We start from the raw sequence: 57,671 nt of genomic DNA, 5'->3' as shown, positions 1-57,671 counted from the left end.
ATGCCGAAGGCCGAGGCCATGCCACCACCATCCTTCTGTACCACGCTGACGGCAAAGGCCACGATGGCCGGTGCAAGGCCGGTGTAGGCATCTTCCGCGACGCTGGCCGTGACGTGAAAACTGGTCGGCACGGCGATCATGCCGGCGATGCCGCCGACGAGGATCCAGCGCAGGAAACGCGGCAGTATTCGCACCGCCATATAGCCGGTAAACAGCACTACCGCCGCCAGGCCAAAATAGATCAGCCACATCTGCGGCAGCGAATCGGAAATCATCATGCCCTTCACTCCTGTCATAACATCCTGTCGAGACTGACATTCTGAGGGGTGCCTGTCCTGTGCAGAAGCAGCCGGCACCTCAGTTCAGCCATCGAGTCATCCCATCATCGGGGCCACACGTTGCGTGGCACCAGAGGCTGCGCATTCATCTCTCACGGCGGCGATGCCTCCCATGAGGCAAGGGCTTGCGCACGCTGTGGGACAGGCTCAATGTTACACTCCATGCCCGCCCGACACACTCGAGCACCCCACTTTCAAGAGGTAGCCATGCCCGATAGCCCCGTCCAGCGCCATTATCGTGCCGATGACCCCGAATGGCACTGGCTTGAAGAACGCGACACGCCAGAGGTCACCACCTTTCTCACGGCGGCCAACGCCGAGAGTGATCGCTGGTTCGCCCCGCTCGCGCCGCTGAGCGACGCCCTCTATCACGGCCATCTTGCGCGCCGTGAACTGGCCGTCTCAAGCCTGGCCGAGGCACTGGATCACTACGTCTATTGGAGCGAGACCGCCGCTGACGCCGACTACCCGGTCTGGTGGCGCCATGCGATCGGCGCCGACCCCGCCGATACCCGCCAGCACGAATGCCTGCTGGACCTGCAGAGCCTGTCGCGCCATCACGACTTCGTCGAGCTCGGCGATATGGCCATCTCCCCGGATGAACAGCAACTGGCATGGACTCTGGACACCAGCGGCGACGAGGTGTTCAGCCTGCGTCTTGCAACACTGAACGCGACGAATGGCGACTCACGCAACGCCGGCCACGATGACGAGTGTCTGCTGGAGGATATCGGGCCGGACCTGGTGTGGGCCGAGGACGGCCAGCACCTGCTGTTCACGCGCTATGACAGCACCCAGCGCCCCTTCGAGATCTGGTGTCTGAATGTCGCGAGCCGCGCCGAGACACTGCTCTACCGCGAGGAAGACAGCGAATTCTGGGTCGGCATGGGCAAGACCCGCTCACGCGCCTGGCTGATCCTGGAAACCGCCTCCAAGGACACCAGCGAGACCTGGTTGCTCAAGGCCGATACCCCGCTGGGTGAAATGCGCCTGGTGCGCGCCCGCGAGACCGGCGTCGAGTACGGTGTCGATCACCGCCCCGGCCACTTCTATGTGCTGCACAACAGGCAAGCGCCGCACTTCCAGCTCGATATCGCCTCCGAGCATGCGCCCGGCGACTGGCAGCCGCTGATCGCCACCCGCGATGAGGTGACGCTGGAAGGCGTCGAGGCCTTCAGCTGGGGACTGATGGTCGATGAGCGCGATCACCGTCAGGCCCAGGCCTGGCTGCGGGTGATCGAATTCGAGGGCACGGCGCCGACACAAACGTTCTGCCGCGACGAACGCCTGGCGATGCCGGAGCAACCGCTGAGCCAGGGGCTGGGCGACTGCCCGCATTTCGACGCTCGCCGCCTGCGCATCCGCGAGGAAAGCTTCACCACGCCGCCGAGCTGGATCGAGCTGGACCTCGACACGGGAGAGCGCCGCCTGCTCAAGCGTCAGACCGTGCATGGCGATCTCGCGCCCGAGCAGCTGATCAGCCGCCGCCTGTGGGCGACCTCCGACGATGGTGAGCAGGTGCCGGTCTCGGTGGTCATGCGGCGCGACCTGTGTGATGACGCAGGCCACCCCCACGCCCCGTTGCCGGTATTGCTCTACGGCTATGGCGCCTACGGCGAGACGCTGGACCCCTGGTTCTCGATCGCCCGCCTGGAACTGCTGACGCGCGGCGTCGCCTTCGCGGTCGCCCACGTGCGTGGCGGCGGGGACCGTGGCGAGCCCTGGTATCTGGCCGGCAAGCTGGAGCACAAGGAAAACAGCTTCAACGACTTCCTCGCCGCGCGTGATGCGCTGGTCGAGCAAGGCGTCGGGGCCGCGGATCGCATCGCCGCCTACGGTGCCAGCGCCGGTGGTCTGCTGGTCGGCGCCAGCCTCAACAAGCGTCCCGAGGCCTTCTGCGCCGCGGTGCTCGATGTGCCCTTCGTCGATGTGCTGCGCACCATGGAAAATCCGGAGCTTCCGCTGACCACCGCGGAATACACCGAGTGGGGCAACCCGCACGAGAACGAGGCGCGGCGTCGCATCCGCGCCTATTCGCCGCTGGACAACCTGAGTGCCGCGCCCTATCCGCCGCTGTTCCTGCAGGGCAGCTGGCATGACACCCGCGTGCCCTACTGGGAGCCGGCCAAGCTGTATGCGCGTCTGCGCCAGATGGACTGCACGCCGCATCCTGTCCTGCTGCGCACCGACATGAGCTCCGGCCACGGCGGCGCCTCGGGTCGCTTCAAGGCGTGGCGTGACAATGCGCGCCAGGACGCCTTCCTGCTGTGGGCGCTGGGCGTGTGCGAGAAAGCCGACTTTGATGAGGCCGTGCGCGACAACGACTGAGGTGCCTGTGCTTGCGTGTCTTTCGCACAGCGCTGTGACTGTCGGATAGCACCCTGACAGCCGCATACGACAAGGCCCCCGCCGGTTACCCGGCGGGGGCCTTGATGTTTTCGTCAGCTCAAGGGAGCACTACTGACCTGACGAAGGGTACAGCATGACTGACTCAGCGCGGATCGAGCTTGGCCAGCTTGGTGGCGATACGATCACCATAGTCGGCATCCGCCTGACGGAAGTGCGCGATCATCTTGTCCTGGACCACGTGGCTGACGCCTACCATGGTGCCGGCGATGACGTCGGTGATGCGCGTCTTCTGGCCTTCATCGAACAGACGATAGAGGTTGCCGGCCTGGCTGTAGTTATCCTCATCGCTGTTGTCGTGATAGCCCATCCAGGCGTTCTGCTCCAGCGGCATCGCCGGCTCGGCGACGGTAGCGTCCGGCACCGGGGCGCCCTGATCGGCACGCTCGTTGGGGTAGAAGTTGGTGCGTGAGTACTGGCCACCTTCCTTCGTTTCTCCCGGTACGCCCTGACCGACCTGGCCGCCCAGCGGGCCGCCACCGTGACCGGTGACCGGGCACATGCCCGCCATCACGCCATCACGCTGGTAGTGGTTGACCGGGCAGACCGGACGGTTGACCGGCAGCTGCTCGGCGTTGGCACCGACACGGTAGCGGTGTGCATCGGCGTAGGCCCACAGACGAGCCTGCAGCACGCGGTCCGGCGAGGCGCCGATACCCGGCACGAAGTTGGACGGCGAGAAGACGGACTGCTCGACTTCCGCGAAGTAGTTCTCCGGGTTGCGGTTGAGCTCCATCTTGCCGACTTCCATCAGCGGGAAGTCACCGTGCGGCCACACCTTGGTCAGATCGAACGGGTTGATGTGGTAGTCACGTGCCTGGGCTTCGGTCATCACCTGCAGGTTGACGGTCCAGCTCGGACGCTCGCCACGCTCGAGGCGGGTGAACATGTCGTGCTGGTGGAAGTCCGGGGCGACCTGCGCCGCTTGATCGTCGGTCAGCGTCTCGTGGCCCTGGTCGGTCTTGAAGTGCCACTTGACCCAGACACGCTCGCCCTTGTCGTTCCACAGGCTCAGCGTGTGCGAGCTGTAGCCGTTCATGGTGGTCAGCGACTTCGGGATACCGCGGTCGGACATCAGGATGGTGACCTGATGCAGCGCCTGCGGATGGTTGGCCCAGAATTCCCAACGATTCTGCCAGTCGACCATGTTGGTGCGCGGGTCTTTCTTCTGGGTGTGGATGAAGTCAGGGAACTTGGACGGCTCGCGGATGAAGAACACCGGCGTGTTGTTGCCGACCATGTCCCAGTTGCCATCCTCGGTGTAGAACTTCAAGGAGAAGCCGCGCACGTCGCGAGTGTTGTCGCCGCTGTCCTGGCCACCGGCCACGGTGGAGAAACGCGCCAGCAACGGGGTCTGCTTGCCGACGCCCTGCAGGAAGCGGGCGATGGTCAGGTCAGACAGGTCACGGGTCAGGGTGAAGGTGCCGTAGGCGGCGACGCCACGGGCGTGGACGACACGCTCCGGAATGCGCTCACGGTTGAAGTGCGCCAGCTTCTCGAACAGACGCCAGTTGTCGAAGGTCAGTGAACCATTCGGGCCCGCTGTCTGGCTGATGTCATCGTGAGGCACCGGGGCGCCGTTACCTGTGGTATAGCGTGGAGTCTGGGACATGTAGACGTTCTCCTGTCAGGTAGAAAAAAGCGCTATCAAACTCGACTGGCAAGGCCAGATGCTGCTGATGTCACATTTTCATGCGCTGCTTGATGTGAAGGCCTGCAGCCCATTGTCGAATCGGGTCGGGGCCAATGCCTGCCCGGCATGTGCTGGCTTGTGGCCCCTTGATGCCTGCTTACCTTACGCACCTGGTAATTCTAGCGATAATCAATTACCAGCATGCCTTCGATAATCAGCCTCTATCACTGAGCCTATCAGCCACCCTCAGCGGCGAGAACCGCAGGACGGCTCTCAACCCGGAGGTGTCACCAACCCTGTTTTCACCTTTCTCCGCCATCACATCTTCACGTGCGGAAATGACCGCATCATGACCATGAAAAAGCCCCCTGACCTTCGCAGGTCAGGGGGCTTGGTGAGTTACATCATACCTTGTGGGGCGTCAGCACCTCATGCCGGCATCTGGTTGGCACGCGCATCACGCGACCACACACGGTGAGCCATCAGGGCATCACGCAGCGGCAGGCTGGCGGCGAGCACATCATCCACCAGGATGACGCCCTCCTCGACCGGCACGCGAGCGGCGGCCAGCAGCTCCTTGCCTTCGCAGATCGCCACGATGGGCTTCAGGTGCTTGTAGGCTTCCTGGACATAATAGAGCCCCAGGCCCGAGCCGCTCAGCGCCTCGACGCTGCCCACGCCGCCAGCGACGACGACGGCATCCACCGTCACGGACGGCAGGCCATTGAGCATCGCATCCGGCGACAGCATGGTGCCGTCTCCGGCCTTGATCGGCGCCATGCTCGGGGCGATCAACAGCCCTTCGGCACCCTCGGCGGCCAGCTGCTCCTTGATCGAGCGAACATCTTCCATGGCGACGCCATCGGCGGCCAGGATCGCGACCTTGCGGGTGGCGATGGAGTCCGGCAGGCGCGTCATCAGGCTCAGTGCCGGGTCGCTGTCGACCTGGCTGGTGCCCAGTTCACCGTCCGGCGCGGGCTTGCTGGTCGGTGTCTCGATGCCGTGATTCTCACCGACGCGACGTGCCAGCTCCAGATCAATGTTGGGCAGGATCTCGGTGATCACCCGCTCACGGATCCACGGACGCTCAACCTTGGAAAGCTCGAAGGTGTAGGCCGCGATGATGTGCTCCTTCTCCACGTCAGTCTGGCTATTCCAGAACAGGGTGGCCTGGGAATAATGATCCCCGAAGGAGGCGCTGCGCGCACGTACCTTATGCGCCTCGATGCGCTCATGATACGGCTCGAAACCGCCATGGGCGTCCTGGGACGGCGGTGTCTCGGCCGGCCAGCCACCATCGATGGAGTTCGGCTCGTAGGACGCCTGCCCCGTGTTGATGGTCTGACGATGCTGGGCATCGCGCTGGTTGTTGTGGAACGGGCACACCGGCTGGTTGATGGGAATCTCGTGGAAGTTCGGCCCACCAAGACGCAGCATCTGGGTATCCAGATAGGAGAACAGACGCCCCTGCAGCAGCGGGTCATTGGAGAAGTCGATCCCCGGCACGATGTTGGCCGGATTGAAGGCGACCTGCTCGGTCTCGGCGAAGTAGTTGTCCGGATTGCGGTCCAGCACCATCTTGCCGATCGGCACCACCGGCACCAGCGATTCGGGGATCAACTTGGTGGGGTCGAGAATGTCGAAGTCGAAGCTGTGCTCGTCCTTCTCCTCGACCACCTGGATGCCCAGTTCCCACTCCAGCGGCGCGCCGCTCTTGATGTCATCCCACATCATGCGACGGTTGAAGTCCGGGTCACGTCCCCACAGCTTCTGGGCTTCATCCCAGATCAGCGAGCAGGTACCGGCCACCGGCTTCCAGTGGAACTTGACGAAGCGCGACACGCCTTCACGGTCGATCAGACGGAAGGTATGCACACCGAAGCCTTCCATGTTGCGGTAATGGCGCGGGAAGGCGCGGTCCGACATGGTCCACAGCACGGTGTGAGTGGTTTCCGGCATCAGTGACACGAAGTCCCAGAAGGTATCGTGGGCTGACTGGCCCTGGGGAATCTCGTTGTGCGGCTCCGGCTTCACGGCGTGCACGAAGTCCGGGAACTTCATCGCGTCCTGGATGAAGAACACCGGGATGTCATTGCCGACTAGGTCCCAGTTGCCGTCATCGGTGTAGAACTTGGTCGCGAAGCCACGCACGTCACGTACCGTGTCGTTGGAGCCACGCGAGCCCTGCACGGTCGAGAAGCGCACGAACACCGGCGTCTTCTTGGACGGGTCGCTGAACACGCCGGCCTTGGAATACCTGGCGGCATTGTCGTAGGCCTGAAAATACCCGTGCGCGGCCGCGCCACGCGCGTGAACGATACGCTCAGGAATACGTTCATTGTCGAAGTGGTTCATCTTCTCGCGGAAGATGAAATCTTCCATCAGGGTCGGACCGCGTTCCCCCGCCTTCAGCGAGTTGTGGTTGTCCGCGATGCGCAGCCCCTGGTTGGTGCGCAGGTCATGCCCTTCGGCGTCGGCGCGATAGGTCTCCAGCGCCTCGTCCTTGGCATGGCCATCACCGGCATTGGGCTTGGTGTCGTGCGGCCCATTGCGGTTGGGATGGGTATAGGGGTTCTCTCCCTCTGCCGAGCGATTCTGGCCCTCGTGATAGGGGCACTTCGCGCTGTCGGCATTCGACTGGGAAGAAGGTGCTGAATCGTGCTCATTGCTCGCCATGCTCAAACGCTCCTGTTTTCGCTAGATCCGCAACGCGCCACTACTGTGGCGCTGAAGGATGATTCGGCCTTGCCGCCTCTTGCCGGCGTACTTCTTGTCCAAGTACTTGTCGTGAAAGTGCTTGTTGTCAAAGCACTTCTCGAGCAAGGCACCTCTCGGCGCCGTGACAGATCACCGGGCAGTCAGGTGCCCCGGGTGACAAGAGGCGTTGCTGCGGCGGGTGTCTACATCGAATCCATCCAGACACCCGCGAGGGACTTCACTTGCTGTTGACGACTGCACTTGCTGCTTGCACTTGCTGACAACCGCCTGACGGGGCTCGATACCGCGCCGTCAGGCCTTGGACTTGACCTTCGAGACGATCCACAGCAACACCACCGCCCCCACGACCGAGACGACCAGCGAGCCGATGATGCCGGTGGAGGCCAGCCCCAGCAGCTTGAAGATGACGCTGCCCAACAGGCCGCCAACGACACCGACGACGATGTTGCCAAGAATGCCGAAGCTGCCGCCGCGCATGATGTTGCCTGCGATCCAGCCGGCCAGACCACCGATGATCAACCCAAGAATGATACCCATCTGCTGTCTCCTTCCTTGCTGATGTACAGGCGCTTGGCGCCGCTGTACAAGTCTTGGAGACGACGTCACACAATTAAAAGGGGGGATTTTTCATTTGTCAGAATGAGGAGCCGGGCTGGCCCAGGAAGGCGATCTCTTCCGGCGTGGACTCGCGACCGAGAATCGCATTGCGATGCGGGTAGCGGCCGAATCTACGCACGATGTCCGCATGCAGATGCTCGTAGCGCAGGGTGTGCTCGAGGCCGGGGCGTGCGAACAATTGTTCGGCGTGTTCATGGATGCGCAACGATTCGCTGTGCATCCACGGCATGATCGCGAAGGGCTGCCAGGCCAGCGGAAGGCGGTCCAGGTCGCCCAGCGCGACGGCCTGCTGGGAGAGCGCGAGTGCCAGGTTGTCGCCATGGAAGGCGCGCGGTGTATCGCGATGGATATTGCGCGCGAACTGGTCCAGCAGCAGGATTTCCGCCAGCCGCCCACCGATACTCGCCCGCCACTCCCACAGCTCACAGGCGAGCGCCTGCTCGAGGCGCGCGGCGAATCGCTCACGCAGCTGACCATCGAGGGCATCGCTCTTGCGAAACCAGTCCTTGGGCGTCAGCTGAGTGAACCAGTAATCGAGCACCTGCCGTGCGTGGGGATGGCTGTCCGCGATCAGCGTGGCGGCGTCAGGTTGCGGGGATTCCGAGGGGCTTGAGGGGGGCATGGAGGGGGGCATCGAATGTGTCCTTGGGTGGAGTCGGGAAGGAAGCCGCGCGACAGGCCTGGCTGAGCGCACCACCTTGCACTGCGAGTGCCGGACCTGAGCGGCGCGGGGCGATCATGGTTCTGACACCGGATCTTCATCTTGAGCGTGGAAAGTAGCCTCTCCCATCAGCGCTGTCAGCCTTTGCGGCATGTCCCGCGCTGGCTGGTGCACTGATGTCACTTGTGTTGCCACTTATGTTGCCACTCTCTATCTCAACCTGACGCCAGACCGTTACAAGGAAGCCCGTCATGTCCCGCCGTCTGTCTGATCTGCTGCCTTTGCGTTCCTCTCGCAAGTCCCACGCCGCTCAAACCACCCCCACATCCCCCGCTTCGCCAAGCGCTGCGCCAGCCGGCAATGGTGCTGCGACAGTCACCCCCGCCGGCGCCCCGTCACGGATGGACCGCCGCCAGCTGCTGGGGCGCGGCCTGCAGGGTGCCGGGGTCGGGCTGCTGGCGACCACGGGCCTGCTCGGCGCTCCCGCCATCGTGATGGCCGAAGGACGGCGACCACGCATGCCCTCCGGCGTGATGAGCGGCGACGTGACCGCCAGCCGCGCCATGCTGTGGAGCCAGAGCGACAAGCCGGCACGCATGCTGATAGAACTGGCCGACAATCCCGAGATGCGCGGCGCCTTCCAGATGCGTGGCCCGGTGGCCCTGCCGGCGGACGGCCTGACCAGCAAGCTCGACCTGACCCGCGTCGGCACTCGCGCCAACGCCAGCGGCGAGGTCTTCTACCGGGTGCGCTACGCGGCGCTGGATGACCACCGCGCCATCAGCGAGGCCACTGCCGGTCGCCTGGTATTGCCGCCGAGCGCCCAGACACCGCGTGCGCTGCGTTTCGTGTGGTCGGGTGACACCGTCGGTCAGGGTTGGGGCATCAACCCGGACTTCGGTGGCCTGCGCCTCTACGAGACCATGCGTCAGGTCAAGCCGGACTTCTTCCTGCACTCCGGCGATACCATCTATGCCGATGGCCCGCTCGAGGAGAGCGTCACCCAGCACGACGGCAGCCTGTGGCGCAACATCGTCACGCCCGCCAAGTCCAAGGTGGCAGAAACGCTGGACGAGTATCGTGGCCAGTACGCCTACAACCTGATGGACGAGAACCTGCGCCGCTTCAATGCCGAAGTGCCGATGTTCGCCCAGTGGGACGACCACGAGACCACCAACAACTGGTACCCGGGCGAGATTCTCGAGGATGATCGCTACACCGAGAAGAATCTCGACGTGCTGTCCGCCAATGCGCGTCGCGCCTTCCTCGAGAACATGCCGCTGCGCACCGGCCCAGCCGCGCCGGAGCGCATCCACCGCAACTTCAGCTTCGGGCCGGGGCTCGAGATGTTCATGCTCGACATGCGCAGCTTCCGCGGTGCCAATTCCGCCAACCGCCAGACGGGACGTGGGCCACAGACCGACTTCCTGGGTCGCGATCAGCTGGCATGGCTCAAGCAGTCGCTCAAGGCCAGCACGGCCACCTGGAAGGTCATCGCCTCCGACATGCCGATCGGGCTTCTGGTGCGTGACGGCGACAACTTCGAGAATGGCGCCAATGGCGATGGCGAGGCGCTGGGACGCGAGCAGGAGATTGCCGAACTGCTCAAGTTCGTGCGCGATCACGACATCCAGAATCTGGTCTGGCTGACCGCCGATGTGCATTACACCGCCGCACATCACTACTCGCCCGAGCGCGCCGTCTTCAAGGACTTCACGCCGTTCTGGGAATTCGTCAGCGGCCCGATCCACGCCGGCACCTTCGGTCCCGGTGAGCTGGACAACACCTTCGGGCCGAGACTCGAATTCGTGAAGGCACCGCCTGAGGGGCGGGCCAACATGTCGCCCAGCGAGGGCTTCCAGTTCTTCGGTCAGGTGGATCTCGATCCCGAGAGCGAAGCGCTGACCGTGACGCTGAAGGACATTCACGGTGCCTCGCTCTACCAGCAGGTGCTGACCCCCGCCGCCGCCAGCGCCTGACAGCGGTGTCTGTTTCTGGCACTCGCTTCTGATGTCGGCATGCGGCACTCGCTGCTGACTATCGGCTTCCGATACCAGCTTCTGACAACGACAACGCCCCGCCTCCTGCTGTCGATCGACACGCAAGAGGCGGGGCGTTCTGGTCATGGCGGCAGGTCGACAGCCGCTGGCGGGCTATGTCTGCACGAATCAGACAATTGCAGAAAAATGTCAGACAAATTGTCAATGGTGAGGGTCAGGCATTTCTTTGACACTGATCGGCACGCTAGATGTCGGTCGCTGACAGCATGTCTCGTGGTACCGCGCGCCAACGGTGAGGCATGTTCTGCAGACGATGGGCAGCTGAGCAAGCAGGCCTCCGAGCCCTGTTGTTCAACAAGGATAATGCCATGAACGCCCTCACCCTGAGCTCCTTCGTGTTCTTCACGGGGCTGGTCGCCGTGATCACCTGGTGGCTGACCCGTCGTGACGACCATCAACATTCCACCGGCTATTTCCTCGCCGGACGCAGTCTGACCTTCCCGATCATCGCAGGCTCCCTGCTGATGACCAATCTCTCCACCGAGCAGATGGTGGGCCTCAACGGCGCCGCCTTCACCGACGGCCTTTCCGTGATGGCTTGGGAAGTGGTGGCCGTGGTCTCGCTGGTCGCGATGGCCATGTTCTTCCTGCCACGCTTCCTCAAGAGCGGTATCACCACCCTGCCGGAACTGCTGGCACTGCGCTTCGATCGCACCACCCAGCTACTGGCCAACCTGATCTTCATGCTGGCCTACGCCATCATTCTACTGCCCAGCATTCTCTACTCCGGCGCCCTCGGCCTGATGGGTGTGCTCGACCTGCGCGCCCTGACCGGCATCGACTCGCAGATGGTACTGCTGACCGGCACCGTGATCGCCGTCGGCATCGCCGGTGCCATCTATGCCCTCTTCGGTGGCCTGCGCTCCATCGCCATCTCCGACACCCTGAACGGCATCGGCCTGCTGATCGGCGGCATGATCATCGTCTACTACGGGCTGGACCGTGTCGGTGACGGCAATGGCATTCTCGCCGGCTGGGAGACGCTCAAGGAGACCCACCCGGAGAAGCTCAATTCGCTGGGCGGGGATGACCAGTCAGTGCCGGTCTCGACCCTGTTCACCGGGGTGCTGCTGCTCAACATGTTCTACTGGTGCACCAACCAGCAGATCATCCAGCGCACCTTCGCCGCCAAGACCCTCGCCGAGGGCCAGAAGGGCGTGCTGCTGACTGGCGCCCTCAAGCTGCTGGGCCCGCTGTATCTGGTGCTGCCGGGCATCATCGCCTTCCAGCTCTACGCCGGTGACGGCATCAAGGCCGACGCCGCCTATGGCCGGCTGGTCTTCGATGTGCTGCCCGCGCCGCTGACCGGCTTCTTCGCCGCGGCGATGGTCGGCGCGATCCTGTCGTCCTTCAACTCGGCGCTCAACTCCACCGCCACCCTGTTCAGCCTCGATGTCTACAAGGCACGCCTCAAGCCGCAGGCCAGCGATGAAGAGGTGGTCAAGGCCTCCAAGTGGGCCGGCTGGATCATGGCCGCCGCCGCGATGGCCATCGCGCCGCTGCTGGCGACCCAGGAAAGCCTGTTCGTCTACGTGCAGAAGGTGAACTCCATCTACTACATCCCGCTGCTGGCGGTGATCGTGGTGGGACTGATGTCCAAGCGCGTGCCGGCCATCGCCGCCAACCTGGCGCTGGTGCTCGGTTGCGCGGTCATCGGCCTGTTCTACTTCGTGCCGACGCTTTCCGAGCTGGTCGATCGGGTGCACAACTTCCACTTCATCGCCATCGTGCTGGTGCTGTTGATCGCCATGATGCTGGTGATCGGCAAGCTGTCACCGCGCGCCGAACCCTGGATCCAGCAGGACGTCGGTGCCATCGACATGACCCCCTGGGCCGGCACGCGTATCGCCAGCATCATTCTGCTGGTACTGGTGATGGCGATCTATCTGGCCTTCGCCGGCTGATCGCCCCATTCGCCCAGCGCGTTCGCACGCCACATGTCATCGTCATCGCCACATGTCATCGTCATCGCCATGACCTCACGACATGAGCGCACGACATGAGTGCAAGACATGAGCACGCCAGCGCCCCGTCATCTTCACCGATGGCGGGGCGCTGGCGTCTCTGATTGAGCATCAAAGATGCCCCGCAATGCGCAGCGAAAGCCGCGACATGCGTCTTTTTACGACACTGCGATCAATGCCTGATACCAGAGACTGAGAAGCAATGACCGCCTGTTCATTCTCAACGCTCAATCGACGCCAACCACACCCCGAAACCTACGTATGTTCTACAAATGGCGGATAGCGAGAAATCGGGAGATACCTACACTAGCGCCAGTCTTGCCGTGAATGTTACCGGTGAGTCTCTTCACGGACGATGACACAGCTTGCTGTGTGCATTGCATCGCCACGGCTGGATCGGCGTCGAATCGCTACCCGGGTCACCTGCCCACCGCCTCATGATTCGCCGCCGCACGCCTAAAGGAATCCTCCCCCATGCATGCCTTGACACTTGTTTCTTTCGTGTTCTTTACCGGCCTGGTCGCCGCCTTGACCTGGTGGTGGACACACCGCGATGACACCTCGCATTCCACCGGTTATTTCCTCGCCGGACGCAGCCTGACCTTCCCGCTGATCGCGGGCTCCCTGTTGATGACCAACCTGTCCACCGAACAGATGGTCGGCCTGAATGGCGCCGCCTTCACCGATGGCCTGTCGGTGATGGCCTGGGAAGTCATGGCGGTACTGGCCATGGTGGTGATGGCGATGTTCTTCCTGCCACGCTTCCTCAAGAGTGGCATCACCACCCTGCCCGAGCTGCTGGCCCTGCGCTATGGCCGCAGCACCGAGCTGATCACCAACCTGATCTTCCTGTTCGCCTATGCGGTGATCCTGCTGCCGATCATCCTCTACTCCGGTGCCATCGGCCTGCAGGGCATGCTGGATCTGCCGTCGCTGACCGGCATCAGCTCGCCCAATGCGCTGCTGTGGATGACCATCTGGGTGGTCGGCATCATCGGCGCCATCTATGCCCTGTTCGGCGGCATGCGCTCCATCGCCATCTCCGACACCTTGAACGGCGTGGGCCTGTTGATCGGCGGCATGCTGATCGTCTATTTCGGCCTCGACGCCGTCAGTGATGGCCAGGGCGTGATGGCCGGCTGGGACACGCTGACCGCCGCCAATCCGGAGAAATTCAACTCCATGGGCGGCGAAGACCAGTCGGTGCCCTTCTCGACCCTGTTCACCGGCGTGATGATCATCAACTTCTTCTACTGGTGTACCAACCAGCAGATCATCCAGCGCACCTTCGCCGCCAAGACCCTCGCCGAGGGCCAGAAAGGCGTCCTGCTGACCGGTGCCCTCAAGCTGCTGGGCCCGCTGTATCTGGTGATTCCCGGCATCATCGCCTATCACCTCTACGCCTCTTCCGGCGTCAAGGCCGACAGCGCCTACGGCCAGCTGGTCTTCGATGTGCTGCCCGCGCCGCTGACCGGCTTCTTCGCCGCGGCGATGGTCGGCGCGATCCTGTCGTCCTTCAACTCGGCGCTGAACGCCACCACCACGCTGTTCTCCACCGGTATCTACAAGGCGCATCTGCGTCGTGATGCCAGCGACGAGGAAGTGGTCAAGGTCTCCAAGGGCTTCGGCTGGGTGCTGGCGATCGCCTCCATGACCCTCGCGCCGCTGCTGGCCGGTCAGGAAAGCCTGTTCGGTTACCTGCAGAAGATGAATGCCATCTACTTCATCCCGATCTTCGCCGTGGTGCTGATGGGGCTGCTGACGCGTCGCGTGCCGACCATCGCCGCCAACCTGGCGCTGCTGATCGGTTGCAGCGTGATCGGGGTGGTCTACTTCGTGCCAGCCTTCTCCGGCGTGCTCGACGTGATCCACGAGTTCCACTTCGTCGGCCTGGTGTTCGTGCTGCTGATCGCGATGATGCTGATCATCGGCAAGCTGGCACCGCGTGACGAGCCGTGGATCCAGCAGGATGTCGGCGCCATCGACATGACGCCCTGGAAAGGCGCCAAGGTCTGCGCGCTGCTGCTGGTCGTACTGGTGATCGCCATCTATCTGGCCTTCATCTGACGCCTGCAAGTCGCCGCTTCAAAACGACGAATCGTCATCAAATGAGTATCACGCCCCGCGTTGCCCCCTCGGACACGCGGGGCGTGTGCATTTCAGGCATGCTGGACTGCATGTTCCCTGAAGAGGTCGCCCATGTCCTGCTTACCCCATCGCCAGTTAAAGGGACTGTTCTTTTCCTCGCTGAGGGCGCCTTTCTCCTCTTCGCTGAGGGCTCCTTTCTTTTCCTCGCTCAGGGCGCTCAAGGCGCTGGGCGTCGCCCTGCTGCTGTCCAGTCTGGCCACCGCCAGCCCGAGCCAGGCCGCCGAGCGCTGGCAGCGGGCCGCTGTGTTGACGGACAGCTTCATGGAAGTGGCGCTCAAGCGTGAATACCAACCCGGCAACAGCGCCTCGCTGGTGCGCTGGCAGGCGCCCATCAAGGTGCGGGTCGATTCGCAGCTGGGCAATTCACGCATGCAGCGCCAGATGAGCGAGGTCCAGTTTCGTCATCTGGCCGCCATCACCGGCCAGCCGTTGAGTTTCGTGTCCTCCGCCGGAAAGGCCAACCTGCGCATCGCCTTCATCGCCCGGGACCACATGACGCGCGAGGCCACCGCCTACGTCGGCAAGCAGCAGGCCGCCACCCCGGGCATGCGCAAGGCATTGCGTGAAGGCGTGTGCCTGACGCTGTTCAAGACCGGGCCGGATCACGCCATCACCAGCGGCCTGATCCTGATTCCCGCGGGCTATGCCCGCCAGAAGGCGCGTCTGGTGGACTGCGTCGTCGAGGAGAGCGCCCAGCTGATGGGGCTGCCCAATGATTCAGACAGGGTCTCCCCCTCCGTCTTCAGTGACGTCACGGTGGATACCTGGCTGAGCCCGCTGGATTATGTGCTGCTCAAGATGCTGTATGCCCCGGAACTTTCCCCCGGCATGTCAGCCGCGCAAGTCCGCGCTGCGCTGCCCGCGGTCATCCAGCGTCTTGCCGAGCAGGGCGAGCTGTCACACGCCATCCGTCGCGTGCGCCAGGGCAGCCTGCGGGAATGGGCGGGAGACTAGGCTCGCCGAGAGCGCAATCCTGAACACGGAGTTGGAACGCCTGAGCGGAGCACAGGCATAATCAGGTCAGGCGCGCCGGGCGCCGACATCCGACGGAGCTGCGCCTTCATGCCACTATCTTCTCCCGCTGCCGGCCGGGCACGCCTGCCCTTGGCCGTCACGCTGCTGTCGCTGTGTCAGGCCTTGCTGGTCAGCGGCAACATCCTGCTGATCGCGGTCTCGCCGCTGATCGGTGCCCAGCTGGCCTCGAGCAGCTGGTCGACCGCGCCGGTCGCCACCCAGTGGCTGGGCCTGATGTGCGCCACCATTCCTGCCTCGTTGATCACCGCTCGTCTCGGGCGGCGGCGCGGCTTCGTGCTCGGCAATCTGTGCGGGCTGGCTGGCGCGGGGCTGGCCGTGCTGGCGCTGCATCTGCAGCATTTCGGACTGTTCCTGCTTGCCACCTGGCTGGTGGGCATCGGCATCGGCTTCGGCCAGCTGTATCGCTTCGCCGCGATGGAAGCCGCCCCGGAGGAGCAACGTGAACGCGCCATCGGGCTGGTGATGGGCGGTGGCGTGCTGGCGGCCTTCTTCGGGCCCTGGCTTGCACGCACCAGTCATGCATTGGCCGACACGCCCTTCCTGGGCAGCTTCATCGGGCTGGGGGCACTCTATCTGGTCGCGCTGTTGCTGCTGGCCTTCATCCGCCTGCCCCGTGACGGCAACGCCCAGTCAGCCGACGATGATGCAGTGGCGCCTGCACGCCCATTGGGCGTGATCCTGCGTCAACCGACCTTCCTGCTGGCCGTGCTCAGCGCGATGGTCGGCTATGGGGTGATGAATCTGGCGATGACGGCCACACCGCTGGCCATGGCCCATGCCGGACACGGCTTCGATCATGTCGCCACCACCATTCAATGGCACGTGGTCGCCATGTTCCTGCCGTCCTTCTTCACCGGGCGGCTGGTCACCCGCTTCGGGGCGGGCACCATGATCGTGACCGGCTGTGGCTTTCTGCTGGCAAGTCTTGCCACCGCACAGCTGCTGGCCGCCGACTACCTGACGGGAGCCCAGGGGTTCTTCCTCGGTCTGATCCTGCTCGGCATCGGTTGGAACTTCACCTTCCTGCCCGCCACCACGCTGCTGACCCGCTGCCATCGCCCCAACGAGAAGGCCCGCACCCAGGCCGCCAACGAGTTCCTCGTCTTCACCACCGGAGCAGTGACGGCGCTGCTGGCCGGCCCCCTGGTCAGTACGCTGGGCTGGGCGCTGCTCAACCTGCTGCTGATCCCCGCCTGCCTGCTACCCATCGCCCTGCTGGCGTGGCGTCAGCTTGCCTTGCGCGCCGATCGCCCGCAGATAGAGGGATGATGGCGAGCCGTGCGGCGCACGCTGACAAGTCCCGGCCATCACCCGGCTCATCATCAGCTGCCAGGACGCCATCGCGTCGCGCCGCCGCCTCGCCCCCACTGACAGGGAATGCCTGATGTTCAACACCATGACCCGCAACGCCCGCCAGCTTGCCCGCGATGTGGGCCGCGAAGCACATGACCTGCTGGAGCGCGGTCTCGACCGCCAGCTGCGGCTCGCCGTCACGGGCCTGTCCGGTGCCGGCAAGACCGCCTTTCTCGTCTCGCTGATCGAGCAGCTGCGCCATGCCGGACTCGGCGCGCGCCTGGAGCTGCTGCCCGCCGCACGCGACGGCCGCCTGCTCGGCGCGGAACGCGTCAGCCAGCCGGACCTCTCCATCCCGCGCTTCCCGCTGGAAGCCGGCTTGCGCTCGCTGTCCGGCCAGCATTCGCCGCATGGGCCCGAATGGCCGACACCGACCCGCAGCATCAGCGAGCTGCGCCTCAAGATCGGCTTTCGCCCCACCTCGCGTGCCGCGCGCATGCTCGACAGCCAACGCGCCACCCTGACGCTGGACCTGATCGACTATCCCGGCGAATGGCTGCTGGACCTGCCGATGCTGGAGCAGGACTTCAGTGGCTGGAGCAGCGAGTGCGAGACCCAGCTGGCCGACGGGCGTGGCGACTGGGCGCATGACTGGATGGCAGCCATCGAGGGCCTGACACCGGACAGTGAGGTGGATGAAGACCGCCTCGCCGAGATCGCGAGCCTCTATACCGACTATCTGCACGCCGCACGTCGCAAGGGTGGCTTCGTCGACCTGACACCAGGCCGTTTCCTGCTGCCCGGCGAGCTGGACGAAGCGCCAGTGCTGCAGTTCTTCCCGCTGCCGGGGCTTGGTGACTGGACACCCGACGCGCTGGCCGCCCTGCCGGAAGCCAGCCTGTATCGCACCCTCGCACGCCGCTTCGATCACTATCGCCGCCGCGTGGTGCGCCCCTTCTATCATGACCACTTCCGGCGCTTTGACCGCCAGATCGTGCTGATCGACGTGCTGGGCGCGCTGAATGCCGGCCCGGCGCCCTTCCGCGACCTGAGCCGTGCGCTGGACAAGCTGTTCGACAGCTTCGCCTATGGCCGTCGTCATCTGCTGGCGCGCCTGATGGACCGCCGCATCGACCGCCTGGCCATCGCCGCCACCAAGGCCGACCACGTCACGCCAGAGCAGCATGGCGCGATGCGCGACCTGCTCGAGCAGCTGCTGGCGGACCCGCTCAAGCGCCTGCGCTATCGCGATGTACCGCTCAAGGCCTTCACCATCGCCGCCATCCGCGCCAGCGAGGCGCGCGAGGTGGTCGAGAATGGTCAGCGTCATCCGGCGCTGGCGGGACAACTGCTCGGCGAGCACGAGGGAACGAGCGACTCGGACACGCAAGGCGCCGGCCGCGAGTCCGTGCTGCTGTTCCCGGGCGAGGTGCCCTCACGGCTGCCCGACCCGAATTTCTGGGCCAAAAGTCGCTTCGACTTCCCCCACTTCGCGCCGCCGAAGATCGATGGCAATGCGCCACCTCACATTCGCATGGACGCCGTGCTCGACTGGCTGCTGGGAGACCACCTGAAATGACCACCGAATCCCGCCATCCGCGCCCGGGCAAACGCTTCACGAGCCCCGATTCGGCGCAGGCCGATGCCGCCTCGACCACCTATGCCGAGCGCCCCACCGAGAGCGCATCAGAGAGCGCGGCAGAGGCCCTGCGCGGCGCGCGTCACTTCTCGCCAGAGATGGAAAGCCAGCCCCTGGCGGCGGCCGAGCCGGAACCCGCCACGCCGGGACTGGATGCGACGCTGAGCGCCCGGCCACGTCATCGCGGCCTCAAATGGCTGCTGCTCGGCACCCTGACACTCGGGGGTGTCGAGGCCGGTCATGCGCTCTATCAGGCGGCCATGGGCGGTGATCTGATCGCCGGTGCCTGGGGCCTGCTGGGCCTTGGCGCCATCGGGCTTGGCGCCCGCGCGCTGGGCAAGGAGCTCTTCAGGCTGCGTCACCTGCGCAAGCACGTCGCGCTGCGCGCCGAGCTGGAAGAACATCAGCAGGATGACTTTGGCCAGGAGAACTTTGGTCAAGGAGGCTTTGGCCAGCGCGGTGATGCGCCGTCCACGCCTGACGAGGACTCGGGCAAGGCAGGCGGCAAAGCCGACAGCCCGCAGGAAGACCTGCTCGAACAGCTGCGTCGCCAGATGAAGCTCGGCGATGATGATGCCGGCGTGCGCGCCTGGCGCGCCGCCTGTGAAGCGCATCACTCGCCGTCGGAGCGCCGCGAGCTGTTCGCCTTCCACGTGCTGGGGCCGCGGGATCGTGAGGCGCGGCGTCTGATCTCGCGCATGAGCGGCGAGACGGCGGTGATGGTGGCGGTCTCGCCGCTGACCTGGGTCGACATGAGTCTGGTGGCCTGGCGCGGGCTGCGCATGATGGAGCGCCTGTCGCGCCTCTACGGGCTGGAGCTGGGCTATGCCAGCCGCCTGCGGCTGTTCAAGGAGGTACTGGCCTCGATGGCCTTCGCCGGTGCCAGCGAACTGGCCGCCGAGGCCAGCATGGACCTGCTGTCGATGAATCTGGCCGGCCGCCTCTCCACCAAGGCCGGTCAGGGGCTGGGCAGTGGCCTGATGAACGCACGTCTCGGCCTGCGAGCCATGCGCCTGCTGCGCCCCATCCCCTTCCATGCCGAGGAGGTGCCGCGCATCGGTGAGCTGCGCGCGGAGCTGTTCTCGCGCATGCGCAAGGCCGACAAGGGCGAGGACGACGCGAGCTGAGCAGGCCGCGACCTCCCCTGCCACTACCTTGAAAACAAGACGCGCGCCTCTGATAGCTGGCCATTCGGGCCTTCAGGGCGCGCGTCTTTCGTGAGTCATCTCACCTTCGATGGTTTCAGCCTTCGAGGATTTCAACCTTCGCTGGCGATGCCGGCCTCCAGCCACTTCATCACGCGCAGCGCCTCATGGGGTGAGGTCGGATTGCCGCCCTGGCCGCGAATGCAGTCGCGCAGCCCCGCATACCAGGCCGGATAGTCGCCATCGCGGCCCTGATGGGTGCCGCCTACCAGCACCTGCTCGCCTTCGGCGCCGTCCGGGTCGGCCTCCAGCACGGTCAACATTCCGGGACGCGCATCCCGCCCCCACTGGCGCGCCTGGCGCTCCTGCGGGTCACGCGAGGGCCAGTCACCGGCCTTGAGGCAATCCTCCTGAGGGTCGAGCCCGAACACCACATAGCTGCCACGGGTGCCGTGCGCGGCGAAGCGTGCCGTCGGCGCCGCCGTCAGTGCACTGGCGTGCAGCTCCACCACCAGACCGGGGTGCCCTGGATGGTGGGCGTAATCGAGCACGGCATGGAAGAAATCATCGGTCACCGCGCCTTCGCGCTGGGCGCGACGCGTGAGCTGGATGGCGCCTGGTTCGCCGAACAGGCACAGCGCCTGATCCAGCAGGTGCGGACCGAGGTCATACCACAGGCCGCTGCCGGGCAGTGCCTGCTCACGCCAGCGGTTCGGCACCGTCGGGCGGAAGCGGTCGAAGTGGGATTCCAGATGCGCGATGCGCCCCAGCGTGCCGTCGTTGATCAATTCCGCCAGCGTCAGGAAGTCGGCATCGAAGCGCCGATTGTGAAATACCGCCAGCACCCGGCCGGCCTGCTCGGCCTGGCGGGTCAGGGCCTCGCCTTCTTCAAGCGTCACCGTGAAGGGCTTGTCGACGACCACATGCTTGCCTGCCGCCAGCGCCGCAGAGGCCAGCGGGGCGTGGGTCTCGTTGGGCGTCGCGATGATGATCAGATCGATGTCGTCACGCGCAAGCAAGGCCTCCGGGGCGGCCTCCACCTCCAGCTGCGGGCGCTCGGCCCTGACGACCTCGGGCCGCGAGGTGGACAGCGCCACCAGCGCCAGCCCGTCCGTGGCCTCGATCAAGGGTGCGTGGAAGGTGCGCACCGCCATGCCATAACCGATCAGCCCGACCCGGATCGCGCTCTCAGAGGGGAAGGCGGCGCCGTGCCATGCGGCGGTGTCGCTATGATCATCAGTGGCGGGGTGGGCTATGCGGCTCATCGGGCATCCTTGTCGTTGACGCAATCTTGAGGGAGTCGTGCCTGGCAGCGCCATCCTAGCAAGGCTCCCGTGCCACAGACAGAGATGACAGCCGCCTTTGATGCTTGTCCATCGCAGACTTCATCCCGCGAGCGAGTCGCCGCGTAATGCCCGCCATCGAACAGCAGTCCCCTTGAAGTCACGTGGCTCAGCCCGCAGACCTTGCTGTACCAGGAGGGGCGCGGCAGTGAGTGGGAAGGTCACTCGCCAGCCGCCTCGCCATTTGATTCGCGAAGGAGCAGACAGCATGCGCAAGACGCTCATCATCGGTGCCAACGGCAAGATCGGTCGTCAACTCTGCGAGAAGGCTCAGGCCGCCGGCGAGCCCGTCGTCGCGATGATCCGCTCGACCGAGCAGCAGAGCTGGTTCCATGAACGCAGCATCCCGACGGTACTGGGCGATCTGGAAGGCGAGATGCGCCAGGCCTTCTATGGCTGCGATCAGGCGGTGTTCGTCGCGGGCTCCGGCCCGAATACCGGCCCGGACAAGACACTGACCATCGACCTGCACGGTGCGATGCGCACCGCGGAGCTGGCCGCCGAATTCGGGCTGTCGCGCGTGATCCAGGTCAGCTCGATCCGCTCCGAGACACCGCTGGCCGGCCCGGTGGCGATGCGCCCCTACTTCGCGGCCAAGAAGGCGGCCGATCTGTGCCTCGCCGAGAGTGGCCTGCGTCACGTCATCGTCAAGCCCGGCCGTCTCACCAACGAGAGCGGCAGCGGCAAGCTGACCCAGAACGCCGATGACTCCGACGAGATGCAGGTCTCGCGCGCCAATGTCGCCGAGTTCCTGCTTGGCTTGATCAAGGCCCGCGAGATCGGTGGCCGTCATCGCAAGGCGCCCATCTTCACCCTGTTCGACGGTGATACGCCGGTTTCGGGTCTGCTGAACGCCACGACGACCGCCGACTGAGTGCGCGCCTGAGCCTGTGGCAAAGCGCACTGGCAGGCCGCTTTCGCCAGGCTTGCCCACGCTTGACCTGCCGCTCATCCACGCCTGCGCGCAGCCCGCGCGGGCGTTGGGCCATCTGGTAGCTTTCCCCCCATGCTCCATGTCCGTATAGTGAGCCACTGACCCCGCCAACAGAACTTCCGAAATGCTGCAGAACAATTCGCTGCTGGCGCAGCTGAAAGATCAAATCCGCCAGGAAATTCCCCGTGTCACGGGGGTGATCAAAGGCACCGACAAGGGCTTCGGCTTCCTCGAATGCGAGGACGGCGAGTCTTTCTTCGTGCCGCCACCCGCCATGAAGCAGGTACTGCACGGCGATACCGTCGAAGCAACCGTCAAGGTGGAAGGTGAGAAGAAGTCCGTACAGCCGGAAGTGCTGATTGAGACGGGTGTCGATCGCTTCGTCGCTCGTGTCGGCAAGCGTGATGGCCGCCTGAACGTGATGCCGGATCATCCCTCCATCAACACGCGCATGAAAGCGCGCGTGAAGCGTGGCATCAATGAGGAAGCCCTCAATGATGGCGACTGGGTCGTGGCACGTCTGCTGCGTCACCCGATGCGCAAGGACGACCGCAGCTTCTTCGCCCAGATCGAGGAAGTCATCGCCACCGTGGACAACCCGCGTGTGCCGTGGCGCGTCACCCTGGCGCGTCACGCGCTGGAACAGGCCTCTCCGGAGGGCGGCACTGACTGGCCGCTGCTCGAGGAAGGCCTGACTCGCGAAGACATGACCCACGTGCCCTTCTTCACCATCGATGGTGAGAAGACGCGTGACATGGATGACGCCCTGCACATCGTCGAGCGCCCGGAAGGCGGCTGGACCCTGAGCATCGCCATCGCGGACCCGACCGCCTACGTGCCGGAAGGCAGCCGTGTCGACGAAGAGGCGCGCACGCGCTCCTTCACCGTCTACCTGCCGAGCCAGAACGTCACCATGCTGCCGGAAATCCTGGCCGACGACCTGTGCTCGCTGAAGGAAGGTGAAGACCGTCCGACGCTGATGTGCATCGTCGACATCGATACCGATGGCGTGATCGGCGAGCCGAAGTTCTTCGCGGCCACCATGCGCTCCCACCACCGCCTGACCTACGACAACGTCTCCGACTGGATCGAAGGCCAGGAAGGCAGCTGGAAGCCGGAAACCGAAGAGCTGGCCGAAGGTCTGCGTCAGCTGGAAGCCTTCACCCAGGCGCGTATCGCCTGGCGTGCACGCAATTCCCAGGTCTTCCGCGAGCGTCCGGACTTCGAGTTCGAGCTGGATGAGGAAGGCAACGTGCTCAACGTACGTGCCGACCACCGCCGCATCAGCAATCGCATGATCGAAGAATCCATGATCACCGCGAACCTGAGCTGCGCACGCCTGCTCTCCAAGCACATCGGTCACGGTATCTTCAACGTGCACCAGGGCTTCGCGCCGGAGAAGTACGACGACACCATCGAGTTCCTGGCTGGTCAGAACATCACCGCCACGCCGGAACAGCTGGGCAGCCTGGAAGGCTACCGCCTGATCCGTCAGGAGCTGGATAGCCGCGAAGACACCTGGCTGGACGTGCGCATGCGTCGCTTCCAGGGTTACACCGTGATGTCCGCTCAGCCGGGGCCGCACTTCGGTCTGGGTCTGGAAGCCTACGCGACCTGGACCTCGCCGATCCGCAAGTACGGCGACATGGTCAACCACCGCTTGATCAAGCGCGTGATTCTCGGCCAGGACGTGCCGGCGGAAGCCACCGAGCAGCTGACCGAGCACCTCAGCGAACGTCGTCGTCTCAACCGCATGGCCGAGCGCGATGTGAAGGACTGGCTCTACGTGCGCTACCTGACCAAGGCCGCCGAAGAACAGCAGGTCTTCACTGGCGAGATCATCGACATCCGTCGTGGCGGCATGCGCGTGCGTCTGGAAGAGAATGGCGCCAGCGTCTTCATTCCGGCACCGCTGATCCACAGCGATCGCAAGAAGGTCGCGATCGATGACAAGGAAGGCCGCGTGCGCATCGAAGACGAGCTGCGTTACTCACTGGGCGACATCATCAAGGTCTCCTTGACCGAAGCCCGTGAAGAGCGTCGTTCACTGGTAGGTCGTCCGGCCGAATAAGCCGCGACCCACCACTGCCGTATGTAACTGCCTTGTCATCACGGGCAATTGCCACGGCCATCTACGCCCCGGAGTGCTCTGCGCCCGGGGCGTTTTTCGTTCTTGTGCATTGCGTATACGGTGCGTGTACCAAGCGTGAGAAATTGTAATTTTGTGAAACAGAAGCTCACGCTATACTCCTCACATCAACACACGACATCTGCTTTCACTGCTGCAGCGTTACTGGATTGACCAAGCGCGAATGACTGAAGCCTGTCCCTGATGAAGTTCGTCCATGCGAGGACCCAGAAATGAAAACTCATCGCTCCACTGCAGCTACCTCACTGCGTCACCTGGCCGAGCATGCCGCCATCGTTCGTCACCCGGCCATGAGCTACGCCCGCGTCGACGCCGCAGCAGACAGCAGCTCAGGCAGAAGCTCGGAAGGCAACTCCACCTCTCCGGAGCGCCAGCGTGAGATTCAACGTGAAGCGATGGAACACGTCGCGATGCTGCTGGAACGTGATCGTCGCCGGACCCGCAACCGTCTGCTTCTGGCCGCCGGCCTGCTGCTGAGCCTTGTGCTGCTCGCCAGCCAGCGCCCAGCCGAGCCGGAAGCCGCCTTCTCGCAGGAGCTTGGCCAGGCCATGCCCAGTGCCCTGCACCTGTCCCAGCATGGACTGGCGTGATGACGCCCGATCTCAATCCATCAGGACAGATAACGATGCCAGGACCCCATGCAACACCAGGCACGGATGCCAGACATGACTGAGTCGATCCTCTGCTAGACCCTGCAATGCCCGCTCCGGCGACCCTCCCCCCTGTCGCCCCCTGTATTCCTGTAGTGCACGCACTTGCCCTGTCCGGTGGCTCCGGACAGGGTCTTTTTTTGCCTGTCGTATGGCTTCTCTTGCGCAGCACTGACCAGAGGCCAGCTGCCGCACTCCCTGCTGGAGCACGCCAGCATGGCAAAACGTCTTTCTTCCCCCCTCGCAGTAAACCTGATGCCAAGAGCTTGATGACAAATGTCCGAGAGCGGGAGCGCATCGCACCAACATTGTTCCCTGTTGTCACACAGACCAGTCATCTCCTGATGTAACGTCATTGCCAGCCGCAGTGTGGAACATCGCGTGGCGAGGCGTCTCGTCACGCGCGACACTGTATGTCATGCCTCGTGCCCTTGGTTTCACGTCGGGTTCCCCCCATGACTTGACCAGAGGCTCGTTCGTCATTGCCACTGGCTTGCTGGAATCTGCGTGCTCGATTGCGTCTTTCTCAAGCACCCGGAAGCACGACAAGGCAGCCATGGCGGGCAGTGACGTCGGGATTCATCTTCATCGCGCACGACCGGTAAAGCGGTCTTGAGGAGTCCGTGTGCATATCGCTGACATGACCATGTTCCATGCCCCCTCCAGTGGCGGGGTCAGAACCTACCTGGAAGCCAAGCGACGACGTCTGCGGACGCGGCCCGATGTTCGTCACAGCCTGCTGGTCCCCGGCGAGACCACCAGTGTCAGTGATGACCTCTACAGCGTGCCGGCACCGCCCATTCCCTTCGGCAACGGCTATCGCTTCCCCCTGCGCCGGGGCGGCTGGGTCAGCACGCTGCTGGCACTGCAGCCGGATGTCATCGAGGCCGGTGACCCCTACGTCACGGCGTGGGCGGCACTCGATGCCGGTCGCAAGCTCGATGTCCCGGTACTGGGCTTCTATCACTCGGACCTGCCGCGCCTGATCACCAATCGCCTGGGCGAGTGGTCAGGGGCCAACGTCGATCGCTACGTCAAACGCCTCTATCGCCACTTTGACCGCGTGCTGGCCCCCAGCCAGGTGATGGCCGACCGGCTCGACCGACTCGGAGTCGACAATGTCCATATCCAGCCACTGGGTGTCGATCTTTCCACCTTCCACCCTGACTGCCGCGACGAGGGCCTGCGCCGCGAGCTTGGCCTGGAAGACCACGTGCGCCTGCTGGCCTTCGCCGGTCGCGGCTCACGCGAGAAGAATCTTGATGAGCTGCTGGAGGCCGCCCGCCTGCTCGGCCCCGACTACCATCTGCTGTTGATCGGCTCGGGCATGCCGCGGCATCTCCCTGACAATGTCAGCGTGACCGGGCACTTCTGCAGCAGCACCGAAGTGGCGCGTCTGGTGGCCTCGGTGGATGTGCTGCTGCATGCCGGCACCCAGGAAACCTTCGGTCTGGTGGTACTGGAAGCCATGGCCTGCGGCACACCGGTGGTGGCGGCACGCGCCGGCGCACTGGCCGAGAATGTGCCACTGGGCTGCGGTCAGCTCTGCAACCCGCACTCGCCGCATGCCATGGCGCGTGCCGTGCAGGAAGTCTTCGCCAATGACCCCGCCGCACTGGGTCGTCAGGCGCGGCGGCATGTCGAGAAGCACCATGCCTGGGACCGTGTCGTGGATGGTCTGCTCGGCCATTATCACGCGGTCACCGGGACTCGCATGCAACCGGTACTCGAGGAGGTGACCCATGGCTGAATCGCCGGCTGCCAAGCAGCACTTTCTGTTGGTCCTGCATGATGTCGCGCCCGAGACCTGGACCGACTACCGGGACTTCGTCGCCGAGGTGGATGCCCTCTGCCAGGCACGCCTGAACCACCCCTGCCCGATCACCTGGCTGGTGGTACCTGACTTCCATCATCGCAGCGCCCTGGAAGACGCTCCGGAAGTCATCGCCCTGCTGGACTCTCGCCGCCAACAGGGGGACGAGCTTGCCCTGCATGGCTTCCATCACTGCGATGACGCGCCAGCCCCCCGCACCCCGCGCGATTACCTGATGCGCCGCGTGCTGACCTGGGAGGGCGAGTTCTACCCCCTCGATGAGACCGAAGCCAGACGACGTCTGCTGGAAGGCACCGCACTCTTCAAGCGTCTTGGCTGGCCATTGGACGGCTTCGTGGCCCCCGCCTGGCTGATGAGTGACGGCACTCGCAAGGCGCTGAAGTCCCTCGACTTCCGCTACACCAGCGACCCCCAGCATCTCTATCGACTGCCTGACTTCACGGTCATCGATGCGCCCGGACTCGTGTGGAGCGCACGCTCCGCGCCACGCCGCCTGATGTCGCAGTGGGTAACGCAGCGCAAGCTGAGCCGCGAGCAACAGGCGCCGGTGTTGCGCCTGGGCCTGCATCCGGTCGATATGCGCCATGCACGCTCACGCCAGTATTGGCTGACGCTGGTCGAGCGCCTGCTCGATGAAGGGCGCCAGCCGATGACCAAGATCGGCTGGCTGACGCAGCAGGGGCTGCTCACTCCCGCCACATCTGACACTGCGCAACTGAACTCGCACCAGGCGGCTCACAGTGCTGCCTGATACCCACCTACCGGATGAGTCCCGTCGTATGGGCCTTGTGACAACCCGCTGCGGGAATCTGCCATGAATCGTGCCCTCTGGTTACTGGGTGCTGGCCTTGTGATGGTCATCGCGATACCGCTGGTACTGGGTGGCAGCGGACTGGGCGGCCAGCTGCGCCAGTTCCCCCTCGACACCTTCCTCTTGATGCTGGGCATGATCGTGATGTGCTGGAACCTGAACGCCGGCCGGTTGCGTCTGCTGCTGGCCGGGCGGGGCGGTCACCTGGGGCAACGCCGCGCCGTCGGCATGGTGATGGCGACCGAGTTCGCCATCAGCGCCACCCCCGGCGGCAGTGGCGGTCCGCTTACCCTGATGGGACTGCTGTCACGTCAGGGGGTGCGCCCGGCGCAGGCCACGGCGGTATTCGCAGTCGATCAGATCACCGACATGCTGTTCTTCCTCTCGGCGCTGGCCAGCATCGGGCTCTACGCCCTCTCGCATACCATCGACCTGCGCCTGGGGTGGATGCTGGCCGTGCCGGCGCTGTTGCTGATCATCGGCTTTGGCCTGCTGGCCGCGCTGGGCAAGCATCATCGGCGCCTGCTCAAGACCAGCGGACGCCTGCTGCGCTGGCTCAAGGTACGCCATCGCTCACGCGTCAAGCTGGCGCGGGGCCTGATCCACTTCCGCCATGCGCTGGTCGAGACACTCGCCCTGCCGCGCCTGACGCTGAGCCTGATCTTCCTGCTCTGCTGTGCCCATTGGCTGCTGCGCTACTCGATCCTCTATCTGGCCGTGTCCGGCCTGGGGCAGGACATTGACTGGAGCTGGACCTTCATTGTGCAGATGCTCTCGCTGGCAGCGGGCCAGCTGACGCTGCTGCCCGGCGGTGCCGGAGGCGCGGAGCTGTCCTCCACTGCCCTGCTCAGCCCGATGATCGGCGCCGCCAGTGCCGCGGCGGCAGTAGTGATCTGGCGAGCGGTGACCTTCTATTTCTACCTGATCGCCGGCGCCCCGGTGTTCTTCGTGATGGCGGGACGCAGCATGCTGGGAAGCTTGCTCAAGCGTCGCTCGGCAGCCACATGACGGGGCGACCGAGCAGCGCTGCAGGCATCATCATGAAAAACACTTGATCATCGCCATATGAATAATACTTTGTTATGTTGGCAGGCGGCTTTATTGAACGGCCATACAATAACCACAGCTCAAGGTGATCTCACATGCCGCATCCTTCCCAGCGTCACCCGACTTCCGCCCGCATTCGCCGTCCGCTGGCCATGATGGGCGTGGTCGGCTCTCTGCTGGCCACCTCGACCTCAGCGGCACTCGCTGATGACAGGCCCCTGCGCAGCATCGACCCCGGCCATGGCACCGACAAGGTCGTGGTCGCCCACCGAGGCGCCTCGGGCTACCTGCCGGAGCACACCCTCGCGGCCAAGGCGATGGCCTACGCCCAGGGCGCCGACTTCCTCGAGCAGGATGTGGTGATGAGCAAGGATGACCAGCTGGTGGTGCTGCACGACCGCTTCCTGGACCGCGTGACCAATGTCGCCGAGGTCTTCCCCGAGCGTGCGCGTGATGATGGCCGCTACTATGCCATCGACTTCACGCTGGACGAGCTGCGCAAGCTGGCGTTCAGCGAGGGCTTCACCGTCAAGGATGGCGAGCAGGTCGCCGACTACCCTGAGCGCTTCCCGCTGGGCAAGTCGCACTTCGGCCTGCACACCCTGAGTGAAGAGATCGAGATGATTCAGGGCCTGAATCACTCCACCGGACGCGATGTCGGCCTGTATGTGGAGATCAAGGCGCCCTGGTTCCACCAGTCGGAAGGCAAGCAGGTCTCGCGAGCCGTGCTCGAGATCCTCAAGCAGTACGGCTACGTCGCGCAGGATGACAATGCCGTCGTGCAGGTCTTCGATCCCAATGGCCTCAAGCGCATTCACGACACGCTGCAGCCCGAACTGGAGATGGACCTGCGTCTGGTGCAGCTGATGGGCGAGACCAGCTGGGACATGACCTTCCAGCCGGATGCGGAGGGCAAGCTTGAGCCCTACGACTATGACTGAATGTATCAGGAAGGCGGCATGCAGCGCATCGCCACCTACGCCGATGGCATCGGGCCGTGGAAGCCGATGGTGATCGAGGACAGCTCGACCCGGGACGACATCAAGGTCACACCAATGGTCGAGGAAGCCCATGCGCAGGGCCTGATCGTGATGCCCTACACCTTCCGCCTCGATGAAGGGCGCATCCCCGACTGGGCCAGCGATTACGACGACATGCTGCGCGCCTTCTTCGTCGACGCCGGGGTCGATGGTATCTTCACTGACTACCCGGACCGCGCCGTGCAGTGGCTGAAGCAGCACGGTGATGCTCTGTAAGCAGCCCTTCAAGACAGGCAGTCCTTGGCAGGGGAACATCAAAAAGCCGGACTCCGTGAGGAGTCCGGCTTTCTCGTCCTGCCTGTTTCTCGTCCTGCCTGATCGTCAGCGCTCGCTGTCAGTTCACGATATCAGCATCGACACGTGATGAGCGCTGCCTTCATTGACCCGCCGCTTCGGCGGCCAGTCCCTTGAGCAGCCCGGCGATCTTGTCCAGCGGCAGCTTGCAGTCGCCCAGATCATGACGGTTGGCCATGTACTGCGGGTCATTCCACTCGATCACGCTGCCGCCCTCCACGGCGCGAATCAGCATCTTCTGCGGCAGGTCCAGGGCGGCCGCCCCGTTGCACTGCATCAACAGAGTGCCCACCTTGGGATTGCCGAAGATGACGGTATGCGTCGCGGGCAACTCCATGCCGACCTTCTCGGCACCCGCCTCATGATCAATGACGCTGAACAGCGTCAGCCCCTTGGCCTTGAGCGCCGTCTCGAGACGCGCCTGGACGCTGGCGACATCATCACGACTGGTCACCGACTCGATGCCCTTGGCAGGCACCTGCATGCTCGCTGAAGCTTCAGGGGCGGAGGCTGCCGCCGCGCCGGAATCTGCACTGGCAGACAGCGGCATGCCAGCAGCCAACGGCAGGGACAGCAACGCCAGCAGGCGCGCGGAGCGCGTGAGGGCGGGGAATGACTTGAGCATGGAACATCCTTATCAGTGAGTCGTGTTGCGCCGTGGGGCATCTGCACGTGTCGCTTGGTCAGGTGCCAATGAACAGTCATCAGATTAGCAACTGCTTGATATGAACGCACCTGCCCCGCCTGCATCAGCCGAAAAACCTCTCCCCTCGCCTGCGCCACCGGCCGCAGGTAGCCCCGCCGACATGCACTCGGGAGAGACTGGCGGCGGCCAGAAACGAAAAAAGGGCAGGCCCTATGGGCCTGCCCTTTCGGTGACATGCGATCCGCTTGGCGCCGATCGCTGTCAGGAGATCAATGGCTTACCAGCCAGTGACTTCCTTGATGGCATCGCCGATCTGCGCGAGTGAACGCACAGTCTTGACGCCAGCCGCTTCCAGAGCCGCGAACTTCTCGTCGGCAGTACCCTTGCCGCCGGAGATGATGGCGCCTGCATGGCCCATGCGCTTGCCCGGAGGCGCAGTCACACCAGCGATGTAGGAGACGACCGGCTTGGTGACGTTCGCCTTGATGTAGGCAGCGGCTTCTTCTTCAGCAGAACCGCCGATCTCGCCGATCATGACGATGGCTTCGGTCTTCGGGTCCTTCTCGAACATCTCGAGGATGTCGATGAAGTTGGAACCCGGAATCGGGTCGCCGCCGATGCCGACACAGCTGGACTGACCGAAACCGTGGTCAGTGGTCTGCTTGACGGCTTCGTAGGTCAGGGTGCCGGAACGAGACACGATACCGACCTTGCCCGGCTGGTGGATGTGACCCGGCATGATACCGATCTTGCACTCACCCGGAGTGATGACACCCGGGCAGTTCGGACCGATGACGCGCGCGCCCAGCTCGTCGCACTTGACCTTGACTTCCAGCATGTCGAGAGTCGGCACGCCTTCGGTGATGCAGACGATCAGCTTGATGCCTGCATTGGCCGCTTCAAGGATGGAATCCTTGCAGAACGGTGCCGGCACGTAGATGACGGACGCTTCAGCGCCAGTCTCGGCAACGGCTTCGGCGACGGTGTTGAACACCGGCAGGCCCAGGTGAGTCTGACCACCCTTGCCCGGCGTCACGCCACCGACCATCTTGGTGCCGTAGGCGATGGCTTGTTCAGAGTGGAAGGTACCCTGGCCGCCAGTGAAGCCCTGGCAGATCACCTTGGTGTTCTTGTCGATCAAAATGCTCATTACTTGCCCTCCGCAGCTTTGACAACCTGCTGCGCCGCGTCAGTCAGGCTGGTAGCAGCGATGATGTTCAGACCGCTTTCGGCCAGCTTCTTGGCGCCGAGTTCAGCGTTGTTACCTTCCAGACGCACCACGACCGGCACGTTGACACCGACCTGCTCGACGGCACCGATGATGCCTTCGGCGATCATGTCACAACGCACGATACCGCCGAAGATGTTCACCAGAACAGCTTTGACGTTGTCGTCGGACAGGATGATCTTGAATGCTTCTGCAACGCGTTCCTTGGTAGCACCGCCACCCACGTCGAGGAAGTTGGCCGGCTTGCCGCCAGACAGGTTGACGATGTCCATGGTGCCCATCGCCAGGCCTGCGCCGTTGACCATGCAGCCGATGTTGCCGTCGAGGGCAACGTAGTTCAGTTCGAACTTGGCAGCATGCGCTTCACGCTCGTCTTCCTGAGACGGATCGTGCATCGCCTGCAGGTCCGGGTGACGATAGACGGCGTTGGCGTCGATGTTGATCTTGCCGTCGAGGCAGTGGAGGTTGCCTTCGTCGGTGATGACCAGCGGGTTGATTTCCAGCAGCGCGAAATCCTTGTCGGCGAACATCTTCGCCAGACCCAGGAAGATCTTGGTGAACTGCTTGATCTGGGTCGGGTTCAGACCCAGCTTGAAGGCCAGTTCACGCGCCTGGTACGGCTGTGCGCCGACCAGCGGATCGATCTCGGCTTTCAGGATCTTTTCCGGCGTCTCTTCAGCAACCTTCTCGATTTCCACGCCGCCTTCGGTGGAAGCCATGAAGACGATGCGACGAGTGGTGCGGTCAACGACGGCGCCCAGGTACAGCTCTTCGGCGATGTCGGTGCAGTTCTCGACGAGAATCTTGGTGACCGGCTGACCGTTTTCGTCAGTCTGGTAGGTCACCAGGTTCTTGCCCAGCCACTGGGTCGCGAAGTCGGAAGCGGCTTGTGCGCTGTCGACCAGCTTGACGCCGCCAGCCTTGCCGCGGCCACCTGCGTGGACCTGTGCCTTGACGACCCACTTGTCGCCGCCAATCTTCTTGCACGCTTCAGCAGCGTCTTCCGGGGTGTCAACGGCAAAGCCCTTGGACACCGGCAGGCCATAGTCGGCAAAAAGTTGTTTTGCCTGATATTCGTGAAGGTTCATCGTGTCATGCCATTGGTTGCATTAGACTCGAACGGCAGTCGCAAGATGCCACTGCCACCGTTCGCCCCGGCCTGGCCGGGGCGACGCGCCTCTTGTTCGGAAGGACGCTTACTTGCGCTTCTTGCGGTTTGCGATGTGAATCGCATGCCCGTCAACGGCCAGCGCGGCTTCGTGCACGGCTTCCGACAGTGTCGGGTGAGCCGTGCAGATCAGTGCGAGGTCTTCGGCGCTTGCGCCGAACTCGAGGGCAGTCACACCCTGTGCGATCAGCTCACCGGCATGCTGGCCGATGATGTGAACGCCCAGGACGCGATCAGTCTCAGCGTCGGCAATGATCTTGGCCAGACCTTCAGTGGCATTGTTGGCCATGGCACGACCGCTTGCCGCGAACGGGAAGCTGCCGGTCTTGACTTCGATGCCTTCGGACTTGGCTTGCTGTTCGGTCTTGCCGACCCACGCCACTTCCGGGAAGGTGTAGATGATGCTCGGGATGGCGTCGTAGTTCATCTCGGCCTTGTGGCCAGCGATGATGTCGGCAACCATCACGCCCTCTTCAGAGGCCTTGTGCGCCAGCATCGGGCCACGCACCACGTCACCGATGGCGTAGACGCCCGGGACGCTGGTCGCGCACTGGTCGTCGACGTGGATGAAGCCACGCTCGTCCAGATTGATGCCGACATCGCTGTCGAGCAGGCTCTGGGTGTACGGACGACGGCCGACCGCGACGATGATCTTGTCGAAGGTCTGTTCCTGTTCGCCGTTGGCGTCGGTGTACTTGACGACGACTTCGCTGTCCTTGATGTCGGAACCGGTCACGCGGGCACCGAGCTTGATGTCCAGACCCTGCTTCTTGAGCAGCTTCTGGGCTTCCTTGGCGACGGCCGCATCGACCATCGGCAGGAAGCTGTCGACCGCTTCCAGCACGGTGACTTCAGAACCGCAACGGCTCCACACGCTACCGAGCTCGAGGCCGATGACACCGGCACCGATGACACCCAGACGCTTCGGCGCTTCGTCGAACTCGAGCGCGCCGGTGGAATCGACGATCAGACCTTCGGTCAGCGGCGTCGGCGGAATCTCGACCGGCACGGAGCCGGACGCGATGACGATGTTCTCGGCTTCGTAGGTCGCCTTGCCACCGTCGTGATCGGTCACTTCGACCTGCTTGTTCGGCAGCACCTTGCCGGTACCTTCCAGCGCGGTGACACCGTTGGCCTTGAACAGACCGGAGATACCGCCGGTCAGGTTCTTCACGATCTGCGCCTTGCGCTCGATCATCTTGGCCACGTCGATCTCGACGCCGTCGGCCTTGATGCCCAGTTCGGCGAACTCATCACGCGCTTCGACGTACTTGTGCGAGGTTTCCAGCAATGCCTTGGACGGAATGCAGCCGACGTTCAGGCAGGTACCGCCGTGAACGACCTTGCCTTCCTTGTTGACCCACTTCTCGACGCAGGCGGTCTTCAGACCCAGCTGAGCAGCGCGGATAGCGGCAACATAGCCACCAGGGCCAGCGCCAATGACGATCACATCAAATTTATCGGCCATGTCTCTTCCTGTTGGTGCAGTTCGATTCGGGTTGGCAACCCGGCGAGTGTCAGTGCCACCCGCCGGGGCCGCTCACGCCCTCGAGATCCTCAAGGGCGTGAGACATTGCGGTCTCAGACGTCGAGCAGGAAACGAGCCGGATCTTCCAGCAGGTCCTTGATGGCGACGAGGAACTGGACTGCATCCTTGCCATCGATCATGCGGTGATCGTAGGACAGTGCCAGATACATCATCGGACGGATGACGACCTGACCGTTCACGGCCATCGGACGCTCCTGGATCTTGTGCATGCCCAGGATGGCGGTCTGCGGCGGATTCAGGATCGGGGTGGACATCAGGGAACCGAAGATGCCGCCGTTGGTGATCGTGAAGGTACCGCCCTGCATCTCATCGATGCCCAGCTTGCCGGCGCGGGCACGCTGACCGAAGTCGACGATGGTCTTTTCGACATCGGCGAGCTTCATGCTGTCGGTATCACGCAGCACCGGCACGACCAGACCGCGGTCGGAAGACACGGCCACACCGATGTCCTGGTAACCGTGGTAGACGATGTCGGTGCCGTCGATGGAGGCATTGACGTCCGGGAAGCGCTTGAGCGCTTCGGTGGCCGCCTTGACGAAGAAGCCCATGAAGCCGAGCTTGGTGTCGTGCACCTTCTGGAAGGTGTCCTTGTACTGCTTGCGCAGTTCCATCACCGCGCTCATGTCCACTTCGTTGTAAGTGGTGAGCATGGCGGCGGTCTGCTGGGCATTGACCAGACGCTTGGCGATGGTCTGACGCATGCGGCTCATCGGCACGCGCTTCTCGGGACGCTCGCCCTCGAAGGTCGGTGCAGACTTCGGCGCGGCCTTGGCATCAGACTTGGAAGCGCCGGACTTGGCAGCCGGCTTGGCAGCGGACTTGGCTGCAGTGCCTTCCTTGACGGCCTTGGCCACGTCTTCCTTCAGCACGCGACCGCCCTTGCCGGTACCGACCAGCTTGCTGACGTCCAGATCGTGCTCGGCCAGCATCTTGCGCGCTGCCGGGGCGAGGATCTTGTCGCCGACCTTCTCGTCCTGACCTTCGTCAGAGCCGGACTTGTCGTCGCTTGCCTCAGCGGCCGGCGCGGCGCCACCGGAAGCACCAGCGCTGAACAGTGCCAGCACGGCTTCGGTCTCGCAGGTATCGCCTTCCTCGACCTTGATCTCGCTCAGGGCGCCGTCGGCCGGAGCCACGACTTCCAGCACGACCTTGTCGGTCTCGATCTCGACGATCAGCTCGTCGCGCTCGCAGGCTTCACCAACCTTCTTGTGCCAGGTGGCGACGGTACCTTCAGCAACGGATTCCGGGAAGCTCGGCGCCTTGACTTCCAGCGTCTTGCCTTCGCCACCGGCGGCCGGCTTGCTTTCGGCCTTGGCGTCGTCCTTGCTCTCTTCAGCGGCGGAGTCGTCCTTGGCGTCTGAAGATGCAGCGGCGTCTGCATCACCGATGGAGCCCAGCACTTGCTCGGACTCGCAGGTATCGCCTTCCTGAACCTTGATCTCGCCCAGGGTGCCGTCCTGCGGTGCGACGACTTCCAGCACGACCTTGTCGGTCTCGATCTCGACGATCAGCTCGTCACGCTCGACGCTGTCGCCGGGCTGCTTGTGCCAGGTCGCCACAGTGCCTTCGGCGACGGATTCCGGAAAAGACGGCGCTTTGATATCGATAGCCATTGGAGTTCCTTAACTCAATTCTCTCTCGGTGCCCTTGCGGGTCGCGAGCCTTTACTTGTTGAAGGCGTCGTCGACCAGCTGGCGCTGCTGCTCGTTATGAACGGACATGTAGCCCGCGGCAGGTGCCGCAGAGGCCGGGCGTCCGGCGAAGTCCAGGCTCATGCCAAGCCCCTGACGGTGCTGCTCAGCGACCTGACGCATATGGTGCTGACTCTGATACCAGGCACCCTGGTTGAGCGGCTCTTCCTGGCACCACATCACCTGCTCGAGATTCTCGTAGTCGGCGATGGCGGCCTGGAGATCTTCCTTCGGGAAGGGATAGAGCTGCTCGACACGGATGACGGCAACATCTTCACGGCCCTGCTCGGCGCGATAGGCGGCCAGGTCATAGTAGACCTTGCCCGCACACAGCACGACGCGCTTGACCTTGGAAGCTTCCAGGTTGCCCTTGTCGGACAGCACCATCTCGAAGCGGCCATCGGCCAGTTCGTCGAGGGTGGAAGTCGCTTCCTTGTGACGCAGCAGAGACTTGGGTGACAGCACGACCAGCGGCTTGCGCAGCGAGCGGATGACCTGACGACGCAGCAGATGATAGATCTGCGCCGGTGTGGTCGGCATGCATACCTGCATGTTGTGCTCGGCACACAGCTGGAGGTAACGCTCGAGGCGTGCGGAGCTGTGCTCCGGGCCCTGGCCCTCGTAGCCGTGCGGCAGCAGCATGGTCAGACCGCACAGGCGGCCCCACTTGCTCTCGCCGGAGGAGATGAACTGGTCCATCACCACCTGGGCGCCGTTGGCGAAGTCACCGAACTGGGCTTCCCACACGACCAATGCCTTGGGCATGGTGGTGGCATAGCCATATTCAAAGGCCAGCACCGCCTCCTCGGAGAGGTAGGAGTCATGGATGGTAAAGGTCGCCTGACCATCCTTGATGTGCTGCAGCGGCACGTAGGTGTCGCCATCCTTCTGGTTGTGCACCACCGCATGACGGTGGGAGAAGGTACCGCGACCCACGTCCTGACCGGTGATACGCACCGGATGGTCGGCATCGACCAGGGTGGCGTAGGCCAGTGTCTCGGCGAAGCCCCAGTTCAGCGGCATGCCACCAGCGGCCATCTTGCGACGATCTTCGTAGATCTTGTTGACCTGACGCTGGACCGAGACGCCGTCCGGCACTTCGCACATCTTGTTGGCGAGGGCCTGCAGCTGCTTCATGTCCATCGAAGTATCGGCAACGCCGGTCCACTCGTGGCCCAGGTACGGCGTCCAATCGACGAACAGACCGGTGTTGGGCTGCTTCACCAGCGCATTGGCAACGTGGTTGCCGGCATCCAGGTCGGCACGGTACTGATCGACCAGGTGCTTGGTCTCTTCCGCGCTGAGCACGCCTTCCTCGACCAGACGGTCCGCATACTTCTCGCGGGCAGTCTTCTGGGACTTGATCTTGGCGTACATCAGCGGCTGGGTACCGGACGGCTCGTCGGCTTCGTTGTGACCGCGCTTGCGGTAACACACGAGGTCGAGCACGACGTCACGCTTGAACTGCTGACGGTAGTCGATGGCGACCTGAGCGGCGTGCAGCACGGCGTCCGGATCATCTCCATTGACGTGGATGATCGGCGCCTGAACCATCTTGGCGATGTCGGTGCAGTATTCGGTCGAGCGAGCATCATCGGCACGCGAGGTGGTGAAGCCCACCTGGTTGTTGATGACGACATGCACGGTACCGCCCGTCTTGTAGGCACGGGTCTGCGACATCTGGAAGGTTTCCATGACCACGCCCTGACCGGCGAATGCCGCGTCACCGTGGATGGAGATCGGCAGTACGCTGTCGCCTTCGCTGTCTTCGCGACGGTCCTGACGGGCACGCACGGAGCCTTCCACCACCGGAGAGACGATTTCCAGGTGCGACGGGTTGAATGCCAGCGCCAGGTGGACTTCGCCACCCGGGGTCATGACATTCGAGCTGAAGCCCTGGTGGTACTTCACGTCGCCGGAACCCTTGGCAATCTGCTTCTTGCCATCGAATTCCTCGATCAGCTCTGACGGGCTCTTGCCCAGCAGGTTGACCAGCAGGTTGAGACGGCCACGGTGGGCCATGCCGATCACGACTTCCTTGGTACCGTACTTGCCGCTGCGCTGGATCAGCTCATCCATCATCGGAATGAAGGATTCGCCGCCTTCCAGACCAAAGCGCTTGGTGCCCGGGTACTTGCTGGCGAGATAGCTCTCGAGGCCTTCGGCGGCGGTCAGACGTTCCAGCACGTGATGACGGACATCGCGTGAGAAGTTCGGCTTGGAACGTACGGACTCGAAACGCTGCTGCAGCCAGCGCTTCTCTTCCGTGTTGACGATGTGCATGAACTCGGCGCCGATGCTGCGGCAGTAGGTCTGCTCCAGCGCGGCGTGGATTTCCTTGAGCGGTGCAACATCCTTGCCGAGGAACAGCGAGCCGGTCTGGAACTCGACGTCCATGTCAGCGGCGGACAGCTGATGGAAGGACAGTTCGAGGTCCGGTACCGGTGCCGGCTTGCGCAGACCGAGGGGATCGATATCCGCCTTCTGGTGGCCACGGAAGCGGTAGGCGTTGATCAGCTGGAGAACACGAACCTGCTTCTTGTTCTCGCTGCTTTCGCCCGCAGAGACAGCCACCGGGCGGCGACTGTTGCGACCCATCTCGTAGAACTGATCACGGATCGGCGCTAGCGGAACATCCTGGGAGGGGCTGCCGTCATGACGCGGCAGAGTATCAAAGTAGTTGCGCCACTCGTCGGGAACCTCATTCGGGTCGACAAGATAACGCTCGTAGAGATCTTCTACGTAGTGGACATTCCCCCCGCTCATATGGGAAGTGCGCCACATCAACTCCATTGTGCCTTCTTGCATCTCTCGGTCACCCTGACTGATGGGGTGGGGTAGGCGCCTGACAAGCGCTGTCGGCGTCACTCGATTATGCCCTGTATGGCGAAACCATGGAGGCCTTCACCATCTGAGTCTTCTTTTATCGTCAAAAGCCGGTGCACAAGGCACCGGCTTCAGCAAGCTGTGCGCTGCGACAAGGTGTGACACCCTGCCGCAGCTGACGTGCATCATAGCAAGCTAAGGCGCGGCTTTTAAGTGGCGTTTGCCAGCAAAAGCTCACGAATCTTGCCGATGGCACGTGTCGGGTTCAGACCCTTGGGGCAAACCGCGACACAATTCATGATTCCGCGACAACGGAATACGGCAAACGGGTCGTCCAGCTCGCTCAAACGCTCCTTGGTGGCGGTGTCACGCGAGTCCGCCAGGAAGCGATAGGCCTGCAGCAGACCGCTCGGACCGACGAACTTGTCCGGGTTCCACCAGAAGGACGGGCAGGCAGTCGAGCAGCAGGCACACAGGATGCACTCGTAGAGACCGTCGAGCTTGTCACGGTCTTCCGGCGACTGCAGACGCTCGATGGCCGGCGCCGGCGTGTCGTTGAGCAGGTACGGCTGGATGCGCTCGTACTGCTTGTAGAAGATGCTCATGTCGACGACCAGGTCACGCACGACCGGCAGGCCCGGCAGCGGACGCAGCACCAGCTTGTTGTCCTTGACGACTTCGGACAGCGCGGTGACACAGGTCAGGCCGTTCTTGCCGTTCATGTTCATGCCGTCCGAACCACAGACGCCTTCACGGCAGCTGCGACGATAGGCCAGCGAGCTGTCCTGTTCCTTGAGCATTTCCATCACGTTCAACACCATCAGGTCACGACCCTGGGTGTCGACCTGAAACTCCTGCATGTACGGCGCAGTATCGGTTTCAGGGTTGTAGCGGTATATGGATACCTGAAGCATGGTTTCCCCTCCGGGCAAACGGGTCAGGTGCGTGCGGTGACCTGCACGCACCTCGATCACGGCGAACTCAAGCGAGAGTGAACTCGAGCGAGTGCGAACTTGGTCTGAAGCAAGGCGCGGCGTCCCGAGTGGGTCGCGACGCGCGCCTAGGGTTCAGACTCAGTAGGTACGAATCTTCGGCTCGAAACGCTCGACGGTCTTCGGCGCGAAGTTCACATCACGCTTGCCGACACGCTTCTCGTTCGGGAAGAACAGAGAATGCTTGAGCCAGTTCTCGTCATCACGATCCGGGAAGTCGTAACGGGAGTGAGCACCACGGCTTTCCTTGCGGGTCAGGGCCGCAATGGCAGTGGCTTCCGCCACTTCCATCAGGTTGTCCAGCTCGAGAGCTTCGATACGCGCGGTATTGAAGACCTGAGACTTGTCGGACAGACCCGCCTTGGCGATACGCTCACGCAGATCGGACAGCTGCTTGACGCCCTCTTCCATCTTGTCTTCCTGACGGAAGACACCGAAGGAGTTCTGCATGATCTGCTGCAGTTCGCGCTTGAGTTCCGGCACGGATTCGCCGCTTTCGGACTCGTTCCAGCGGTTCAGGCGCACCAGGGCTGCATCGATGTCGCTCTGCGTCGGCTCGAGGTACTCGACACCTTCGTTGAGCGCGCTTTCGATGTACTTGCCCGCGGCGCGGCCGAAGACGACCAGATCCAGCAGCGAGTTGCCGCCCAGACGGTTGGCACCGTGAACCGACACACAGGCCACTTCACCCACGGCATAGAGGCCGTTGACGATGCGGTCGCTGCCGTCTTCGTTCTGTGCGATGGCCTGACCGTGCACGTTGGTGGCGATGCCGCCCATCATGTAGTGGCAGGTCGGCACGACCGGGATCGGCGCGTTGGTCGGGTCGACGTGCGCGAAGGTCTTGGACAGCTCGGAGATACCCGGCAGGCGCTTGTTCAGCACTTCCTCGCCCAGGTGATCCAGCTTCAGGAAGACGTGGTCGCCATTCTCACCACAGCCACGGCCTTCGAGGATTTCCAGCACCATGGAGCGCGCGACGACGTCACGGCCCGCGAGGTCCTTGGCGTTCGGCGCATAACGCTCCATGAAGCGCTCGCCGTCCTTGTTGACCAGGTAGCCACCTTCACCGCGGCAACCTTCGGTGACCAGCACGCCCGCACCGTGAATCCCGGTCGGGTGGAACTGCCACATTTCCATGTCCTGGACCGGCAGGCCGGCACGCAGTGCCATGCCGATACCGTCGCCGGTGTTGATCAGGGCATTGGTGGTGGAGGCGTAGATACGGCCCGCACCGCCAGTGGCCAGAACGGTGGCCTTGGACTTCACGACCACGGTCTCGCCGGTCTCGATGCACAGGGCAATCACGCCGACGATATCGCCGTTGGCATTCTTGACCAGATCGATGGCGTACCACTCGTCGAGGAAGACGGTGCCGTTCTTCAGGTTGGCCTGGTACAGAGTGTGCAGCAGGGCGTGACCGGTGCGGTCAGCCGCGGCGCAGGTACGAGCCGCCTGGCCGCCCTTGCCGAAGTCCTTGGACTGGCCACCGAACGGACGCTGGTAGATGCGGCCGTTGTCGAAACGGGAGAACGGCAGACCCATGTGCTCAAGTTCGAAGACCGCTTTCGGGCCTTCGGTACACATATATTCCGCAGCGTCCTGATCAGCGATGTAATCGCCACCCTTGACGGTGTCATACATGTGCCAGCGCCAATCATCATTCGGATCAGCAGAAGCGATGGCACAGGTGATACCGCCCTGGGCAGAGACAGTATGCGAGCGGGTCGGGAAGACCTTGGACAGCACGGCGGTCTTCTTGCCGGACTGGGACAGTTCGAGACCGGCACGCAGGCCAGCGCCGCCGCCGCCGATGATGATCGCGTCGAATGTCAGGCTACGCATGGTGGACATGTATCAGGCTCCCCACAGGACTTGAACGCCCCAGACCAAGAAGATGAACAACGCAAGGATGACGAAGACCTGGAAACCGAAACGCAGTGCGGTCGGCTTCATGTAATCGGTCGCCACGGTCCACAGACCGATCCAGGCGTGTGCGGCAATCGAGATGAATGCCATCAGAGAGAAGATGCGCATCGCCGTGTTCTCGAACAGACCACTCCAGGTGGTGTAATCGAGGTTCGGATGGAGCAGCAGGTAGCCGACCATGAACACGGAATAGACTGCCAGAATCACGGCAGAAACACGCTGCAGCACCCAGTCGGACAGACCGCTGCGGCTGAAATTGGTGATGTTGTTTACCATACCCAGACTCCCGCCAGGACCACGAGAACAGCACTGATCACGACAGTGACCTGCGCCTTGCGATTAGCACTTTCCAGTTCGACACCAATATCCATGTCCATCAGCAGGTGCTTGATGCCAGCCACGAAGTGGAAACCGAGGGCAGACAGCAGGCCCCAGGCCACGATCTTGGCCAGGAAGTTGGTCGCCAGGGTGTCGCGCACTGCCTCGAACCCTTCCGGGGAGGACAGCGAGGCATCGAGTGCCCACAGCGCAAATACCAGGCCCACGAACAGAATCACGCCGGTAATACGGTGGGTGATTGAAGTCAGCGCAGGGAGAGGGAACTTTATCGTCGTCAGATCGAGATTTACGGGTCGTTTGCTATTCACGGCTCTTACACACTCTCTTGGCCCAACACGGACGCAAGCCCGCAGGGGCGGTGGTTTGAGGAAGGGTCTCGGGCGCAGGCCATCCACGGTACCGAGCCGAATTTCCCGCCAGTCGCGCGACGGTGGATTATAGGGGTTGGCCATTGGCATGACAAATGGCATGACGTCGCAGGGCCGCAACCACGGATTGCACAAAATGCAGTGAACAGGACGCGACCTGACGCCACGGGATACGTAAACGTCGGGGAACTGACGCACAGCAGCATGGCGCGCGTCTCTACGCCGTGTGGCGAATTGACAATCTTTCGCGGGCTTCTATAGTGGGCGGGATTGATGCAAGCCCGGCATGGCAAGCAAGTCAAAGAGTTACGCGAATAATGAGGAGGTCGGCATGACTGACAAGAAAGCGACATTGACAGTAGACGGTATCGACAAGAGCATCGAGTTCCCGGTCTATTCCGGCACGCTCGGCCAGGACGTCATCGACGTTCGCGGCCTGACCGCCGAAGGCATGTTCACCTACGACCCGGGCTTCGTCTCCACTGCCGCCTGCGAATCATCCATCACCTTCATCGATGGCCAGAAAGGCGTGCTGCTGCATCGCGGCTACCCCATCGACCAGCTGGCCAAGAGCTCCAACTACATCGAGCTGTGCTACCTGCTGCTGTTCGGAGAGCTGCCGAGCGACGAGGAATACGACAAGTTCGCCCAGCTGATCAGCAACCACACCATGGTGCATGAGCAGATCGTCAACTTCTTCAAGGGCTTCCGTCGCGACGCCCACCCGATGGCGATCCTGTGCGGCGTGGTCGGTGGCCTGGCCGCCTTCTATCACGACAACCTGAACATCACCAACGAGAAGGAACGCTACGTCAGCGCCGTGCGCCTGATCGCCAAGATGCCGACCCTGGCGGCCATGTGCCACAAGTACAACATCGGCCAGCCGTTCATGTACCCGCGCAATGACCTCTCCTACGGCGAGAACTTCCTGTACATGATGTTCGGCAACCCGTGCGAGGAGTACAAGATCAACCCGGTGTTCGCCAAGGCGATGGACACCATCTTCATGCTGCACGCCGACCACGAGCAGAACGCCTCGACCTCTACCGTGCGGCTGGCCGGCTCCACCGGGGCCAACCCGTTCGCCTGCATCAGCGCCGGTATCGCGGCACTGTGGGGCCCGGCACACGGCGGCGCCAACGAAGCCGTGCTGGCCATGCTCGACGAGATCGGTGAAGAGTCCGAGGAAAACATCCAGCGCTTCATCGACAAGGCCAAGGACAAGGAAGACCCGTTCAAGCTGATGGGCTTCGGTCACCGCGTCTATCGCAACTTCGATCCGCGCGCCAAGGTCATGAAAGAGACCTGCGACGAAGTGCTGGAGCAGCTGGGCATGGCGGACGACCCGCAGCTCAAGATCGCCAAGCGTCTGGAACAGATCGCGCTGGAGGACGAGTACTTCATCGAGCGCAAGCTGTACCCGAATGTCGACTTCTACTCCGGCATCATCCTCAAGGCGATCGGCATCCCGACCAACATGTTCACGGTCATCTTCGCCATGTCGCGCACCATCGGCTGGATCTCCCACTGGAACGAGATGATCGCCGGCGGCCACCGTATCGGCCGTCCGCGCCAGCTCTACACCGGCCACCCGCAGCGCGACTACCCGGCCAAGTAACCCAGCACCAGGCAACATCGGGTCATTCGCCTGCAGGACAGACCGCCTCTTCGGAGGCGGTTTTTTTTGGCCTGTTGCCTCTCATGCGCGTAGCCCCTGCCTGACAGCAAGCCATAAAGCCGCCCCATCCCCGCCCCGGACGTGCTAGCGTGCTGATGTACCGGCCTATTCACGTCCTGTGCGCGCCGGCACGCCATGCGCCCCACCGCGAGCGGCGCAACCTCATTCCTGATTGATGGCAAGGAGCCCCCAGCATGTCAGACACACACACAACGCCACGTACCGCCACCTTCATCGGACTCGGTGTCATGGGTTACCCCATGGCCGGCCACCTGAAACGCGCTGGCCTGGAGGTGCGGGTCTACAACCGCACACGTGCACGCGCCGAGCAGTGGAGCGAGGAGTACGGCGGCAGCCATCACGCCACCCCGCGAGAAGCCGCCGAGGGCGCCGATATCGTGCTGATGTGCGTGGGCAATGATGATGACGTGCGCAGCGTCACCTACGGCGACGACGGCGTGCTGGCCGGCATGACGAGCGGCAGCCTGCTGGTGGATCACACCACCGCCAGTGCCGACCTGGCACGCGAGCTGGCCGCCGCCGCGGCCGAGGCCGGCATCGGCTTCGTCGACGCACCGGTGTCTGGCGGCCAGCAAGGCGCCGTGAATGGCGTGCTGACCATCATGTGTGGCGGCAGCGAGGCGGATTACGCGCGTGCCGAGCCGGTGCTGACGCACTACGGTCGCATGGTGAAGCGCATCGGCGAGACCGGTGCCGGCCAGACCACCAAGATGGTCAACCAGATCTGCATTGCCGGGCTGGTGCAGGCGCTTTCCGAGGGCCTGCACTTCGCCGAGCAGGCCGGACTGGATCGCGAGGCGGTGATCGAAGTGATCTCCAAGGGCGCCGCCGGCTCCTGGCAGATGGAAAATCGTCACGCCACCATGCTCAAGGACGAGTACGATCACGGCTTTGCCGTCGACTGGATGCGCAAGGACCTCGACATCTGTCTGGCGGAAGCACGCCGCATCGATGCCAGCCTGCCGGTGACCGCGCTGGTCGATCAGTTCTATGCCGACGTGCAGGCCATGGGCGGCAATCGCTGGGACACCTCCTCGCTGCTCAAGCGCCTCTCCAGATGAAGCGGGTCTGAATACACACGAGCGAGCTGAATCGCATCACACGGCCTCGCACTGAAAACGCCTCATTCCAACGCCATATGGACGCGGGAATGAGGCGTTTTTTCATGCCGCAGCGCAACATCCCAGACAGCAGCGGCGCTCATGATGTTTTTCCACACTATCTGTGGATAACCTCGTTGATAACCCCTAGACAAGCGCGGCGAACCAGCATGACAGCGGGCTTACCAACAGATTGCACAAAATTTAACCAGCGCATAAACCATTGATATAAAAGAAATTTTTCGTAACACGACGTAAGCGCCAGCCGCAGGGGCCGCACTTTGGGAAGAGATGCAGGGGGAGATGTGACAGCGCGCGAACAGTGGACAAGACACGGGGTCTGTCAAGGGCGACTTGGGGATAACATGCTTTTCTGCCGACACACAGGCTGTGCATAAGCCAGAATCAGGGACAAAAAAAACACACCCCGCAAGGTGTGCTTTTTTGTTGACTTCACGAGACCTGAAAGGTGACTCGAGATGTCTGAAGAGTGGCGTCCCATAGGGGGTTCGAACCCCTGTTACCGCCGTGAAAGGGCGGTGTCCTGGACCACTAGACGAATGGGACGCAGTCGCTTGAGAAACTTGGTGGAGCCTAGCGGGATCGAACCGCTGACCTCAACACTGCCAGTGTTGCGCTCTCCCAGCTGAGCTAAGGCCCCGTCTCTCAAGAACGAGGCGTATCTTACTGATAACCCTCGGGGTCGTCAACTTCTTTTTCACACAATTCTCATCGTGCTGCTGATCAGCACTGAAAGCGCTGTTCAGCGCCCTGCTGCAAGACATGGCCCCCATGACGACATACGTCACGGGGGCCATCATCTGCACATCGCAGACACCCTTGCAGGTCGCGATATTCTTACAGGTCGCGATATTCTTACAGGTCGCGATATTCCTTCTCGAAGCGCTTGGCGGCCTTCTTGGAGACGCCACCCAGCACGGCCACGGCGTGACGCAGACGCGCGCGCGTCATGTCGGAGCCCAGAATGACCATCGCGTCCATCACCGAGGTGGAAGTCGCCGAGCCAGTCACCGCCACGAATACCGGTGCCAGGAAGTCCTTCATCTTGAGCCCGAAGTGCTCGGAGAGCAGCTTCACTTCCGCCAGCAGATGCTCCTTGTCCCAGCGGCTCACGGCTTCAAGCTTCCAGGTCAGGAACTGCATCTGACGCACCAGGTCTTCGCCTTCCAGCTTCGCCTTGGCGAAGTCGTCCGGCGTGATGGCCGGCAGACCGGAGAAGAAGTGGCCGGCCAGCGGAATCGCCTCGGACAGCGTCTCGATGCGCGGCTTCACTTCCGGCAGGATCTGCTTGACGTAGGACTCGTTGAAGGCCCACTGACGCAGCTCGCTAAGCAGCTCGTCCTCGGACAGATCGCGGATGTAGAGACCGTTCAGCCAGCTGAGCTTCTCGACATCGAACACCGGGCCACCCAGCGAGACACGCTGGATATCGAAGTGCTCCTGCATCTCGCTCAGGGTGAACTTCTCGCGCTCGTCCGGCATGGACCAGCCGAGACGACCGAGATAGTTGATCACCGCCGCCGGCAGGTAACCCATGCGACGGTAGTAGAGGATCGACGTCGGGTTCTTGCGCTTGGACAGCTTGGTCTTGTCCGGATTGCGCAGCAACGGCATGTGGCACAGTTCCGGCATCTGCCAGCCGAAGTATTCATACAGCAGCTGATGCTTGGGCGCCGAGTTGATCCACTCCTCGCCACGCAGCACGTGGGTGATCTCCATCAGGTGATCATCCACCACGTTGGCCAGGTGGTAGGTCGGCATGCCGTCGGACTTGAGCAGGATCTGCGCATCGACCTGGGCCCACTCGACCTCGATCTCGCCACGCAGCATGTCCTTGACCACACAGGTGCCGCTTTCCGGCACGTTCATGCGGATGACGAAGGGCGCGCCCGCCGCTTCACGACGTGCCACTTCTTCTGCCGGCAGCGCGAGATCGGACGGCTTGAGCGCCATGTGCAGACCTTCGGCCTTGCGCGACTCGCGCAGCTCGTCCAGCTCTTCACTGGTGCGATAGCACTTGAAGGCATGGCCGGCATCGATCAGCTGCTGGCAGTGTCTGGCGTAGATGTCGCCACGCTCACTCTGACGGTACGGGCCGTGCGGACCGCCGACATCCGGGCCTTCGGCCCATTCGATGCCCAGCCAGCGCAGCGAGTCGAGGATCATCTGCTCGGATTCGCCGGTGGAACGCGTCTGATCGGTATCCTCGATACGCAGAATGAACTCGCCACCGTGCTGACGAGCGAAGCACTGGTTGAACAGGGCGATGTAGGCGGTGCCGACGTGGGGATCACCAGTCGGCGACGGTGCGATGCGCGTACGAACGGTCATGTGGAGTCCAGTAGTTCGAGAAGAGAGGGCAACAAGCGTCTCGGCAATGACTGACTGCCGAGCCGTGAAATCACGCTGCTGTCTCAGCAGCAAGTGCTGGGGCATATTATACGCAAGGTGAAGATGTGCGACAGTGCGTCGCCGTGTACCAACGCTCTCTCGGCGGTAAGCTTGCGCCAGATGCGTCATTCTCTGCCTTGAGACGTGACGCCAGCGCCTCCCTGCAACTATCTCTGCCACCACCGGCAGGAGCATGAATGCCCCGAACTGCCGCTGCACCCGATGTTTCACCCTCCCCCACCGATGCCACTGCATCGGCAGAATTCGTGCCACGCCGCTGGCTGGAGACACTGGCACGTGCCGGTGGCCGCTGGCCCCAGCTCGCCATCCTGTGCGCCCTGCTCTCGACACTTGTCCTGATCGCCCAGGCCTGGGCCATCGCCCGTCTGGCCCAGGGCGTGGCGATCGACCGCGAAGGCCTGGCGACACTGTGGCCGGCCATCGCGGTGCTCGCCGCCAGTCTCTCGCTGCGCGGCGCGCTCACTGGCCTGCGTGGCTATGCCGGCACCCGCGCCAGTCAACAGATCCGCCGTCGCCTGCGCGAGCGCCTGCTGCAGCGCTTCGCCGAACTCGGCCCGCTGTGGGTGCGTCGCCAGCATCGCGCCAGCCTCGCCAACCGCGTCTGGGACCAGGTCGAGTCACTGCACGGCTACTACGCCGACTTCCGCCCACAGACACGCCTCGCGGGGCTGATTCCGCTGATGCTGCTGTGCGTGGTGTTTCCGCTCAACTGGGCGGCCGGCCTGATTCTGGCCACCACCGCACCGCTGGTGCCGATCTTCATGATTCTGGTCGGCATCGCGGCGCGCAAGCGCTCGCAGGAGCAGTTCCGGGAGATGGACCGCATGGGCCGCCATTTCATGGACCTGCTCACCGGCCTCAAGACCCTGAAGCTGTTCGGCAGCGCCAGACGCGGCCCCAAGGTCGAGGCGGTCAGCCATGCCTTTCGCAAGCGCACCATGCGCGTGCTGCGCCTGGCCTTCCTGTCCTCCACGGTGCTGGAATTCTTCACCGCGGTGTCCATCGCGCTGCTGGCGGTCTACCTCGGCTTCCATTTCCTCGGCCATCTGCAATTCGGCACCTGGGGCGACTCACCGCTGACCCTGCAGACCGCACTCTTCATTCTGGTACTGGCGCCCGAGTTCTATCAGCCGCTGCGCGAGCTGGGCGTGCACTATCACGCCAAGGCCGAGGCCGAGGCCGCCGCCAGTGATCTCGCCCCCATCGTCGGCAGCGCCCCCTTCACGCAAGAGGCCGAGGCTGGCGCACAGACGCACAACGCCATCAGCGACCTGCCCGCGGTGCGCCCTCAGACCCGCAAGCTGCACTCTCTGATGCTGGAAGAGGTCTGTGTGCGCTATCCCAATCAGTGGAACCGCCAGACCAGCACGCTGACTCCGCCGGCGCTCGGCCCGCTGACCCTGCGGATCACCCAGGGCGAACGTGTCGCGTTGACCGGTGCCTCCGGCTCCGGCAAGTCGACGCTGCTCAATCTGCTGCTCGGCTTCGTCGAAGCCAGCGACGGCCTGCTGTACCTCAATGGCCATCCGCTGAGTCACGGCCTGCCGCCGGGCATGGCGACCTGGGTCGGTCAGGAGACGGTGGTCCTGTCCGGCACGCTGGCCGACAACCTGCGTCTGGCCAGGCCTCACGCCAGCGACGCACAGCTCGAAGCGGCGCTGGACAATGCCGACCTGCTTGACTGGTACCAGCACCTGCCGCGTGGACTCGAGACGCGCCTTGGCGAGGGCGGCCAGGCGCTGTCCGGCGGCCAGGCACGCCGCCTGTCTCTGGCCCGCGCCTTTTTGCATGACGCGCCACTGGTGCTGCTGGATGAACCCACCGCCAGCCTGGATGCCGACAGCGAAGCGCGCGTGATCGCCGCGCTCAAGCGTCTCGGCGAGGGACGCACCCTGCTGCTGCTGACCCACCGACCCGAGCTGCTGACGCTATGCCAGCGCCTGATTCACCTGGACGATGGCCAGCTGGTGCAGGACCGACCGCTCCCCCTCCCGACGCCGCGAGGTGACGCATGAGCCGCGCCATCCGCAAGCCCGCGCCTGACACGCCCGAGGCTGTCACGTCTGCGTCTGGTACGTCTGCGCCTGATACGCCCGCAGCTGTCACGGCCAGTGAGCCAGCACTGGCCGAGTCGCACGCCGAACAGCGCCCACATCTTCGCGAGTTGGCGCCCTATCTGGCCTTGATGCGCGAGCATCGCGGCTGGCTGGGCATCGGCGCGCTGCTGGCGCTGATCACCCTGCTGGCCGCCACCGGTCTGCTGGCGCTGTCGGGCTGGTTCCTCTCCGCCACCGCCGTGGCCGGCTTGAGCGTCGCCGCCACCCAGGCCTTCAACTTCTTCACCCCGGCGGCAGGCGTGCGCGGGTTGGCGCTGGCGCGCACCGCCGGGCGCTATGGCGAGCGCGTCACCACCCACGAAGGCACGCTGCGTCTGCTGGCGAGCCTGCGCCGGCGCCTGTTCGAGGCCATCGAGCCGCTCTCCCCCGCCGCCCTGCAACATGCCGGCCAGGGAGAGCTGATGACCCGCCTGGGCGCGGATGTCGACGCCCTCGACAGCCTCTACGTGCGCGTATTGATTCCCTCGCTGGTGGCGGTCTGCGCCATCCTCGCCGCCGGCACGCTGATCGGCATCTTCGCGCCGACACTGGCGCTGGTGGCGGTGATCGGACTGGTGCTGACCGGCGGACTGGTGCCGTGGCTGGCCTGGTGGCGTGGCAGCCGTGACGCCATGCGGCATCAGTCCTCGGCCAGCCGCCTGCGCGCGCGCCTGCTGGAGCGCCTGCAGGGGCTGGGCGAGCTGGTGATCTATGGTCGCTGGAATGAGGAACTTGAGCGCCTCGCCGAGCAACAGGCCGAGCGGGATAGCATCGAGCGCGCCCAGGCACGCCGTCAGGCACTGGCCAGCTGGCTGAGCCACAGTCTGCTGGGGCTGACGCTGGCCGGGGTGGCGCTACTCGGCGTCATGCAGATGGCGCCATATGCGAACACCGACATGACGATGCATTCTGGCGAGCTGCTCGATGGTCGCCTGCTGGCACTGTTCCTGCTGGCGGTGCTCGGCGCCTTCGAGGCACTGGCGCCACTGCCGCTGGCCTGGCAGGGGCTCGGTCGCTGCCTGTCGGCGGCCGCGCGTCTCAACAGCGTGCAGGCCAATACGCCGGCGGCCCAGTTCCCCAATCCCTCCGAGGCTGCCACGCCGGTGGGTCATGCATTGGAGATCGAGCAGCTGAGCGTCACCCACAGCGACACGCCGGTGCTTGAAGAGCTTTCCCTGACACTGGCCGCAGGCGAGCATCTGGCACTGCTCGGCCCGTCCGGCAGCGGCAAGAGCACCCTGCTGGACGTGCTCAGTCGCTTCCATATTCCCAGCGCCGGACGCATCACGCTGGGCGGCGTGGCGCTGGACTCGCTTGATGAGGCCACGCTGCGCGCAAGCTTCGCGGTCTGCCCGCAGGACACGCATCTGTTCTGTGCCAGCTACGCCGACAACCTGCGCCTGGCCGCCCCCGAGGCCAGCGATGAAGCACTGACGCGCATGCTGGAAAGCCTTGGCCTCGGCGACTGGCTGGCCCGCCAGCCACAGGGACTGGCCGGCTTCCCGGATGAAGGGGGGCGTTCATTGTCCGGTGGCCAGCTGCGCCGCTTCGGTGTGGCGCGTGCGCTACTGTCACCGGCACCGATCGTGCTGCTCGATGAGCCCTGCGAAGGACTGGACCGCACCAGCGCCGAGCAGGTGATGAGCGCGATTCTCGCCGCCTGCGAGGGCCGCAGCCTGATCATGATCACCCATCAGCCGCTGGGGCTGGAGCGCTTCACGCGTCTGGCGCTGCTGGAGGCGGGCCGCCTGCAGGAAGACACCACCCCGACCACGCTGAGCCGCGATTCCCGTCTTGCCAGGCTGATGGAGCGCACTGCCTGACGACCGTCACATTCGGCCACTACAGAGGGAGACATGCATGGCAGATAGCAGACTGGAAGATCAGCCATTGGCGGCGGATACCTTCGCGCGCCTGCCACAGGGCTTCTGCGCACTGGTCACCGGTGCCAGCGGCGGGATCGGGCGGGCGCTGATCGCTGAGCTGCTCGCCCATCCCCACTGTGGAAAAGTGCTGGCGGTGAGTCGCGATGTCTCATGCCTTCCGGCTCATCCCGAGCTCGAGACGCTGGAGGCCGACCTGACCACCGAGCAAGGCACCGCGCGCCTCGAGGAGTGGCTGGCACAGCAACTGGATGGCGAGAGCGAGACGGGACAGCCACCGGCTCTGATACTCAACGCGCTGGGCCTGCTGCATGACGAGCGCGAGCAGCTATGGCCGGAGAAGCGTCTGGAGGATTTGAGTCTGGCGGCCCTGACGCGCCTGCACCAGGTCAACGCCTTCGCCCCGGCCCTGTTGCTGGCAATGCTGGCGCCACGTCTGCGCCGACGCACGCCGGTGATCTTCGCCTCGCTGTCGGCGCGGGTCGGCTCGATCTCCGACAACCGCAGCGGCGGCTGGTATGCCTATCGCGCCAGCAAGGCCAGCCACAACATGCTGCTCAAGACCGCCGCCATCGAGATCGCGCGCCGCAATCCCGAGGCGCTGCTGGTCGCGCTGCATCCCGGCACCACTGACACCGGCCTGTCGACGCCCTTCCAGGCCCGCGTGCCCGAGGGCAAGTTATTCACGACGGGCTTCGTGGCGCGCCGCCTGCTGCGCGTCGCCTGCGAACTCCCGCCCACCGCCAGCGGCGGCTTCTACGACTGGGCCGGTCAGGCCATCGAGTGGTAACCCTCTCGGTAGAGGCGACGTCAGAGCTGCAGATGCTCCTGGAACCACTCGGTGATGAAGTCGAGGTAGGCGCGGGTCTTGTCGGGCAGGTACTTGCGTGAGCGGAACAGCACCACCATCGAGCCATGCTCGTTCCAGTAGGGCTGCAGCAGCGGCACCAGCTCACCACTCTCCACTGCCGCGCGGGCCGAGAAGGTCGGCAGATAGGCGAGACCGAAGCCGGCCTTGGCCGCCTCCACCACGCCGAGCAGATTGTTGATCACCAGCCGCGACTCCGGCTCCACATCGAAGGGCTGACCATTGAGCGTGAAGCGCCAATGCGCCCCAAGATCGTAATTGCCGTAGAAGATGGTATCGAAGGCGCGGATGTCCTGGGGCTGCACCGGCGGCGCATTGACGCGCGCCAGATAGTCCGGCGCCGCATACAGGCCATAGACCACCTTGCACAGCGGGCGCGAGACCATCGAGGAATCCGGCAGCGGCCCCATGCGAATCGCCAGATCCACCGACTCATCGATGGGCTCGAAGCGCTGATCCTCGAGCAGAATCTCGACGCTGACATCCGGGTAGCGGCGCATGAAGGCGGTGGTCGGCGCGGCCAGATACATGAAGCCGAACGACACCTGCGCCGACACCTTGAGCTGGCCCATCGGCTGCGAGGTGACGGACTGCACGCGAGCCTCGGCGGATTCCAGCTCCTCGCGGATGCGCAGGCCGTGCTCGTAGTAGATACGTCCCGCCTCGGTGAGATGCAGCTTGCGGGTCGAGCGATTGATCAGGCTGACGCCCAGCTGCTCTTCCAGTGCCGCCACCCGCTTGGACGCCAGCGACTTGGAAATTCCCAGTCGCCGTGCCGCCGCCGTGAAACTCGCCGCGCGCACGACCTCGACGAATACGCGCAATGCATCAAGTGTCGCCATGTGTCTCCCTCACCCTCGCTGTGCAACCGCCATGGCCCCCTGAACACGGCCAGACACCCCATCAATCTTCCAGGTTTCCATATTGGAAACCCTAGTTTTCGATTGTACGCGCTTATTCTCCAAAGCGCGGCACCCTATACTGTGCGCCACGAACATGCGGGAGCAGGCGCGCCGCGGCATCGGCCGCCTGCTTCCGGACTAGACCGACGACGGCCGGGCCTGCGTGGCGCAGCCCGACCGTCCAGGTTCGCGCTCAGGTAGTTGCACTGCTCATCCCACCGATTCCCGGTGACTGGTCTGCATGGCGACGCCCCCACGCGCGGTTTCGCTGTCGGCCCATCCCGGGCCTCGGTGGCGATCTTCAGTGTTGTAATGCAAGTTTCTTGTGCGCCTGGCCGTCTCACGACGCCAGGCGCTTTTTTTATGCCTGTCTTCAGTGACTTACAGCCACTTCTTCCACTTGAAGAACAGATAGGTCGAGAGCGCCGATACCCCCATCAGGCACAGCGCGAAGGGATAGCCCCAGTCCTCGTCCAGTTCCGGCATCCAGTGGAAGTTCATGCCGTAGATGCTGGCGATCAATGTCGGCGGCATGAAGACTACCGCCGCCACCGAGAAGATCTTGATGATGCGGCTCTGATCGAGATTGGTGAAACCGATCGAGGCATCGAGCAGGAAGTTGACCTTGTCGAAGATGAAGGTGGTGTGCGGATTGAGCGAGTCGATGTCGCGCAACATGTCGCGAATCTCCTGACGCCGCGACTTCTGGCGTGGCGCCGAGGGCAGATGGCGCGTCAGCTGACGCAGCAGGCGCTGACTGTCCAACAGCGACTGGCGCACCTTGTCGTTGTAGCGCTCCTGCAGCAGGATGCCGTGCAGGGTGTCTTCCAGCGCCTCGGGGTGCACCGCCTGCTTGCCCAGCGCCTCCAGCGCCCGGTAGATATCCTCGATCTCATCGGCCAGGTAATCGACCTTCATCGCCAGCAGCGCCAACAGCACCTCCCAGCCATCCTCCGGACTCAGTCGCTGACGACGCAGGTGATTGCGGAACAGCCGCAGCAGTCCGATATCCTCGTGGCGCATGCTGATCAGCTGGCGCCCATGCAGATGGAAGGCGACGTTGGCCGTCTGTGGCTCGCGCCCCTTGCGATGCGGAAACAGCGAGACGACGTGGATGCCATCGCCTTCCAGATAGAAGCGCGACGACGATTCGATCTCCTCCAGCTCCTCGACATCAGGCAGCTCCACCGTGAACTGTTCGCTCACCCAGCGCTTTTCCTGCTCATCCGGCTCGCAGAGATCGATCCACAGCACATCACTTCGCACCAGAATCGGCGGTGCCAGCTCGTCATCGGCCAACAACCCGGCATGCAGGGCAGCCGCCTCTTCTGCGCTGTCCGCCAGGCGCGGCGGCGCATCGGGCTGGCCGGGCTGCGGGTCGGGCAACACGATATGTTCGCCGCGCAGGCGGCCATCATCGTGCAGTCGATAGAGTGTGATCATGATGACTTCCTCGAAAAGCCCCGCGGGTCGCGCCTGTACACCGACTGATGACAGTGACTGGCCACTATGGCCAACCGTCTGAAAAGGCAACGAAACCCGGGCGCCTTGGCGGCGTGGGAATAGGATGTCGTCATTCTAAACGAGATGGCGCGCCAGCGGAGGCCGAGCGATGGGGCGTTTTCAAGCACGAGGACGTGAGCGCGAGGCCGTGAGCGAGAGATCGCCCGCGGGAATGATCGTGCGAGAGAGCGAGCGAGAGATCGAGCGAGGATCGAGATAGCGCGCCAGAGCTGCGTCTGACGGCCAGACACGAAAAAAGGCGACCCGTGAAAGTCGCCCTAAGACCGTGACTAGCTTGATGAGGAGAAACCCGAACAGGGGCCTGACTCCGCTGTTCTGGCTACCGCATTCCATGGCGGGAAGCGATGAATCCAGATTATGCTCTCCAGCAGACGCCGTCAATACTAATGAGAAATATTTTCATTAACATTGAGTCAGCGTTTATCTCACGCGCCGCTGGCCTCCCCTCACCAGCTGACGTATCATGGCGCCAGAATATCAAGGTCGTGACTGGCCTGATGAGACGCTTGCCAGGGACCTGACATCCAAATCTGGTGAGCACGAAGCACCGCTCGACTCGCAAGCCTTCCTCCCTGTCATTGGCAGACGGAAAGCGAGTGAATCGAGAAGCGCTTCCGGACGCCTCCCTCGTGCAAGCGAAGGAGGCGTCTTTTTTTGCGCATAAAAAAGCGGCCCACCCCGTAGGATGAGCCGCTGGCAAGGACCGTAAAACTGTCTGATGAGAAGCCTCCCGGACAGGGGCCTGACTCCGCTGGCCGGGACACCGCTACCCATGGCGGGGAAGCGATGACCCCAGAATATGACCCGCGGGCTCAGACGTCAACACTAATGAGAAATATTTTCATTAGCATTGGAGAGTCAGGCACTTGCCGTGCCCTCTCGCCTCAGTTTCAGCCCTGCTTGTGCCACTCGAACTTCTTGAACGGCTCGTCGATCGGCGTCTCGGCCAGGTGATTGGTGTAGTTGCTCATCACCTTCTGGGACAGGCCCAGGATCACTTCCAGCACATTGCGCTTGGTGTAACCGGCATCGAGGAAGGTCTGCACGGTGGCGTCATCGACGAAGCCACGCTCACGCACCACGGCCAGCGTGAAGGTGCGCAGGGCTTCCAGACGCTCGGTCGGCAGCGGCGTCTCGTTGCGCAGCGCCTCGATGATGGCGTCATCCACCTTCATCGACTTGGCGATACCGGTGTGCGCCGGCACACAGTAGTGGCAGTTGTGCTCGACGTTGATGGTCTGCCAGACGACGGTGGTCTCTTCATCATCGAAGCTGCTGTCGAGGAACAGCTGGTGCAGCACCTGGTAGCCTTCCAGCAGGCCCGGCGCTTCCGCCATCACGGCGTGCAGGCCCGGCACCATGCCGAAGGCTTCGACGGACTTGCCGAGCAGCGGCTTGCTGTCCTGCGGGGCATTGTCGGCGGTATAGAGTGTGAAATCAGTCATGAGAACTCCTTCGGAATGATGAGCGAGATGCGCGGAGTCTCAGGGGCGGGCTGCCAGTCAGTGGCATGAAGCCTTGAGCAGCGCCCCTGGGGAGGCAGGGCAAGATATGAGCAAACGCTCAAAATAACGCCTGACAATCCTCTGCACTGCGTTGTCGGGGAACACACTAGCTGGATTTGAGCGATCATTCAAGTTAAACTTGAGTACTCACTCAATACCTTGCTCCTTGCAGACCGCCCGCTTCGCCAAGCCGCGCGAAGACAGGCGTCACTCGCGAGCCCCATCGTCAGGACAGCCATGCCACGCGCGACCTTGCACAACCGCCAGGATTCCCTCGAACGGGCGCTCAATCTCTTCTGGCAGAAGGGCTTTCATGCCACTTCGCTGAAGGATATCGAGCACGCGCTCGACATGCGTCCCGGCAGCATCTACGCCACCTTCGGCAGCAAGGATGGCCTCTTCCAGGAAGCGCTGGACTGCTACTCCGCGCGCAGCCTGCGCGAGATGGAAAGCCTGATGGCCAGCCACGACTCGCCATTGACCGCTCTCGCCACCTATATCCGCAAGCTCGGCGGACTGCGCGACTGCGAAGTGCCGTCCCGCGCCTGCATGCTGGCCAAGAGCCTGCTGGAACTCGGCGAGCGTGAACAGGCTGCCCGCGACAAGGTCGAGATGCTGCTCGCCAACATGGAAGCCCGCTTCCGCCAGGCCTTCGCGGACGCCCGCGACGCCGGAGAACTCATCGACCCCGAGCGCCCCGCTCACCAGCCGGAACGCCTCGGCCGTCGCCTGCAAGCCGAAGTCATGGGCCTGCGCGCCTACGCCCAGCGTGAAGGCGAAAGCGAAGCCGTCCGCCAGCTCGCCGAAGACATCGCCCAGGACATCGAAGCGCTGAAGGTCAACAACACGCATTGAGCCATGAGCGATATAATCGGCAGACCATTTAAAAATAGTGGCTTAATATATACAGAAAAACATGAGGTCGTCACAAAACCTAAAGTTTCTCGCAGGAGGTAAACTGATGCCGAAATTGTGGCATCAGTTACCCTGTATTTCACAATACTCCAACCGCCCGCTTGGCAAGAAGATATATTACTAAAAAACTGCAAAATGCCACACGAATGCTTAAACCGACTAAACCTTAAACATATTTAGCAATGTATAATGATTTGCCTTTTGGTATATAAGAACATTTAAATAGCTACTATAGCAAGCAATCCCTTTA

At 63.4% G+C, this 57,671-nt stretch carries 41 protein-coding genes, 2 tRNA genes and 1 pseudogene (2 of these 44 cut by a window edge); 21 read left to right on the top strand and 23 right to left on the bottom strand.

All coding sequences use genetic code 11. The features are described 5' to 3' along the window. Nucleotides 1–278, bottom strand: partial view of a hypothetical protein gene (locus H2O77_RS02675; RefSeq protein WP_052384613.1) — the 5' portion only. The gene continues 247 nt to the left of window position 1, outside the view; the window shows 278 of its 525 coding nt (coding positions 1–278); its start codon is at nt 276–278; its stop codon lies beyond the left edge, outside the window. 267 nt (nt 279–545) lie between these two features. Here H2O77_RS02675 and H2O77_RS02670 point away from each other — a divergent pair, with 267 nt between their 5' ends. Further along, nucleotides 546–2,666, top strand: a complete 2,121-nt coding sequence (locus tag H2O77_RS02670; RefSeq protein ID WP_240548690.1) for a prolyl oligopeptidase family serine peptidase — start codon at nt 546–548, stop codon at nt 2,664–2,666. Between the two features lie 163 nt (nt 2,667–2,829). Here H2O77_RS02670 and H2O77_RS02665 read toward each other — a convergent pair whose 3' ends face one another. The 4 genes from H2O77_RS02665 to H2O77_RS02650 all read right to left on the bottom strand — a co-directional run bounded on the left by H2O77_RS02665 (nt 2,830) and on the right by H2O77_RS02650 (nt 8,347). Next, entirely contained in the window at nt 2,830–4,356 is a 1,527-nt protein-coding gene (locus H2O77_RS02665) for a catalase (protein ID WP_153635106.1), read from the bottom strand. Between the two features lie 450 nt (nt 4,357–4,806). Then, nucleotides 4,807–7,053, bottom strand: a complete 2,247-nt coding sequence (gene katE / locus H2O77_RS02660; RefSeq protein WP_215823849.1) for a catalase HPII — start codon at nt 7,051–7,053, stop codon at nt 4,807–4,809. Nucleotides 7,054–7,386: 333 nt separating this feature from the next. Continuing rightward, a complete protein-coding gene (locus H2O77_RS02655; RefSeq protein ID WP_043333988.1) occupies nt 7,387–7,632 on the bottom strand; it encodes a GlsB/YeaQ/YmgE family stress response membrane protein in 246 nt (81 codons plus the stop codon). Nucleotides 7,633–7,729: 97 nt separating this feature from the next. Next, the gene (locus H2O77_RS02650) at nt 7,730–8,347 is read right to left on the bottom strand and encodes a DUF924 family protein (protein ID WP_240548689.1); all 618 of its coding nucleotides are present in this window, start codon (nt 8,345–8,347) and stop codon (nt 7,730–7,732) included. Between the two features lie 278 nt (nt 8,348–8,625). Here H2O77_RS02650 and H2O77_RS02645 point away from each other — a divergent pair, with 278 nt between their 5' ends. The 7 genes from H2O77_RS02645 (at nt 8,626) to H2O77_RS02615 (ending at nt 19,640) form a co-directional block, all read left to right on the top strand. Then, the gene (locus tag H2O77_RS02645) at nt 8,626–10,353 is read left to right on the top strand and encodes an alkaline phosphatase D family protein (protein ID WP_240548688.1); all 1,728 of its coding nucleotides are present in this window, start codon (nt 8,626–8,628) and stop codon (nt 10,351–10,353) included. Between the two features lie 389 nt (nt 10,354–10,742). After that, nucleotides 10,743–12,338, top strand: coding sequence for a solute:sodium symporter family transporter (locus H2O77_RS02640; RefSeq protein WP_054555382.1), 1,596 nt, complete (start codon nt 10,743–10,745; stop codon nt 12,336–12,338). Between the two features lie 534 nt (nt 12,339–12,872). Beyond that, nucleotides 12,873–14,465, top strand: a complete 1,593-nt coding sequence (locus tag H2O77_RS02635) for a solute:sodium symporter family transporter (protein WP_054555381.1) — start codon at nt 12,873–12,875, stop codon at nt 14,463–14,465. A 132-nt stretch (nt 14,466–14,597) separates the two neighbouring features. Then, complete coding sequence (locus H2O77_RS02630) at nt 14,598–15,500, top strand: DUF2927 domain-containing protein (RefSeq protein ID WP_215823848.1); 903 nt, start codon at nt 14,598–14,600, stop codon at nt 15,498–15,500. Nucleotides 15,501–15,644: 144 nt separating this feature from the next. Beyond that, on the top strand, nt 15,645–16,850 hold the full coding sequence (locus H2O77_RS02625) for an MFS transporter (protein WP_215824463.1): 1,206 nt from the start codon (nt 15,645–15,647) through the stop codon (nt 16,848–16,850). Between the two features lie 115 nt (nt 16,851–16,965). Further along, on the top strand, nt 16,966–18,453 hold the full coding sequence (locus H2O77_RS02620) for a YcjX family protein (protein WP_240548687.1): 1,488 nt from the start codon (nt 16,966–16,968) through the stop codon (nt 18,451–18,453). Then, complete coding sequence (locus H2O77_RS02615) at nt 18,450–19,640, top strand: TIGR01620 family protein (RefSeq protein WP_215823847.1); 1,191 nt, start codon at nt 18,450–18,452, stop codon at nt 19,638–19,640. Before H2O77_RS02620 ends, H2O77_RS02615 begins: the two co-directional genes overlap by 4 nt. A gap of 131 nt (nt 19,641–19,771) precedes the next feature. Here H2O77_RS02615 and H2O77_RS02610 read toward each other — a convergent pair whose 3' ends face one another. After that, nucleotides 19,772–20,923, bottom strand: coding sequence for an oxidoreductase (locus H2O77_RS02610; RefSeq protein ID WP_215823846.1), 1,152 nt, complete (start codon nt 20,921–20,923; stop codon nt 19,772–19,774). A gap of 286 nt (nt 20,924–21,209) precedes the next feature. Between H2O77_RS02610 and H2O77_RS02605 the strand changes: the two genes are divergently transcribed. The 7 genes and pseudogenes from H2O77_RS02605 to glpQ all read left to right on the top strand — a co-directional run bounded on the left by H2O77_RS02605 (nt 21,210) and on the right by glpQ (nt 29,682). Beyond that, complete coding sequence (locus H2O77_RS02605; RefSeq protein ID WP_215823845.1) at nt 21,210–21,875, top strand: NAD(P)-binding oxidoreductase; 666 nt, start codon at nt 21,210–21,212, stop codon at nt 21,873–21,875. Between the two features lie 184 nt (nt 21,876–22,059). Beyond that, nucleotides 22,060–24,006 carry an exoribonuclease II gene (locus H2O77_RS02600; RefSeq protein ID WP_215823844.1) on the top strand — a complete coding sequence of 649 codons (1,947 nt, stop codon included), beginning with the start codon at nt 22,060–22,062 and terminating at the stop codon, nt 24,004–24,006. Nucleotides 24,007–24,296: 290 nt separating this feature from the next. Further along, the gene (locus H2O77_RS02595; RefSeq protein WP_054555377.1) at nt 24,297–24,674 is read left to right on the top strand and encodes a hypothetical protein; all 378 of its coding nucleotides are present in this window, start codon (nt 24,297–24,299) and stop codon (nt 24,672–24,674) included. A gap of 685 nt (nt 24,675–25,359) precedes the next feature. Further along, nucleotides 25,360–26,484, top strand: a complete 1,125-nt coding sequence (locus H2O77_RS02590; RefSeq protein WP_215823843.1) for a glycosyltransferase family 1 protein — start codon at nt 25,360–25,362, stop codon at nt 26,482–26,484. Next, a complete protein-coding gene (locus tag H2O77_RS02585; protein ID WP_215823842.1) occupies nt 26,477–27,319 on the top strand; it encodes a polysaccharide deacetylase family protein in 843 nt (280 codons plus the stop codon). The genes H2O77_RS02590 and H2O77_RS02585 overlap by 8 nt, the downstream gene beginning before the upstream one ends. Before the next feature lie 63 nt (nt 27,320–27,382). Then, nucleotides 27,383–28,387, top strand: a complete 1,005-nt coding sequence (locus H2O77_RS02580; RefSeq protein WP_131431293.1) for a lysylphosphatidylglycerol synthase transmembrane domain-containing protein — start codon at nt 27,383–27,385, stop codon at nt 28,385–28,387. Nucleotides 28,388–28,521: 134 nt separating this feature from the next. Further along, a pseudogene (gene glpQ, locus H2O77_RS02575) lies at nt 28,522–29,682 on the top strand (glycerophosphodiester phosphodiesterase). A gap of 160 nt (nt 29,683–29,842) precedes the next feature. Here glpQ and H2O77_RS02565 read toward each other — a convergent pair. From H2O77_RS02565 to sdhC, 10 genes are all read right to left on the bottom strand, one after another. Continuing rightward, nucleotides 29,843–30,385 carry a DUF302 domain-containing protein gene (locus H2O77_RS02565; RefSeq protein WP_107335512.1) on the bottom strand — a complete coding sequence of 181 codons (543 nt, stop codon included), beginning with the start codon at nt 30,383–30,385 and terminating at the stop codon, nt 29,843–29,845. Between the two features lie 298 nt (nt 30,386–30,683). Further along, the gene (gene sucD, locus H2O77_RS02560) at nt 30,684–31,556 is read right to left on the bottom strand and encodes a succinate--CoA ligase subunit alpha (protein ID WP_043333998.1); all 873 of its coding nucleotides are present in this window, start codon (nt 31,554–31,556) and stop codon (nt 30,684–30,686) included. Next, on the bottom strand, nt 31,556–32,722 hold the full coding sequence (gene sucC / locus H2O77_RS02555) for an ADP-forming succinate--CoA ligase subunit beta (RefSeq protein WP_043333999.1): 1,167 nt from the start codon (nt 32,720–32,722) through the stop codon (nt 31,556–31,558). Before sucC ends, sucD begins: the two co-directional genes overlap by 1 nt. Nucleotides 32,723–32,830: 108 nt before the next feature. Then, a complete protein-coding gene (gene lpdA / locus H2O77_RS02550) occupies nt 32,831–34,270 on the bottom strand; it encodes a dihydrolipoyl dehydrogenase (RefSeq protein WP_043334000.1) in 1,440 nt (479 codons plus the stop codon). A gap of 113 nt (nt 34,271–34,383) precedes the next feature. Further along, nucleotides 34,384–35,964, bottom strand: a complete 1,581-nt coding sequence (gene odhB, locus H2O77_RS02545; protein WP_215823839.1) for a 2-oxoglutarate dehydrogenase complex dihydrolipoyllysine-residue succinyltransferase — start codon at nt 35,962–35,964, stop codon at nt 34,384–34,386. A 51-nt stretch (nt 35,965–36,015) separates the two neighbouring features. Beyond that, nucleotides 36,016–38,850: a 2-oxoglutarate dehydrogenase E1 component gene (locus tag H2O77_RS02540; RefSeq protein WP_215823838.1), complete on the bottom strand. Its 2,835-nt coding sequence runs from the start codon at nt 38,848–38,850 to the stop codon at nt 36,016–36,018. A 227-nt stretch (nt 38,851–39,077) separates the two neighbouring features. Then, nucleotides 39,078–39,782 carry a succinate dehydrogenase iron-sulfur subunit gene (locus tag H2O77_RS02535; protein WP_043333105.1) on the bottom strand — a complete coding sequence of 235 codons (705 nt, stop codon included), beginning with the start codon at nt 39,780–39,782 and terminating at the stop codon, nt 39,078–39,080. 159 nt (nt 39,783–39,941) lie between these two features. Further along, entirely contained in the window at nt 39,942–41,714 is a 1,773-nt protein-coding gene (gene sdhA, locus H2O77_RS02530; protein WP_043333106.1) for a succinate dehydrogenase flavoprotein subunit, read from the bottom strand. A gap of 3 nt (nt 41,715–41,717) precedes the next feature. Continuing rightward, nucleotides 41,718–42,065, bottom strand: coding sequence for a succinate dehydrogenase, hydrophobic membrane anchor protein (gene sdhD, locus H2O77_RS02525; protein ID WP_043333107.1), 348 nt, complete (start codon nt 42,063–42,065; stop codon nt 41,718–41,720). Beyond that, nucleotides 42,059–42,436 carry a succinate dehydrogenase, cytochrome b556 subunit gene (gene sdhC, locus H2O77_RS02520; protein WP_043333108.1) on the bottom strand — a complete coding sequence of 126 codons (378 nt, stop codon included), beginning with the start codon at nt 42,434–42,436 and terminating at the stop codon, nt 42,059–42,061. Before sdhC ends, sdhD begins: the two co-directional genes overlap by 7 nt. A 391-nt stretch (nt 42,437–42,827) precedes the next feature. Between sdhC and gltA the strand changes: the two genes are divergently transcribed. Next, nucleotides 42,828–44,114 (top strand): citrate synthase, encoded by a 1,287-nt coding sequence (gltA, locus tag H2O77_RS02515; RefSeq protein WP_043333109.1) that lies wholly within the window; start codon nt 42,828–42,830, stop codon nt 44,112–44,114. A gap of 254 nt (nt 44,115–44,368) precedes the next feature. Next, nucleotides 44,369–45,256, top strand: coding sequence for an NAD(P)-dependent oxidoreductase (locus H2O77_RS02510; RefSeq protein WP_215823837.1), 888 nt, complete (start codon nt 44,369–44,371; stop codon nt 45,254–45,256). A 530-nt stretch (nt 45,257–45,786) separates the two neighbouring features. On the opposite strand, the gene H2O77_RS02505 is transcribed toward H2O77_RS02510, so the two are convergent. The 3 genes from H2O77_RS02505 to gltX form a co-directional block, all read right to left on the bottom strand. Further along, nucleotides 45,787–45,862: transfer RNA gene (locus tag H2O77_RS02505), tRNA-Glu, on the bottom strand. Nucleotides 45,863–45,880: 18 nt separating this feature from the next. Beyond that, nucleotides 45,881–45,956, bottom strand: a tRNA-Ala gene (locus H2O77_RS02500). A 215-nt stretch (nt 45,957–46,171) separates the two neighbouring features. Then, complete coding sequence (gene gltX / locus H2O77_RS02495) at nt 46,172–47,647, bottom strand: glutamate--tRNA ligase (protein WP_043333111.1); 1,476 nt, start codon at nt 47,645–47,647, stop codon at nt 46,172–46,174. Between the two features lie 257 nt (nt 47,648–47,904). Here gltX and cydD point away from each other — a divergent pair, with 257 nt between their 5' ends. Genes cydD through H2O77_RS02480 form a run of 3 tightly spaced genes read left to right on the top strand, consistent with a single transcriptional unit; the run spans nt 47,905 to nt 52,497 of the window. Further along, nucleotides 47,905–49,743 (top strand): thiol reductant ABC exporter subunit CydD, encoded by a 1,839-nt coding sequence (gene cydD, locus H2O77_RS02490; protein WP_215823836.1) that lies wholly within the window; start codon nt 47,905–47,907, stop codon nt 49,741–49,743. Continuing rightward, nucleotides 49,740–51,647, top strand: a complete 1,908-nt coding sequence (gene cydC / locus H2O77_RS02485) for a thiol reductant ABC exporter subunit CydC (RefSeq protein WP_215823835.1) — start codon at nt 49,740–49,742, stop codon at nt 51,645–51,647. Before cydD ends, cydC begins: the two co-directional genes overlap by 4 nt. Nucleotides 51,648–51,684: 37 nt before the next feature. Then, the gene (locus H2O77_RS02480) at nt 51,685–52,497 is read left to right on the top strand and encodes an SDR family NAD(P)-dependent oxidoreductase (protein ID WP_213113503.1); all 813 of its coding nucleotides are present in this window, start codon (nt 51,685–51,687) and stop codon (nt 52,495–52,497) included. A 20-nt stretch (nt 52,498–52,517) separates the two neighbouring features. Here H2O77_RS02480 and H2O77_RS02475 read toward each other — a convergent pair whose 3' ends face one another. From H2O77_RS02475 to H2O77_RS02465, 3 genes are all read right to left on the bottom strand, one after another. Then, on the bottom strand, nt 52,518–53,417 hold the full coding sequence (locus H2O77_RS02475; RefSeq protein ID WP_043333112.1) for a LysR family transcriptional regulator: 900 nt from the start codon (nt 53,415–53,417) through the stop codon (nt 52,518–52,520). Nucleotides 53,418–53,858: 441 nt separating this feature from the next. Then, on the bottom strand, nt 53,859–54,920 hold the full coding sequence (gene corA, locus H2O77_RS02470) for a magnesium/cobalt transporter CorA (protein WP_084589333.1): 1,062 nt from the start codon (nt 54,918–54,920) through the stop codon (nt 53,859–53,861). 971 nt (nt 54,921–55,891) lie between these two features. Beyond that, complete coding sequence (locus H2O77_RS02465; RefSeq protein WP_043333113.1) at nt 55,892–56,446, bottom strand: carboxymuconolactone decarboxylase family protein; 555 nt, start codon at nt 56,444–56,446, stop codon at nt 55,892–55,894. 297 nt (nt 56,447–56,743) lie between these two features. On the opposite strand from H2O77_RS02465, the gene H2O77_RS02460 reads away from it, so the two are divergent. Further along, nucleotides 56,744–57,361: a TetR/AcrR family transcriptional regulator gene (locus H2O77_RS02460; protein WP_131431284.1), complete on the top strand. Its 618-nt coding sequence runs from the start codon at nt 56,744–56,746 to the stop codon at nt 57,359–57,361. Nucleotides 57,362–57,580: 219 nt separating this feature from the next. Here the strand turns inward: H2O77_RS02460 and H2O77_RS02455 are convergent, their stop codons facing one another. After that, nucleotides 57,581–57,671 carry the 3' end of a hypothetical protein gene (locus H2O77_RS02455; protein ID WP_215823834.1) on the bottom strand. 818 nt of this gene lie beyond the right edge of the window, so the window shows 91 of its 909 coding nt (coding positions 819–909); its start codon lies beyond the right edge, outside the window — the gene reads right to left on this strand; the stop codon is at nt 57,581–57,583.

The sequence above is a fragment of the Cobetia sp. 4B genome (genome assembly GCF_018831605.1).
In the GTDB taxonomy this organism is placed as follows: Bacteria; Pseudomonadota; Gammaproteobacteria; order Pseudomonadales; family Halomonadaceae; genus Cobetia; species Cobetia amphilecti.
The sequence above is the reverse complement of the archived record's forward strand: the minus strand, read 5'-3'. Positions and strand labels throughout refer to the sequence as shown.

Bases quoted from the DNA above. Each gene is read 5' to 3' on its own strand.
- lpdA (WP_043334000.1), bottom strand. From the start codon at position 34,270: ATGGCCGATAAATTTGATGTGATCGTCATTGGCGCTGGCCCTGGTGGC.
- H2O77_RS02635 (WP_054555381.1), top strand. From the start codon at position 12,873: ATGCATGCCTTGACACTTGTTTCTTTCGTGTTCTTTACCGGCCTGGTC.
- H2O77_RS02640 (WP_054555382.1), top strand. From the start codon at position 10,743: ATGAACGCCCTCACCCTGAGCTCCTTCGTGTTCTTCACGGGGCTGGTC.
- sdhA (WP_043333106.1), bottom strand. From the start codon at position 41,714: ATGTCCACCATGCGTAGCCTGACATTCGACGCGATCATCATCGGCGGC.
- H2O77_RS02480 (WP_213113503.1), top strand. From the start codon at position 51,685: ATGGCAGATAGCAGACTGGAAGATCAGCCATTGGCGGCGGATACCTTC.
- H2O77_RS02540 (WP_215823838.1), bottom strand. From the start codon at position 38,850: ATGCAAGAAGGCACAATGGAGTTGATGTGGCGCACTTCCCATATGAGC.
- H2O77_RS02645 (WP_240548688.1), top strand. From the start codon at position 8,626: ATGTCCCGCCGTCTGTCTGATCTGCTGCCTTTGCGTTCCTCTCGCAAG.
- cydD (WP_215823836.1), top strand. From the start codon at position 47,905: ATGCCCCGAACTGCCGCTGCACCCGATGTTTCACCCTCCCCCACCGAT.
- sucC (WP_043333999.1), bottom strand. From the start codon at position 32,722: ATGAACCTTCACGAATATCAGGCAAAACAACTTTTTGCCGACTATGGC.
- H2O77_RS02650 (WP_240548689.1), bottom strand. From the start codon at position 8,347: ATGCCCCCCTCCATGCCCCCCTCAAGCCCCTCGGAATCCCCGCAACCT.
- sucD (WP_043333998.1), bottom strand. From the start codon at position 31,556: ATGAGCATTTTGATCGACAAGAACACCAAGGTGATCTGCCAGGGCTTC.
- H2O77_RS02585 (WP_215823842.1), top strand. From the start codon at position 26,477: ATGGCTGAATCGCCGGCTGCCAAGCAGCACTTTCTGTTGGTCCTGCAT.
- odhB (WP_215823839.1), bottom strand. From the start codon at position 35,964: ATGGCTATCGATATCAAAGCGCCGTCTTTTCCGGAATCCGTCGCCGAA.
- H2O77_RS02665 (WP_153635106.1), bottom strand. From the start codon at position 4,356: ATGTCCCAGACTCCACGCTATACCACAGGTAACGGCGCCCCGGTGCCT.
- cydC (WP_215823835.1), top strand. From the start codon at position 49,740: ATGAGCCGCGCCATCCGCAAGCCCGCGCCTGACACGCCCGAGGCTGTC.
- H2O77_RS02670 (WP_240548690.1), top strand. From the start codon at position 546: ATGCCCGATAGCCCCGTCCAGCGCCATTATCGTGCCGATGACCCCGAA.
- H2O77_RS02600 (WP_215823844.1), top strand. From the start codon at position 22,060: ATGCTGCAGAACAATTCGCTGCTGGCGCAGCTGAAAGATCAAATCCGC.
- H2O77_RS02535 (WP_043333105.1), bottom strand. From the start codon at position 39,782: ATGCTTCAGGTATCCATATACCGCTACAACCCTGAAACCGATACTGCG.
- corA (WP_084589333.1), bottom strand. From the start codon at position 54,920: ATGATCACACTCTATCGACTGCACGATGATGGCCGCCTGCGCGGCGAA.
- katE (WP_215823849.1), bottom strand. From the start codon at position 7,053: ATGGCGAGCAATGAGCACGATTCAGCACCTTCTTCCCAGTCGAATGCC.
- H2O77_RS02630 (WP_215823848.1), top strand. From the start codon at position 14,598: ATGTCCTGCTTACCCCATCGCCAGTTAAAGGGACTGTTCTTTTCCTCG.
- H2O77_RS02475 (WP_043333112.1), bottom strand. From the start codon at position 53,417: ATGGCGACACTTGATGCATTGCGCGTATTCGTCGAGGTCGTGCGCGCG.
- H2O77_RS02580 (WP_131431293.1), top strand. From the start codon at position 27,383: ATGAATCGTGCCCTCTGGTTACTGGGTGCTGGCCTTGTGATGGTCATC.
- sdhD (WP_043333107.1), bottom strand. From the start codon at position 42,065: ATGGTAAACAACATCACCAATTTCAGCCGCAGCGGTCTGTCCGACTGG.
- H2O77_RS02655 (WP_043333988.1), bottom strand. From the start codon at position 7,632: ATGGGTATCATTCTTGGGTTGATCATCGGTGGTCTGGCCGGCTGGATC.
- H2O77_RS02610 (WP_215823846.1), bottom strand. From the start codon at position 20,923: ATGAGCCGCATAGCCCACCCCGCCACTGATGATCATAGCGACACCGCC.
- H2O77_RS02465 (WP_043333113.1), bottom strand. From the start codon at position 56,446: ATGACTGATTTCACACTCTATACCGCCGACAATGCCCCGCAGGACAGC.
- gltA (WP_043333109.1), top strand. From the start codon at position 42,828: ATGACTGACAAGAAAGCGACATTGACAGTAGACGGTATCGACAAGAGC.
- H2O77_RS02605 (WP_215823845.1), top strand. From the start codon at position 21,210: ATGCGCAAGACGCTCATCATCGGTGCCAACGGCAAGATCGGTCGTCAA.
- gltX (WP_043333111.1), bottom strand. From the start codon at position 47,647: ATGACCGTTCGTACGCGCATCGCACCGTCGCCGACTGGTGATCCCCAC.
- H2O77_RS02510 (WP_215823837.1), top strand. From the start codon at position 44,369: ATGTCAGACACACACACAACGCCACGTACCGCCACCTTCATCGGACTC.
- H2O77_RS02595 (WP_054555377.1), top strand. From the start codon at position 24,297: ATGAAAACTCATCGCTCCACTGCAGCTACCTCACTGCGTCACCTGGCC.
- H2O77_RS02565 (WP_107335512.1), bottom strand. From the start codon at position 30,385: ATGCTCAAGTCATTCCCCGCCCTCACGCGCTCCGCGCGCCTGCTGGCG.
- H2O77_RS02620 (WP_240548687.1), top strand. From the start codon at position 16,966: ATGTTCAACACCATGACCCGCAACGCCCGCCAGCTTGCCCGCGATGTG.
- H2O77_RS02460 (WP_131431284.1), top strand. From the start codon at position 56,744: ATGCCACGCGCGACCTTGCACAACCGCCAGGATTCCCTCGAACGGGCG.
- H2O77_RS02615 (WP_215823847.1), top strand. From the start codon at position 18,450: ATGACCACCGAATCCCGCCATCCGCGCCCGGGCAAACGCTTCACGAGC.